At 67.9% G+C, this 57,671-nt stretch carries 47 protein-coding genes and 1 pseudogene (2 of these 48 running past the window's edge); 18 read left to right on the top strand and 30 right to left on the bottom strand.

All coding sequences use genetic code 11. From position 1 onward, the window contains the following. Both F0U60_RS22745 and F0U60_RS22740 read left to right on the top strand, forming a co-directional pair. Positions 1 to 243: the 3' portion of a cytochrome P450 gene (locus tag F0U60_RS22745; protein ID WP_395823229.1), read on the top strand. 939 nt of this gene lie to the left of the window's left edge; only the last 243 of its 1,182 coding nucleotides appear in the window; its start codon lies off the left edge, out of view; its stop codon occupies positions 241 to 243. Positions 244 to 256: 13 nt separating this feature from the next. Beyond that, a complete protein-coding gene (locus tag F0U60_RS22740; RefSeq protein ID WP_395823227.1) occupies positions 257 to 640 on the top strand; it encodes a hypothetical protein in 384 nt (127 codons plus the stop codon). 15 nt (positions 641 to 655) lie between these two features. Here the strand turns inward: F0U60_RS22740 and F0U60_RS22735 are convergent, their stop codons facing one another. Further along, entirely contained in the window at positions 656 to 1,624 is a 969-nt protein-coding gene (locus F0U60_RS22735) for a multidrug resistance efflux transporter family protein (RefSeq protein WP_395823225.1), read from the bottom strand. Between the two features lie 62 nt (positions 1,625 to 1,686). Here F0U60_RS22735 and F0U60_RS22730 point away from each other — a divergent pair, with 62 nt between their 5' ends. Then, positions 1,687 to 1,914, top strand: coding sequence for a hypothetical protein (locus tag F0U60_RS22730; RefSeq protein ID WP_395823223.1), 228 nt, complete (start codon positions 1,687 to 1,689; stop codon positions 1,912 to 1,914). 9 nt (positions 1,915 to 1,923) lie between these two features. Here the strand turns inward: F0U60_RS22730 and F0U60_RS22725 are convergent, their stop codons facing one another. The 10 genes from F0U60_RS22725 to F0U60_RS22680 form a co-directional block, all read right to left on the bottom strand. After that, entirely contained in the window at positions 1,924 to 2,745 is an 822-nt protein-coding gene (locus tag F0U60_RS22725) for a DUF459 domain-containing protein (RefSeq protein ID WP_395823221.1), read from the bottom strand. A 127-nt stretch (positions 2,746 to 2,872) separates the two neighbouring features. Then, positions 2,873 to 3,682 (bottom strand): GNAT family N-acetyltransferase, encoded by an 810-nt coding sequence (locus F0U60_RS22720; RefSeq protein WP_395823219.1) that lies wholly within the window; start codon positions 3,680 to 3,682, stop codon positions 2,873 to 2,875. A 19-nt stretch (positions 3,683 to 3,701) separates the two neighbouring features. After that, on the bottom strand, positions 3,702 to 4,493 hold the full coding sequence (locus F0U60_RS22715; protein ID WP_395823217.1) for a class I SAM-dependent methyltransferase: 792 nt from the start codon (positions 4,491 to 4,493) through the stop codon (positions 3,702 to 3,704). Between the two features lie 122 nt (positions 4,494 to 4,615). Next, positions 4,616 to 5,863 carry an ATP-binding protein gene (locus F0U60_RS22710; protein ID WP_395823215.1) on the bottom strand — a complete coding sequence of 416 codons (1,248 nt, stop codon included), beginning with the start codon at positions 5,861 to 5,863 and terminating at the stop codon, positions 4,616 to 4,618. A 194-nt stretch (positions 5,864 to 6,057) separates the two neighbouring features. Beyond that, on the bottom strand, positions 6,058 to 7,410 hold the full coding sequence (locus F0U60_RS22705) for a multicopper oxidase family protein (RefSeq protein ID WP_395823213.1): 1,353 nt from the start codon (positions 7,408 to 7,410) through the stop codon (positions 6,058 to 6,060). Continuing rightward, positions 7,407 to 8,777 carry a TolC family protein gene (locus F0U60_RS22700; RefSeq protein ID WP_395823211.1) on the bottom strand — a complete coding sequence of 457 codons (1,371 nt, stop codon included), beginning with the start codon at positions 8,775 to 8,777 and terminating at the stop codon, positions 7,407 to 7,409. Before F0U60_RS22700 ends, F0U60_RS22705 begins: the two co-directional genes overlap by 4 nt. After that, the gene (locus F0U60_RS22695; RefSeq protein ID WP_395823209.1) at positions 8,774 to 9,181 is read right to left on the bottom strand and encodes a heavy metal-binding domain-containing protein; all 408 of its coding nucleotides are present in this window, start codon (positions 9,179 to 9,181) and stop codon (positions 8,774 to 8,776) included. Before F0U60_RS22695 ends, F0U60_RS22700 begins: the two co-directional genes overlap by 4 nt. A 106-nt stretch (positions 9,182 to 9,287) precedes the next feature. Continuing rightward, entirely contained in the window at positions 9,288 to 9,671 is a 384-nt protein-coding gene (locus tag F0U60_RS22690; protein ID WP_395823207.1) for a hypothetical protein, read from the bottom strand. Positions 9,672 to 9,764: 93 nt separating this feature from the next. Beyond that, on the bottom strand, positions 9,765 to 11,831 hold the full coding sequence (locus F0U60_RS22685; RefSeq protein ID WP_395823205.1) for a M14 family metallopeptidase: 2,067 nt from the start codon (positions 11,829 to 11,831) through the stop codon (positions 9,765 to 9,767). Continuing rightward, positions 11,828 to 13,687, bottom strand: coding sequence for an SUMF1/EgtB/PvdO family nonheme iron enzyme (locus F0U60_RS22680; protein WP_395823203.1), 1,860 nt, complete (start codon positions 13,685 to 13,687; stop codon positions 11,828 to 11,830). The genes F0U60_RS22685 and F0U60_RS22680 overlap by 4 nt, the downstream gene beginning before the upstream one ends. A 233-nt stretch (positions 13,688 to 13,920) precedes the next feature. Between F0U60_RS22680 and F0U60_RS22675 the strand changes: the two genes are divergently transcribed. Genes F0U60_RS22675 through F0U60_RS22665 form a run of 3 tightly spaced genes read left to right on the top strand, consistent with a single transcriptional unit; the run spans position 13,921 to position 17,583 of the window. Beyond that, complete coding sequence (locus F0U60_RS22675; RefSeq protein ID WP_395823201.1) at positions 13,921 to 16,014, top strand: hypothetical protein; 2,094 nt, start codon at positions 13,921 to 13,923, stop codon at positions 16,012 to 16,014. Between the two features lie 49 nt (positions 16,015 to 16,063). After that, positions 16,064 to 17,329: a TCR/Tet family MFS transporter gene (locus tag F0U60_RS22670; protein ID WP_395823199.1), complete on the top strand. Its 1,266-nt coding sequence runs from the start codon at positions 16,064 to 16,066 to the stop codon at positions 17,327 to 17,329. Positions 17,330 to 17,349: 20 nt separating this feature from the next. Beyond that, the gene (locus tag F0U60_RS22665; RefSeq protein WP_395823197.1) at positions 17,350 to 17,583 is read left to right on the top strand and encodes a hypothetical protein; all 234 of its coding nucleotides are present in this window, start codon (positions 17,350 to 17,352) and stop codon (positions 17,581 to 17,583) included. 4 nt (positions 17,584 to 17,587) lie between these two features. On the opposite strand, the gene F0U60_RS22660 is transcribed toward F0U60_RS22665, so the two are convergent. From F0U60_RS22660 to F0U60_RS22610, 11 genes are all read right to left on the bottom strand, one after another. Continuing rightward, positions 17,588 to 18,364, bottom strand: coding sequence for an SDR family NAD(P)-dependent oxidoreductase (locus tag F0U60_RS22660; RefSeq protein WP_395823195.1), 777 nt, complete (start codon positions 18,362 to 18,364; stop codon positions 17,588 to 17,590). A gap of 95 nt (positions 18,365 to 18,459) precedes the next feature. Next, entirely contained in the window at positions 18,460 to 19,293 is an 834-nt protein-coding gene (locus F0U60_RS22655; RefSeq protein ID WP_395823193.1) for a 3-keto-5-aminohexanoate cleavage protein, read from the bottom strand. After that, positions 19,290 to 19,676 carry a hotdog domain-containing protein gene (locus tag F0U60_RS22650; RefSeq protein ID WP_395825395.1) on the bottom strand — a complete coding sequence of 129 codons (387 nt, stop codon included), beginning with the start codon at positions 19,674 to 19,676 and terminating at the stop codon, positions 19,290 to 19,292. The genes F0U60_RS22655 and F0U60_RS22650 overlap by 4 nt, the downstream gene beginning before the upstream one ends. A 5-nt stretch (positions 19,677 to 19,681) precedes the next feature. Continuing rightward, positions 19,682 to 20,470, bottom strand: a complete 789-nt coding sequence (locus F0U60_RS22645) for an OAM dimerization domain-containing protein (protein WP_395823191.1) — start codon at positions 20,468 to 20,470, stop codon at positions 19,682 to 19,684. Positions 20,471 to 20,475: 5 nt separating this feature from the next. Further along, the gene (locus tag F0U60_RS22640; RefSeq protein ID WP_395823189.1) at positions 20,476 to 20,964 is read right to left on the bottom strand and encodes a hypothetical protein; all 489 of its coding nucleotides are present in this window, start codon (positions 20,962 to 20,964) and stop codon (positions 20,476 to 20,478) included. Continuing rightward, positions 20,964 to 22,514, bottom strand: coding sequence for a lysine 5,6-aminomutase subunit alpha (locus F0U60_RS22635; protein WP_395823187.1), 1,551 nt, complete (start codon positions 22,512 to 22,514; stop codon positions 20,964 to 20,966). The genes F0U60_RS22640 and F0U60_RS22635 overlap by 1 nt, the downstream gene beginning before the upstream one ends. A gap of 12 nt (positions 22,515 to 22,526) precedes the next feature. After that, complete coding sequence (locus F0U60_RS22630; RefSeq protein ID WP_395823185.1) at positions 22,527 to 23,558, bottom strand: L-erythro-3,5-diaminohexanoate dehydrogenase; 1,032 nt, start codon at positions 23,556 to 23,558, stop codon at positions 22,527 to 22,529. A 292-nt stretch (positions 23,559 to 23,850) separates the two neighbouring features. Beyond that, a complete protein-coding gene (locus tag F0U60_RS22625; protein ID WP_395823183.1) occupies positions 23,851 to 24,858 on the bottom strand; it encodes an alpha/beta hydrolase in 1,008 nt (335 codons plus the stop codon). 30 nt (positions 24,859 to 24,888) lie between these two features. Next, positions 24,889 to 25,860: a uracil-DNA glycosylase family protein gene (locus F0U60_RS22620; protein ID WP_395823181.1), complete on the bottom strand. Its 972-nt coding sequence runs from the start codon at positions 25,858 to 25,860 to the stop codon at positions 24,889 to 24,891. A 133-nt stretch (positions 25,861 to 25,993) separates the two neighbouring features. Next, positions 25,994 to 27,253 (bottom strand): bifunctional phosphopantothenoylcysteine decarboxylase/phosphopantothenate--cysteine ligase CoaBC, encoded by a 1,260-nt coding sequence (gene coaBC, locus F0U60_RS22615; RefSeq protein ID WP_395823179.1) that lies wholly within the window; start codon positions 27,251 to 27,253, stop codon positions 25,994 to 25,996. Positions 27,254 to 27,298: 45 nt separating this feature from the next. After that, positions 27,299 to 28,033 (bottom strand): hypothetical protein, encoded by a 735-nt coding sequence (locus tag F0U60_RS22610; protein ID WP_395823177.1) that lies wholly within the window; start codon positions 28,031 to 28,033, stop codon positions 27,299 to 27,301. A 120-nt stretch (positions 28,034 to 28,153) separates the two neighbouring features. Between F0U60_RS22610 and F0U60_RS22605 the strand changes: the two are divergent. Next, positions 28,154 to 28,309: pseudogene (locus F0U60_RS22605) on the top strand (transglycosylase SLT domain-containing protein); the annotation flags it as partial. 21 nt (positions 28,310 to 28,330) lie between these two features. Here F0U60_RS22605 and F0U60_RS22600 read toward each other — a convergent pair. The 3 genes from F0U60_RS22600 to F0U60_RS22590 are packed head-to-tail and all read right to left on the bottom strand — an operon-like array spanning position 28,331 to position 32,690. Then, positions 28,331 to 30,040, bottom strand: coding sequence for a sodium:solute symporter (locus F0U60_RS22600; protein WP_395823175.1), 1,710 nt, complete (start codon positions 30,038 to 30,040; stop codon positions 28,331 to 28,333). Beyond that, complete coding sequence (locus tag F0U60_RS22595; protein WP_395823173.1) at positions 30,037 to 30,207, bottom strand: hypothetical protein; 171 nt, start codon at positions 30,205 to 30,207, stop codon at positions 30,037 to 30,039. Before F0U60_RS22595 ends, F0U60_RS22600 begins: the two co-directional genes overlap by 4 nt. Then, positions 30,204 to 32,690 (bottom strand): PIG-L family deacetylase, encoded by a 2,487-nt coding sequence (locus tag F0U60_RS22590; protein ID WP_395823171.1) that lies wholly within the window; start codon positions 32,688 to 32,690, stop codon positions 30,204 to 30,206. The genes F0U60_RS22595 and F0U60_RS22590 overlap by 4 nt, the downstream gene beginning before the upstream one ends. 140 nt (positions 32,691 to 32,830) lie before the next feature. On the opposite strand from F0U60_RS22590, the gene bshC reads away from it, so the two are divergent. From bshC to bshA, 3 genes are read left to right on the top strand one after another with little or no spacing between them, the layout of a single operon-like run. Beyond that, complete coding sequence (bshC, locus tag F0U60_RS22585) at positions 32,831 to 34,456, top strand: bacillithiol biosynthesis cysteine-adding enzyme BshC (RefSeq protein WP_395823169.1); 1,626 nt, start codon at positions 32,831 to 32,833, stop codon at positions 34,454 to 34,456. Further along, positions 34,453 to 35,259, top strand: coding sequence for a bacillithiol biosynthesis deacetylase BshB1 (bshB1, locus tag F0U60_RS22580; protein ID WP_395823167.1), 807 nt, complete (start codon positions 34,453 to 34,455; stop codon positions 35,257 to 35,259). Before bshC ends, bshB1 begins: the two co-directional genes overlap by 4 nt. Further along, positions 35,256 to 36,446 carry an N-acetyl-alpha-D-glucosaminyl L-malate synthase BshA gene (bshA, locus tag F0U60_RS22575; RefSeq protein WP_395823165.1) on the top strand — a complete coding sequence of 397 codons (1,191 nt, stop codon included), beginning with the start codon at positions 35,256 to 35,258 and terminating at the stop codon, positions 36,444 to 36,446. Before bshB1 ends, bshA begins: the two co-directional genes overlap by 4 nt. 3 nt (positions 36,447 to 36,449) lie before the next feature. Here bshA and F0U60_RS22570 read toward each other — a convergent pair whose 3' ends face one another. Then, positions 36,450 to 37,319: a DUF2911 domain-containing protein gene (locus F0U60_RS22570; protein WP_395823163.1), complete on the bottom strand. Its 870-nt coding sequence runs from the start codon at positions 37,317 to 37,319 to the stop codon at positions 36,450 to 36,452. 139 nt (positions 37,320 to 37,458) lie between these two features. Between F0U60_RS22570 and F0U60_RS22565 the strand changes: the two genes are divergently transcribed. Next, entirely contained in the window at positions 37,459 to 38,622 is a 1,164-nt protein-coding gene (locus tag F0U60_RS22565) for a DUF6051 family protein (protein WP_395823161.1), read from the top strand. A 2-nt stretch (positions 38,623 to 38,624) separates the two neighbouring features. Here the strand turns inward: F0U60_RS22565 and F0U60_RS22560 are convergent, their stop codons facing one another. From F0U60_RS22560 to F0U60_RS22545, 4 genes are all read right to left on the bottom strand, one after another. Beyond that, positions 38,625 to 41,588, bottom strand: a complete 2,964-nt coding sequence (locus F0U60_RS22560) for a carboxypeptidase regulatory-like domain-containing protein (RefSeq protein ID WP_395823159.1) — start codon at positions 41,586 to 41,588, stop codon at positions 38,625 to 38,627. 105 nt (positions 41,589 to 41,693) lie between these two features. Beyond that, positions 41,694 to 42,956: a Stp1/IreP family PP2C-type Ser/Thr phosphatase gene (locus tag F0U60_RS22555; protein WP_395825392.1), complete on the bottom strand. Its 1,263-nt coding sequence runs from the start codon at positions 42,954 to 42,956 to the stop codon at positions 41,694 to 41,696. Positions 42,957 to 43,035: 79 nt separating this feature from the next. Beyond that, entirely contained in the window at positions 43,036 to 43,551 is a 516-nt protein-coding gene (locus F0U60_RS22550) for an FHA domain-containing protein (protein ID WP_395823158.1), read from the bottom strand. Between the two features lie 47 nt (positions 43,552 to 43,598). Next, positions 43,599 to 44,216 (bottom strand): hypothetical protein, encoded by a 618-nt coding sequence (locus F0U60_RS22545; RefSeq protein WP_395823156.1) that lies wholly within the window; start codon positions 44,214 to 44,216, stop codon positions 43,599 to 43,601. A 119-nt stretch (positions 44,217 to 44,335) separates the two neighbouring features. Here F0U60_RS22545 and F0U60_RS22540 point away from each other — a divergent pair, with 119 nt between their 5' ends. From F0U60_RS22540 to F0U60_RS22510, 7 genes are all read left to right on the top strand, one after another. Further along, the gene (locus tag F0U60_RS22540; protein ID WP_395823154.1) at positions 44,336 to 44,548 is read left to right on the top strand and encodes a hypothetical protein; all 213 of its coding nucleotides are present in this window, start codon (positions 44,336 to 44,338) and stop codon (positions 44,546 to 44,548) included. A gap of 344 nt (positions 44,549 to 44,892) precedes the next feature. Next, entirely contained in the window at positions 44,893 to 45,492 is a 600-nt protein-coding gene (gene cysC / locus F0U60_RS22535) for an adenylyl-sulfate kinase (RefSeq protein ID WP_395823152.1), read from the top strand. A 145-nt stretch (positions 45,493 to 45,637) separates the two neighbouring features. Then, positions 45,638 to 46,189 carry a hypothetical protein gene (locus tag F0U60_RS22530; protein ID WP_395823150.1) on the top strand — a complete coding sequence of 184 codons (552 nt, stop codon included), beginning with the start codon at positions 45,638 to 45,640 and terminating at the stop codon, positions 46,187 to 46,189. Continuing rightward, positions 46,186 to 47,223: a M28 family peptidase gene (locus F0U60_RS22525; protein WP_395823148.1), complete on the top strand. Its 1,038-nt coding sequence runs from the start codon at positions 46,186 to 46,188 to the stop codon at positions 47,221 to 47,223. The genes F0U60_RS22530 and F0U60_RS22525 overlap by 4 nt, the downstream gene beginning before the upstream one ends. Next, on the top strand, positions 47,220 to 47,777 hold the full coding sequence (locus tag F0U60_RS22520; protein WP_395823146.1) for a hypothetical protein: 558 nt from the start codon (positions 47,220 to 47,222) through the stop codon (positions 47,775 to 47,777). Before F0U60_RS22525 ends, F0U60_RS22520 begins: the two co-directional genes overlap by 4 nt. 97 nt (positions 47,778 to 47,874) lie before the next feature. After that, on the top strand, positions 47,875 to 53,295 hold the full coding sequence (locus tag F0U60_RS22515) for an amino acid adenylation domain-containing protein (protein ID WP_395823144.1): 5,421 nt from the start codon (positions 47,875 to 47,877) through the stop codon (positions 53,293 to 53,295). 50 nt (positions 53,296 to 53,345) lie between these two features. Next, positions 53,346 to 57,671, top strand: the 5' portion of a protein-coding gene (locus F0U60_RS22510; protein ID WP_395823142.1) for an SDR family oxidoreductase. The gene runs 333 nt beyond the window's last position; the window shows 4,326 of its 4,659 coding nt (coding positions 1-4,326); the start codon lies at positions 53,346 to 53,348; its stop codon lies beyond the right edge, outside the window.

The following is a 57,671-nucleotide window of genomic DNA, read 5'->3' as shown; positions in this document are numbered from 1 at the left end:
TTCCCCCAAGCAGACCGATTCATCCTCGACCGCGAGAACCAGGGGCATCTCGCCTTCGGCCACGGGCCCCACTTCTGCCTGGGAGCGATGCTCGCGCGGATGGAGGCGCGCCTCGGCCTGGAGGCCCTCTTCTCGCGCATCCGCGGCTTCTCTCTCTCTCGGCGGGACGTGACCTGGTCACAGTCCATCATTGCGCGAGGTCCTCTCGCCCTACCGCTCCGCCTGGAGAGTTCGGTGCGGTAGGCTCCGCCGCCATATGACCTCGGACCCCGTCACGCTCGTCGCCGCGCTCCGCAACACCCTCGAGGACACGGAGCGCGACTTCTCATCCATGCCGTTCTTCGTCAGGCCCATGGTGCGCCGTGGCTTCGCGAGCCGCACCGGACTGGGCCTCGACGAGTGGCAGCGGCTCGCCTCGGCACTTGTCTCCGAGGTGAAGTCGGACACTGCACCGACCCAGGTCCGCGAGCGCCACCCGCGGCTGCGCGAGAACCTGGCGCAACTCGCCGAGAACTACCGCACGGCACCCGAGCGGGCCTCGAAGGGCATGGGCGCACTCGCGGGCACGCTCCAGCGCGTCCAGGAGACCTCCCGGCGTCGAGAGGAGGCCGTCCGTGCCCTCATCGCCTGGCTCGGATAAAGGCGCGGCCTCGCCTCACATCCGTACCGCGGAAGGCTCCAGCTCGGCGCTCACGCTGATGCGGCTGTAGAGCACCATGCCCACCACAATGAGCATGGCGCCCGCGAAGCTGAACGTGGAGGGCAAGGGCTCGCCCAGGAAGAGCACGCCGAGCAGCAGCGCGAAGAGCAGCTCGGTGGACTGAGTGGCCTCCACGGCGGCCAGTGCGACCGGGTTGTTCGCTGTCATCTGGCTGGCGCGGAAGAACAGGATGGTGGCGATCACTCCAGAGGAGACCGCCACACCCGTGGACTGCAGCACCTGCGCCGACGAGGGCCACCCCACCTGCGCATGGCCATACACCGCCACCACCAGCCACAGCGGCAGGCTCCCCAGCGTCATCCCGAGGACTCGCTGGCTGGCATCCAGGGAGACGCCCTCACGCTCCAGGTGCAACATCAACCTGCGATTGCCCAGCGGGTACGCAACGGCGGAGCACACCACGAAGAGCAACGCCCACCAGGCGCTGGCAGGCATGGCCATGTGGAAGTGGCCCAACTGCATGAGCAGAACGCCCATGACGATCAACGAGCCCATGCTCACGGCCTTGAGCGGTACCCGCCGGCGCTCATCCGTGTAGATGAACGGTGACAGCAGCGGGCCCGCGAGCGCAGTGATCTGAAAGGAACCGGCGATGAGCCACGAGGGCCCGTAGTCCGCCGACAACGTCAGGAGCGAATAGAAGACGCCGAAGCCCACGCTGCCCCAGAGCAACCACTCGCGAGGGTTCCGCAGCAGCTCGGACCACAACGCGGGCCAACCCCCGCGCACGGCCACGAGCACGAACAGCAGGGGCACCATGATGAAGTAGCGCAGCGACGCGCTCCAAGCCCAGAACCCACCCGCCGCCGCCATGTTGCGGTTGAGCACATAGGTCATGGTGAAAAATAGCGCCGAGGCCAGACCGAGCAGGATCGCGGGCAGGGCGGACGATGACTTTCTCATGGGCGGACGTGCACGGGACAAACCCCTGGTTATCATGGTTCGACCCGTCCCAAGGAACCCCTGTGAACGCCCTCCTCATCCGCCTGGTCTGTGGTTTTCTCTTCGCCGCAATGGCCCTTGGCGCAGTGGTCCATCCACCGAGCAACCTCACTCAGGGGCTGAGCATGCTCCTCCCGGGGGCCATGCTGCTGAACTACGCCATCAAGGGTCCGCGCCGCTCCCTGATTCCCAAGAAGCCGGCGCCCGCTCCCGCGCCCGCTCCGACCGACTCGGGACCTGGCCAGGCCTGAGACCCACCCTCACGGAGGGCAAAGGGCCACGGATGTCGTCGAGGCCTCGGACGCGCCATTGGGTTCACGGCAGGGCGCCGCGTTTGGGGCCGGCGCCGGGCTGGCGGTCCGCGAGTCCCCACTGGATTCGAGCAGTCCGATCACCGCGGGATAGACCTGGCTGGCGAAGTACCGGCCGCCGGCCACCGTGAAGTGGACGCCATCCGCCATCCGCAGGGGCATCGGCTTACGGAAGCCCTCGACCCGAGCCTCGCGCAGGACTCCACCCCGCGCGTCGGTGAAGAACGGCTTCGTGTCGAGATGCGTCGCGGCCTCATGGGCCGACACGGCCTCGCGCAGGATGCGACGGATCACCCGCAGCTTGCGCTCGAAGTTCGGCAGCTTGGTGATGGGCAATTCGACCCAGAGGATCTTCCGGCCAGGCGCCTCGAGGACGTGCAGGAAGTCCTCGACGCGCTGGCGGTACGCGGCCTCCCACCCGGACGCGCCCCACTGGACCTTCGCCTTGCCATTCTCGTCCGTGAGCCCCTGCCCGTCGTTCCCCCCCATGATGACGACGACCACGTCGGGGGCATGACGCTCGACCTCCTCCTGTCCGACCTTCATCCAGTCGAAGAAGTCGGGCCGGGCGAGCCCGGTGGAGGACTTCGCCCGCCGCACGGCGCGGACACCCGGGTGCTCATTCAGCGCTCTCTCGAGGGACTCGCCAAAGCCGGTGACGATCAAGCTGTCACCGAGCAGGAGCACGGTCCGGGTCCGTTGGGCCTCCGCCACCGCGGGCGCAGGCGACGGCTCTCCGGCCGCCGCACGCACCACTCCAGTGAACAGCACGGCCAGACACACAATTAGACGAGCGAGGTGATTCTCCATCTCGCGCGCACGCTACCGCGCCCATGGGCGGCTGAGAACAAATCGGCCTGTCGCCTGCCCGCCTGGAGTATGACCGGGCGCACGGCCCTCAGCCGGAGACGGGAGCCGAGGCGCCCTCGGGGTGTGCGGCATCGACGTAGAAGAGCATCCGCGTCACGAATCGGAAACCCACCCGCTCGTAGATGCGACCGGCCTCCTCGGTGATGGTGCTCAGGAACAGCACCTCCACGCCCTGCTCGAAGGCCTCCTGGGCCACCCGGGACGTGAGCGCGGTGCCGAGTCCCCGCTTGCGGAAGCGATCGATCGTCGCCACTCCACCGAGCTCGGCGATGCCCTCGGAGGGTGCGGTGTACGTGCCGACCACGGCCGGCTGTCCGTCCACGCGTCCCAGCACCGCCCTGCCCCCCTTCAGATCTTCCAACGTCTTGGAGATCTCCTCCTCGGTGGCCTCGTAGGGCTCATCCGGGACGAAGCCCCTCCGCGAGGTGGTGCAGTACGCGCGCACCTCTTCGCGAGAAGAGTCGGACGTGAGGACCGACAGCGAGAGCCCCTCCGGCACCGCCACGGGAGTGAAGCTCTCGCGGGTGCAGACCATCAACCGTGCCTCGGCCTCCCGCCGGAAGCCGGCGGCGAGGAGCTTGCCCTCCAGGTCCGGCGCCAGCTCGGAGACGTACTCGAAGCGGGGAACCCTCCGCCGCGCCTCGAACGCCGCCCGCAGCCGCCGCAGGGGCTCGCTCACGTCTCCCGTGATGGGGCCATCCGGGATGGCGTAGTTGAAGTAGATGAGCGGGTCGATGCTCAGGAAAAACGCCGTGAAGGGCGGAATCGAGACGGACTCGTACCGTCCCGCAGCACTCCGGCGCATATAGGACTGCAAACGTTCGATCAGGTCCGTCATGGACAGGGGTCCTCGGGTGTTACCGCTTCACGGGCTTCACGGCCCGGGTGGCGCAGAATCCGGACAGGTACTCGGAGAGTCGATCTCCCTCGACATGCTTGTCCTCGTAGAAGCCCGCGAGCAGGAACCCGGCCTCGAGCTGCCCGCCAATCTGGTCCTCCAGCGAGTGCGCGACACACAGGGGCTCGCCCTTGTCGGTGTAGCGGCGGCGCTCCTCGTCGGAGAGGCTCGTGAGGTCCGAGTACGGCATGCGGTACTTGAGCTGCATCACGCCCTGTTGCTCCAGCTCCGGGTCGAACAAATAGATGACCGGCTGGGCGAACCCCGAGAGCAACGCCCCTCCGGGCCGTAGCACCCGGAAGGCCTCGCGCCACACGGGCCGCACGTCATCCACGAAGCCGTTGGAGCAGGGGTGGAAGATCAGATCGAAGCTCTCGTCCGCGAAGGCCGAGAGGTCGCGCATGTCCCCCTCCACCAGACGGATCGACAGGCCCTCGCGCTCGGCCACGTAGCGGTCCTGCCCAAGCTGAGCGGGCGAGTAGTCGAACATCGTGACACGCGCCCCGGCGGCGGCGAGCACCGGTCCCTGCTGCCCTCCAGCGCTCGCCAGGCCCAGCACGTCCTTGCCAACCAGGTCTCCGAACCACGCACGCGGTACCGGCTTGCGCGGAGTGAGCACCACGCTCCACTCGCCCCGACGCGCCGCGGCAATCACCTCGGGCCCCACCGGCAACGTCCACCGGTCTCCCTGCGCCACCTGCCGGTTCCACGCCTCGCGGTTGTAGTCCCGCAGCTCGACTCCAGGCTTCATGTCGTCTCCTCGTCTTCCGGGCGGTGCATTTTCGCACCCACACACGGAGTAGAGGGCCCTTCCTGACGAGGTCCACACGAAAAGGGGGGCCCTCCGTCATGTGGCGCGGAGGAAGCACCGCGTCAGACGTGTCGTGGAAGGCAGACGTCGAAGGTCGTTCCCGCCTCGACGGTGGAGTGAACCTCCACGGTACCGCAGTGGGCACGGACGATCTGGTCCACGATGAAGAGCCCCAGGCCGATGCTGCGTTGCGCACCGCCGCTCTGTGTTCCCCGAGTCAGTGGCTCGAACAGCGTGGGCAGCAGGTGTGCCGGGATGGGGGCGCCTCCGTTGCTCACACGGAGGAGCACCGCCTCCTCCTCGCCGCGAGTCTCTATCCGGATGTCCGCGTCGGCGGGGCTGTACTTCAACGCATTGGTGAGCAGGTTGGTGAGCACCTGCGCGATGCGATCGCCATCCCAATCCCCCCGTCCATCCCCTTCGCAGTGCAAGACAAGGGGTCGCTCCGGAGCGGCGAGCTGCATCTCATCCACCACCTGCTGAGCGAGCATGTGCAAGTCCATGGGCTTGCGCTGCATCGGGAGTGCCTTGCCCATGCGCACCTGGGTGAAGTCCAGCAGGTCGAGGATGAGCCGGTTGGCGCGGTCCGCTGAATCCAGGATGCGGGTGAGACCCCGGCGCGCCCGATCGTCCAGGTCCGTGCGGCGCATGAGCGTCGCGGCTGACAAGGAGATGGCATTGAGGGGGCTGCGCAGGTCGTGGCTCACGATACCAATGAGCTGCTCGCGCAGCTGGGCGGCCTCCCGGGCCCCCAGCAACTGTGCATCACGCTGTCCCAGCTCCTCCTCATGCTCGAGCTGGTAGCCCACGAGGTCCGCCAGGTGGCGGAAGATCTCCAGCAGGTCCTCGCTGAGCTCGGCCGGCTTCGCATCAACCGCGCAGAGCACGCCGAAGAACGACCCATTGCGTCGGTACACTGGCACGGCGATGTAGCTCTCCACACCATAGAGCCTGGGCGCCGGATGATTCGTGAACCGGGGATCCGCGCTGGCATGGGTGATAAGCAGCGGCGCGGCCGAGCTGCGGACGTTGTTGCAGAAGGTGGTCGCGATCTCCAGCGTGTCGCCGGGCTCGAGCCCGAAGTTCATTTCGTCCAGCACCGCGCAGCATGTCCAGGATTCGGCCGTGACGTGCGACACCACCGCCAGGCGCAGACCCGTCGTCCGTAGTAGCACCCGCAGCACTGTCTTGATGGCTTCGATGCGGCCTACGGCCGCAACCTCCTCATCCAAGGGCTCGCTGGTGTGACCACGACGGATATCGGGAGCGGGGGACTCGAGCGAGATGGCCAAGGTGGGAGTCACGCTCATAACAACGCGCTCCCCGGCTCCGAAGAACCCGCATGTCGCGAGGCAGGCACGTCCGCGAGGACACAGGGCAGCGCGTGCCGCATCGCCTCCCGGGCAGGTATTCATGGTGGATGAGTGATCGCCAGACCTTCCAGGAATAGCTTCCGGACACGCGCAACCCCCCGCCCTCCCACGGAAGGCGAGGGGTTGGAGGGTCAGGCGTTTCCGTCGGTAGCGCCCGGGTTGCCGTGGACGTCGATGCCGTCGCGCATCAGGTCCGCCTCGGCCGCCGTCAGCGCCTGGGTGCCCGCCGGGTTTTCGTACCAGCCCGGGTCCGCGTAGCTGTCGAGCCGGTCACGCACCTTGAGCACCGTGAACATGCCTCCCATGGTGATGCCGCCGTACCTCCCGTGGCCTCCCACCATGGGAATGCTGTTGGCTGGAACGGGCATGCCCATCTCCTCCATGTCCCCCATGCCCGCCTGGCCCATCGTCATGTAGTTCGGCAGCAGCTGGCGCACCTTCTCGTCGAAGTTGCCTGGCTTCACCCCGATGAGGTTCGCCATGCCGTGCCCCATCTGGTTCATCACGTGGTGCGTCATGTGGCAGTGCATCGCCCAGTCGCCTGGCTCGTCCGCGACGAACTCGACTGTCCGCGTGCTGCCCACAGGCACCAACACCGTGGTCTCCGGCTGCCGCGCGGACTCGGGGATGACCCCACCGTCCGTCTCCGTGATGCGGAACTGGTAGCCGTGCAGGTGGATGGGGTGATGATCCATCGGGCTCAAATTCCCCAGCCGGATGCGCACGCGCTGCCCCGTCTTCACTACCAACGGCGCCGTCCCCGGGAAGGCCTTGCCGTTGAGCGTGAGCAGGTTGAAGTCGTTCATCGCGTTCGGGTCCGGCCGCCGAGCCCCGGGCTCCAGCTTCCACTCGTGCAGCATCAGGGCGAAGTCGCGGTCCACCCGAGGCCCCCGCGGCTGGCGCGGGTGGACGATGAAGAGCCCCGTCATGCCCAGGGCAATCTGCGTCATCTCATCGTGGTGCGAGTGGTACATCAGCGTCCCGGACTGGCGCAGGGTGAACTCGTACTTGAACGTCTCGCCCGGGTTGATGGCCCGCTGGTTGAGTCCCCCCACTCCGTCCATGCCGCTCGGCAGCAGCAGCCCGTGCCAGTGCACCGTGGTGGGCGCCGGCAAACGGTTGGTGACGTAGAAGCGCACCCGGTCCCCCTCCACCGCCTCGATGAGGGGACCATGCACGCGGCCGTTGTAGCCCCAGCACAGCGCCTTCAAGCCCGGCGCGAACTCGTGCTCCACCTCCTCGGCCACCAGGTGGAACACCTTCACTCCGTCCACCACCTTCCACGGCAGCTTGGAGCCGTTGGGTACCACCACCGGCTGGTAGTCCCGACCGGGCCGCGCGGGAGGCTGGTGCCTCTGGCTTACGTGTGAGCGCTCTTCCGCCCGCGCTTCTCTGGACGCCAACAGCGCCCCACCCGCCACACCGATTCCGCTGGCGACGAGCATCTGCCGCCGGCTCAGTCCCTTCGTGTCTCGCGTGCTCATCGCGCGTCTCCCTTCTCGTCCGTCAGCCTGCCGCCTACCGCGTTCTCCAATGCGTTCCGGGCGTTCCAGTAATCCCTCAGCGTCTCCACGTACTGCCGGTACGTCTGCACTTCGTCGCGCCGCGCATCGAGGAGTTGGAACGGGCTCAACACCATGGCGTTGTATTGAAGCTGTGCCTGCTCGACGACGCGCCTGCGCAGGGGCAGCAACACCTTCGTGTAGTGCTCCGCCTGCCGCCGCGCCGTCTGCAGCCGCGCCCGCTCCATCCGCACCTCCGAGCGTGCGTCCACGGACAGCTTCGTCAGCCGCCGCTCCGCCTGCCGTCGCTGCGCCTCCAGCCGCCCGATGAGCGCCTGGCGCTGATCGAAGATGGGCAGCTCCAGCACGAGGCTGGGCCCGGTGAACCGCAGTCCATCCGACTCGCGCTCCGTGCTCACCCCCACCTCCACGGTCCCGATGAACCGGGAGCTGCGTGCCAGCGAGACCGACTGATCCATCAGCGCCACCTCTTTGCGCGCGGCATCGATATCCAGCCGGCGCCGCAAGGCGAGCCGCTCAAGGTGTTCCAGTCCCGGCTCCTCGGACGGGAGCTCCGGGAGAGCTTCGCTCACGGTCCATTCCGTGTTCTCGCCCCAGAGCCCCAGCAGCCGGTTCAATCGCTCACGGCGTTCGACGAGCTCCAGCTCCTCACTCGCCAGGGCAAGCCGGGCCTCCTCCCAGGCGGTCTGCGTGATGCCCAGGTCCAGCTCGGAGATGTTGCCAGCGTCGTACTGCATCCTGGCCAGCGTGGCCGCGGCCTCGGCAGCGGCGACGATCTGCGCCTGGTACCGCAGGAGCCTCTCGGCCGCCTGCGCCGCCGTGTAGGCATCCCGTGTCTCCGCCACCACGTTGAGCGCCTCATGGGCGGCACGCAACACGTCTGCCTCGAACTGCTGCCGGGCGATGCGCTTGCGCGCCGGGAGCATGAAGAGATCGAGCAGCTCCTGCACAATGGAGAACTCGATGCTGAGGCCCAGGCCCGGCTCGTTGGGGGCTCGGACCTGCGCGCCAATCGTGGGGTTGCGCAGCAGTCCCGCCTCCACCAGCTCTGCCTGGGAGACACCCAGCTCCTCGTACTCGACCTGCAGAGACGGGTTGTTCACCAACGCGATGCGCACTGCCTCCTCGCGCGTGAGCCCGTCGCGGAGCAGCTCCAGGACGTGAGCGCGAACCGCCTCGGGGGGAGGCGAACCCTTCTCCCAACCCGTCGGAACCGACACGCGCTCCTGGACCAGGGCACCGAGCTCCGCATGCCCGCGCTCGGGCGACAGCGTCGCGCACCCGGCGGCGAACAGGGACAAGGCCACCGTGGGCAGTAAGCGGCTCATCGGTGGCCCTCGTGCCCATGGGAGTGTTCATGCCCACCCGAGGGCTTGGCCTCGGAGGGCTTCTGGGGAACGAGCTTCATCCCGCACTTCGGGCAGCGCCCCGGCTCGGGCGAGGTGACCTCTGGGTGCATGGGACACACGTAGCCGGTGGCGGCAGGAGTGCCCGCGTCCGCGCCACCGGGGTGTGAGTGTTCCGAGTGTTTCGCCGCTCCCGCTGGAGCCGGATGGGATGGGAAGGAGGAGGCGTTGTCGGCCAGCACGGCGGCCATGCCGCGCACCGGGGACTCGGGTGCCTCCGGGTTGGAGGGATCGGACAGAGAAGGAACACGCTCCGCGGCACCGAAGGCGCAAGCGGACAGGCCAAGAGCCAGGGCTCCGGCCACGAGCTTCGTCGAGACAGACATTGAATGAACCTGAGGAAAGGGTTTTCGAGCGACGGCCAAAGGACACACGCCACCCGTTCTGGAGCAGCACGAGGCCACATCCAGTCACGGCGGCGGGAAAGCCGGCTCAAATGAGGAGCTGTCGCAACGAGAGGAACAGCCGCGCCCGAGGGGGCGGATCATGCCCGGAGCGGACCCGGAGCACCGGCTCCGAGGGAGGCTCCGGCGGCTGCCAGAGGGCCACCGTCGGCAGCTCGACCGCGTGGAAACGTGGCGTCCAGTCGAGCGCGGTGGCCGCGCCGTCCACGTCCACCCGATGACCCTGCTGGATTTCGCAGCAGCCCTGGGGAAGGACCCGCTTCTCCTCGACGGGCTTCTTCCCGGGACAGGAGGCGCACGGGGCAACCCGCTGTCCGGTGTAACGGCACACCAGCATCGTCCCGCCCGGGAGGGCGGCGACCTGCATCGACAGCAGCAGGGCGAAGACGATAGCGACGAGCCGGATTATCACGGCCTGAGAACTACCTTTCCGTTGGGCGCTCCGCAAGCACCTACGAAGACGCAGCAGACCCAGGACTCTTACAGCTCTGCCTGGCGCTGGACTTCAAGGACCGCGCTCTGCCCCGTCATCGAGCGCGACCACCTCGTGGCCCGCGCCCACCTCAACGGTGCGCGACACCGTCCTCCCAGAAGGGCTCGTGGCACGCACCGTGTAGTGCCCGGCGGCCGGGAGATAGGTGTGGAACACGCCGGACTCTGGATGCGCGGAGAAGCGCTCCCCATTCGGCCAGGCGATCTCATCGATGGCCACTGTCACAGGCCCTTCCGCCCGGAACGCCTCGGGCACCCGGACCGTGAGCGACGGACCCTCGAGGAATCGATCGACCAGCACCTGCCAGAGGGTACGCGCCCCCTCGAGCATTGGGGCGAGAGGCCGGCGAGCGCTCGGAGCCGAGAACGGCAGCTCCACCAGGTACGCGAGCGTCCCGAAGCTCCAGTAGAACCAATCCTGATCCGTTCCCCCCACGGGATAGAGGCGGCTCACGGCCTCGTAGCGCTTCCCCTCAGGGAGCCGGCGAACCGCGTCGATCATCGCAGGAGCCACCGACCATGCGGCCGAGGGCTCGGGCTCGCGGGCCCCCTCGACGGTGTACGGCACGAGCACTCGGCTGGCGGCTGCGTGGTACGACACCATCGCGACGAAGCGCCACGCCTCGCCCAGCCGCATCATCGCCTGCACCTCGGGCTCCGAGCCCGCGGAAGGCCCTCGGAAGAACCGCGAGCGTGGATCATCGCTGTTGAAGCGATCCTCGATGTTCTTCCAACCGAAGGGATAGTTGCGGTTGAGGTCGACGCCGTACTCGAGCAGTCCCAGCTCGACGGCTTGTGCGTCCCGTCGCCGGTTGGTCCGCCCGCGCTCGGTGGACTCGTGCCAGTACCCCTGGCTGCCGTCTGGGTTGACGAGCGGGACGATGACGAAGTGGAACGTGCGCAACCAGCGCGCGACACGTGGCTCTCTCGGGTTCTCCAACAGCCAGCGCGCGGCGTCGAGCGGCGGCTCGGGAGTGACCACCTCGTTCGCATGGGTCCCGCCGCACAGCAGCACCGCCGGGCGTGAGTGATCATCGAGCGACTCGCCGATGAGCAGCGCGAGAATGGGCCGGTCCTCATGCGTGCGACCGATCTCGATGATGCGCGTGCGCTCCGGGTCGCGAGCAGCGAGCGCCCTCATCGCGCGTTCAATGAGCTCAGGGTCCTTGATACCCTCGACGAATGCGTCGCGCGGAGGCGCCTTGCGTGCACGGGCGAGGCGTTCCTCGAAAGAGGCGTCCTGGAAGCGGTACGGGACACCGGGCCGCACGTCGCGCGTCCGGATGGCACGTGTGCGCAAGAGGTGCACGCCGAGCTCGCTGGCCACGTACACATCGGCATCTGGTTCGCGTGCGGCGCGGCGCAGGTGGCGGCGCAGCTCCGGAGCGAACTGGAGGCCCCGCTCGACACGCACGAGCCACCCAGACGGGAGGCCATCACGTGCCGAGGCCTCCTGGGGTGGCGGGTCCGGCACGAACAGGGACACCTTCACCTCGGGCGGCTGGCTCTTGTTCGCGTACACCCCGAGCGAGCCCTCGGAAAACGCCGAGTCGGACCAGACGAGGCTCGCGAGCTCCGCCTTGGTGCGGGCGTCGTACACGTGGGCGGCGAAGGCAGGCCCCGCGAGGAAGAGCACGAGCTCAAGCTCCCCCACCTTCGCGAGCCCGCGCACCTTGGAGCGCACGCCGCTGTCATCGGAGCGCGTCCCGTCGTAGCGCACGAACCCGAGCGTCTCGTTGCGCGCATCCAGGTAGAAGCCATAACCCGTGAGCGCGAACAGAGGCTCGGTCGCGCGCACCTTCGCACGGAACAGGATCGCCAGATCGGCGCGAGCGGAGTTCTGAATCCGAGCGCGCACGAACGGCACCGGGGAGGCGGCCACCTGCTCCTGGATGAAGAAGTTGCGAGGCGCGCTCGGCTTGGCGAGGGAGAGCGCAGCCTCCTCGATCCGCCACTCTCCGATGGACCCTGCTGCCTTCCACGCGACCGGGTGCTCTCCCCGAGGAATGGGATAGCCTTCACCCCGCGCGCTGCCCGCGACGAGCAGGAGGGCGAGGATGAGAGCCCCCGAAAACCTCACAGCGTGGGCTCCGTACGCCCCGAGGGCATGCCGATGTAGCTCAGGAAGTCGAGGTAGCGCTCCCGCTTGGGAGCCCCTTGCGTGCCCGAGGCCACCACGGTGGAGAGGTAGGCCCCCACCTGCTGACGGTCCTCCATGAAGCTCCAGACGTTCTCGTACCCCGGGAGCGCGAGGTGCTCCTGGGCATGCAGTCCCCCGTGGACGATGTAGTGCCAACGGGAGTCCGACTTGTGGAACCGGTGGGTGATCAAGGTCCGGAGGATCACGCTGCGCTCGTCGAACGGCAGTTGTCGCACGTTCTCCCGGTACTGGGGAGGCAGCTGCTTCCACTGCTCCTCGGCGTTCGACGGGTAGTAGACACGGATGGGCACCCCCAGAGAACGAGCCGCGCGAGCGATCGACGGCAGCGCCTTGTCCGTGAGCATGTTGCCCTTGAGGGCGACGATACGCCCCTGCTCGAAGAGCAGCCGCACGTAGCGGTAGTTCTCATCCGTCTGGAGCCAACCGAACCCCTCCGTCCAGCGAGCGGGCCGCAGCTGGCGCGCATAGTTGGCCCACAACGAGCGCCGCGCGCGCTCGAACACGCCCTTGATGGCGGCGCGCTCTTCCGTCGGCAGCGTTGACCACTCCTCCTCGATGGCGGCACGCGTCGCCGCCGCGCGCTTGTCGGTGAAGGCCGCGACGAAGTCCTCGCGAGTCGCCGCGCGCTTCACCACGGCCCTCAGCACGTGATGGAGCCGGATCACCGTCGGGTCGTAGTCGAAGATCCACGCCCACTGGCTCCGGGCGTGCGCGATGAACGAGTAGCCCTGATCGGCACCGAGCCCGACGTAGCCGCCCCCCACGTTCTTGATGGCATCACCGAAGAGGTATTGGAGCGCTTCGTTTGACTTGATGTAGCTCATCGGGTCGCGGCAATCGACGCGCGCCCTCCCCGTGCGCCCGCACAGGGGAATCTGGAAGATGTCGGTGTCCTCGACGACCGCGAGGGCCTTCGCGCGCTCCTCCTCGCTCGGCGGTGCGGGGTCCGCGGGCCGAGCCGGGGGCTCGGTCATGAACCGGGGTGGCCAGGCCGACAGCTGGGTCGTCGACGACGCGCAGCGGAAGCTCAGTCGGTGGAGCCCGCTCTCGGGGAGCTGGCCGCGCCGCCAGGAGCCGCGCAGCATGTCCTCGGGCCAGTACCACGAGCCCCCCTTGAGCACCCGCTGCGTGTGGCCCTTGCACGGGCGAGCCCCATCACAGGGCCCGCGCGGGTTGGCGCCAAGACAGGCCTCGCCACACGCCTTGTCACAGCCCTGGTAGCAGGGGGACCACCAGTCCTTCACCCACTCGTAGCCGTTCCCCGCGAGGTCATAGACGCCATAGGGTCCGGGCGGGAAGCTGCCGGGTGGCAACGTCGTGTTTCCCGGGCAGCCCTTGTAGTTGGCCTTCTCGCACGTCGGCGGTGCCTCTCCCCACGGGAACGTCCGTCCCTCGGGCCCCCGCGCGGCTTTCTCCCACTCGACCTCGGTGGGCAGCCGCTTGCCGGCGAACACGCAGTACTGGTGCGCCATGTCCCAGGTGATTGGGACGGCCGGAAGCTCGGGGCGCTGGAAGCGCGCGTAGTACGACGGGCGGGGCAACCGGGGGCACGCACCCGCGCGCTCGCAGCGGCTGTACTCGCCGACCGTGACCTCCTTCGCATCCAAGTAGAACGTCTCGACGAACACCTTGTGCCGAGGTCGCTCGGCGGGGGTGCGGTCATCGGCGCCCACGATGGCGTCTCCGCCCTCGATGCACACCATCCCGGGGGGCGGTGTGCTCTCACACGGCACCGCCGTCGCGATCCACAGCAGCAGCAACTTTGCAAATCCCATCGCGGCGGATGCTACCCCGGCCCTCTTCCAGAGAGAGGAAATCGCTTGGGGTCCTCGCTGGCAGGGAAGCGCTCAACCCCTGCCCTGCTTTTCAGACAGTTGCTTTAGGCGGATGATTTCGTCTCAAAGCAATGTCGACTATCCAACAAATCCCCTTCTCTCGTTTTTTCAGCCTCGGCTTCGTGGCGGGGCTGTCGTTGGTGTTCACGGGTTGCCTCGCAGCCCCAGGAGACATGGAGTCGCCTGAGTTCCCATCCGAGGAGGTGCCGGATGGCTTCCGCGAAGACGCCGGAGAGCTCGCCGCGCCCATTCGTCTGCCCATTGAGGTCCTCGGCCGTGAGGGTTTGACGCAAACAGTGACCTTTGACCTGACCTCGCAGGACGCCCAACAGCCACTGCGGCTCTGGATGCAGGTCCACAACCTGACCTACGCGGACAAAGGCAGCGTCCGCTTCAACACCGGCACCTGGGTGAACCTGAACAACACCACGGTGACGGTAGAGGGGCTCGGAAAGACTTACGGAGGCATTGGCGGAGGCTTCGCGACGCTGAAGCTGAACGTGAACGTGCCCACCGGAGCGCTCGTCACGGGCACGAACCAGCTCACCTTCCGGTTCAACACCACGGACGGGCGGTCCATTGGCTACCGGGTGCTGAAGCTCAACCTGCTGCGGGCCGACGGAAGCCGCGTCCTGCCGGACTCCAGCTTCCAGGTGGACAATCCGACCAACTGGAAGGCGCCGTACACCGATGCGGCCTCCATCGCCGAGGGCGAGAAGCTCTGGCGCACGCGGCAGTTGGTGCGCTCTTACAAAGACTCCACGGTCCTGCGCGCCCGGTGCATGGACTGCCATACCCAGGACGGGCGGGACCTGAAGTATTTCAATTATTCAAACTACTCCATCGTTGAGCGCTCGAAGTTCCACGGCTTGACCGAGACGGAAGGCAACAAGATCGCCTCGTACATCCGAAGCCTGCCGGGCGTGCCGACGCCGGGGCGGCCGTGGAATCCGCCGTACCAGCCCGGACCGGGGCTGGACTCCAAGCCTGTCGCGGAATGGTCGGCGGGAGCCGGAATCGACGCGGTCCTGGAGAAGGATCGCGACATTCTCAAGTACATCTTCCCTTCAGGCATCACGAAGGCGGCCGTCGCCACGACGGCGAACCTCAGCGCCCGGGAGATGCCCATCGCCCTCCAGTTGCCCGACTGGAACCACTGGCTGCCGGGCATCCATCCCAAGGACGCCTGGGGTGATGCCTTCATCAACCACAAGGTCAACAAGGCCTATGCCGGTGAGGGCACCGCGACGGGCACCAGCGCCCCCATGCGAGAGTTGGCCGCGAAGGTCAAGGCGGCGGGCTATACCACTTACAGGAACGAGCTCAACATCCCCCACTCGTCCTGGAATCAGTACCTCTACGAGTTCATCTCCCCGAGGTACCCGAACGCCACCACGGGCCTGGATATCAACTACTCGCGGAAGGTGTACGCCACCGGGCTCTGGCACCTGGTGAAGACGTGGGAAATCATGCAGGAGTTCGGTTTCGAAGGTTATCAACGCCAGTTGTTCCCCACCTCGCGAGATGCACGCGGCTGGATGAAGAACAACAGCTTCGACACCTCGCCGCACATGCTCAAGCTGCCCAAGAACAACACGGGCATCAATGACAACAACGCGTTGATGTTCAACTACTTCTCGACGGTGTGGTACCAGCTCACCCTCATCCTCTTCAATGGCAACCATTCGGATGGCTCGGAGCGCAATGCCCAGCGGCCGATCGACTGGGGCTACTCGTATGGCTTCATCAAGAACATCCAGGCGGGGACCCCCGGCAAGCCCCCCGCCAGTGGGCTGCTCACACTCTGGGTGACGAAGGGGATGCAGATCGCGAACAACACGCTCAAGCCCAATGCGCCGAACTCGGCCGGATGGTGTCCGCTGTACGCGGCCGACCTGAGCCGCCTGGTGGCGCCCGATTACATGACGGGCTGGGTCGACATCACCCCCCAGGAGCGCAAGGCCATCATGGAGGCCCTGCTGACCACCTGGTGGGAAAAGACGCGCCAGTACGCCAAGGAGGACTGGTGGAATGGTGGCGGCGCGAGCACGACAGAAACCATCAACGGCTTCTACGATGGCACCCTCGGCAACCGCCTCTGGTTCATGCTCCCGCAGTTCAAGTACCACGGCGTGAACCCCACCCTGGTCGACGAAATCGCTACTTGGGCCCAGACCATCTGGACCCAGGCCGATTGGAACATCGTGAAGAAAGCCACCTGCGCGCCTGCCGGGACCTTCGTCCGTTGTTCGTCCGAGAAGTTCTGACCCAGGGCCTCCACGTCAGGCCCTGGAAGGTGCTAGGACGTCGGCGCCCATGCCCGCTGAACCGAATGCCCCCGTAGCCCCGCGCCGTACCGCGCTGGTCTTCATCTTCGTGACCGTCCTGCTCGACATCCTGGCCATGGGGATGATCATCCCCGTGTTGCCCAAGATCGTCGTCGGATTCCTGAACGGTGACACCGCGCGGGCGGCCGAGGTCTTCGGGTTGTTCTCCACGGTCTGGGCGCTGATGCAGTTCGTCTTCTCCCCGGTGCTCGGCGCGCTCTCCGATCGGTTCGGCCGCCGGCCGGTCATCCTCCTGTCGAACTTCGGGCTGGGGCTCGACTACATCCTCATGGCCCTGGCACCGACGCTGAACTGGCTGTTCCTGGGCCGCGTCATCTCGGGCATCACCTCGGCGAGCATCAGCACGGCCAGCGCCTACATCGCGGACGTGACGCCGCCGGAGAAGCGCGCCGCCAGCTTCGGGTTGATCGGCGCTGCCTTCGGCGTGGGCTTCGTGCTGGGGCCCGCGCTCGGCGGCGTGCTGGGTGATGTGGATCCGCGCATGCCTTTCTGGGTGTCGGCCGTCCTGAGCCTGGCGAACGCGATGTATGGCCTGTTCGTCCTGCCCGAGTCCCTGCCCCCCGAGCAGCGCAAGGGCTTTAGTTGGAAGCGCGCCAACCCCGTGGGTGCGCTGCGTCTGTTGCGCTCCAATCCCGAGGTGCTCGGGCTCGCGAGCGTCCACTTCCTCTACAACCTCGCCCATGTCGCGCTGCCCAGCGTGTTCGTCCTGTATGGCAGCTACCGCTTCGGCTGGAACGAGCGCACCGTCGGGCTCACCATGGCGAGCGTGGGCGTCTTCTCGCTGATCGTCCAGGGCGGTCTGGTGCGGCCACTCGTCAAGCGCCTGGGCGAGCGGCGCACGCTGCTGATAGGGCTCTCGTTCGGCATGGCAGGCTTTGTCATCTACGGCCTGGCGCCGACCGGTGTGCTGTTCTGGCTCGGCGTGCCGGTGATGTCGCTGTGGGGGCTCTTCGGGCCTTCGTCGCAGGGCCTGATGTCGAGCCGCATCAGCTCGTCCGAGCAGGGCCAGCTCCAAGGCGCGCTCTCGAGCCTCATGGGCATCGCGGGGATGATCGGCCCCGGGCTCTTCACGCAGACGCTCGCGTACTTCATCGGCCCGCGCATTGACTGGAACCTGCCCGGCGCCCCCTTCTTGCTCGCCGCGGGGCTGCTCGTGCTCGCCATGGGGCTGGCCGGGCGAGTCACCCGCTCACGCTCGGAAGCCGCTCCGCTCGCCACCACTCCCACCGCCTGACCGCCACACGAGCCGAGCATATGAGTGACGTGGACGTGAATGATCCGACCGTGAAGGAGGCGGTGCAGCAGGCCTGTGTGGAAGTGGGCCTGCCCCTCGCCTATCGGTCGGCGGTGAGCCAGATGCTCCAGACGCCTTCCTCGGAGTGGCCCGCCTGCTGCGGCGAGGGCTGCTTCCCGTGCCAGCAATCCCTGGGAGATGCAGCCCTGCGTGCGCTGGAGTTGCTCGGCCGGCGCCCCGGCTCCGAGGGCTGACGCCTCAGACCTCGTTCAGGACGCGGCCTTCCATGCCGCCGGCCACGGTGATGACCTCGCCCGTCACGTGGCCAGAGATGCGGTCCGACGCCAGCGTCACCACCACCCGCGCCACGTCCTCCGGACGTCCCACCTTGCGCAACGGCATCGTCCGCGTCACCCGGTTGATGAACGCTGGGTTGTCCAGCTTGTCCTTGTGGCGATCCACCGCCGTCCACCCCGGGCACACCGTGTTCACCCGGCCCAGGGGGGCGATCCGCGTGATCTCGTTCTTCAGGCTCTTGAGGAACCCGCTCGCCAGCGCGCCCTTCGCCGCCGCGTAGTCCGAGTGCCCCGCCTCTCCGAACAGCCCCGCCGTGGACGCGATGATGATGATGTTGCCCGTTCCCGTCGTCGCTACGTGGCGCAGGAAGGCACGGCAGCTCAGGAAGACGCTGTCCAGGTTCTCCGCCAGCGTCCGACGCCACCGCTCCAGCGACATCTGCCACACGCCCTCGTCCGGCGGCGGCCATACGCCCGCATTCGCCACCAGCACGTCCAGCCTCCCCAGCGCCTTCACCGCCGCGGGGACCAGTGCGTCTACGTCGGACTCGGATGTCAGGTCCGCTTTCAGCGCCGCTCCGCCTAGCTCCTTCGCCAGCGCTTCTGCGTTCTCGGCGCTCCGGTTGTAGTGCACCGCTACCTTCGCGCCCTCTTCCGCGAAGGCTCGGACGATCGCACTCCCGATTCCGCCCGCTCCTCCCGTGACGAGGACGCCTTTTCCTCGCAGCTCCGTGTCCATGGTGTTCTGGGTTCCTTGTTTGCACAGGGGGGTCCACGGACCCTGCGGGGGTCCGTTTACCCTCACCCCGACCCTCTCCCAGAGGGAGAGGGAGTTTAGACAGCGTCCAGGCGCAGGAGCTTGCGGGCTTCTTGCGGCGTCGCGAGCGTCCGGCCCTTCGCCTTCGCCCTCTTCGCCGCCTCCGCTACCAGCTCCCAGTTGCCCTTCGCCAGCACGCCCTTGGACACGTAGATGTTGTCCTCGAGCCCTACTCGCGCGTTACCGCCTCGCTCCGCCGCTAGCTCCACGAACGGCAGCTGGTGCCGCCCTACCCCCGCCACCGTCCACGTGCTCCCCTCCGGCAGCGACTTGATCATGAAGTCCAGTGCGTCCTCGCGCGCCGTCAGCGCCCCAGGCACTCCCAGCACGAAGTCGAAGTGTCCCGGGAGGTCCGCGACTCCTTCCTTCGCCAGCGCACGCGCCTCGTCCACCATCCCCACGTCGAAGCACTCGAACTCCGGACGGAGGCCCAGTGCCTTGATCCGCCGAGCGATGTCCCGCACCAGCGGGCGCGGGTTCCAGAACACCTCGTCGCCGAAGTTCACCGTGCCCGTCGTCAGCGTGGCCATGTCCGGGCGATCCTCTCCCGTCAGCCGCAGCCCGCCACAGCGCTCGTCCACACCCATTCCCACCGCACCGCCCGTGGACACCTGGATGAGGATGTCCGTCCGCTTGCGGATGGCACGGATCGCCGCTCGGAACAGCTCCGTGTCCTGTGAGGGCTTGCCGTCCGGCGTGCGCACGTGCAGGTGCACCATCGCCGCGCCAGCCTCCCTGCACTTCACCGCGTCCTCGGCGATCTCCTCCGCCGTGATGGGCAGGTAGGGCGTCTGCTCGCGCGTCGTCTCCGCCCCCACCATCGCCGCGGTAATGACCATGGGGTTGCTCATCGCTGACCTCGCTGTTTGTCCTTCGGCACCACGCAGGTCCCGCTCGCCCGGCACACCACCACCGGCTCCGCCAACACGTCCGCCGCCGAGTCGTTCACGTCCGGTCGCGGGCGGATCACCTTGCGCGCCTCGAAGCGCATCTTCCTCGAGGTGTTGCCCACCTGGATGACTTCCCCTTCCGCCTCGATGAAGTCCCCGGCGTACACCGGCGCGAGGAACTCCACCGAGTCGTAGGCGCGGAACAGGCCCTCGTCCCCATCCAGGCGGATGCACAGCTCGGTGGCCACGTCGCCGAACAGCCCGAGCATCCGCGCCCCGTCCACCAGGTTGCCGCCGTAGTGTGCGTCGTGGCTGCTCATGCGCAGCCGGATGATCGCCTTCACGTTGCTCACTTGGGCTCCCCCTCCCAGTGCACGTTCTTCTCCTCCTTGCCTTCCTTCTGGAGGACCTGGTGCACGATGTAGTTGGCCACGTCCGAGGGCTTGGTCCCCGGGCCGAAGCCCGCATCGAAGCCCAGCTCCAGCGCCAGCTTGTGGTCCACGCGCGGCCCGCCCAGCAGCAGCAGCGTCTTGCCGTAGACCCCAGCGGCCTTGGCCGCGTCGATGAACTGGCGCGAGTTGTCCTTGTGCACGTCGCGCTGAGTCACCACCTGCGACACCAGGATGGCGTCCGCGTTGCGCGCCATGGCCTTCTTGATGAGCTCCTCGTTGGGCACCTGGCTGCCCAGGTTGAAGGCCTCGAACCACGGGTAGCGCTCCAGCCCGTAGTCGCCCGCGTACCCCTTCATGTTGAGGATGGCGTCGATGCCCACCGTGTGCGTGTCCGTGCCCGTGCAGGCGCCGAACACCACGATGCGCCGCCCCACCTTGTCCTTGATGAGCGCGTTGAGATCGTCGAAGCCCATCTTCTTCACCACGACTTCGGGCACGTCGATCTCAGCGTAGTCGAGCGCGTGCGGCGTGCGCGCGTACACGATGAAGAAGGTGTACGTGTCGGCGGCGCGCTCGGCGGCGGCCACCTTCACGTCGGTGAACCCCATCTTGCGTGCCATGACCGCCGCGGCCTCTTTGGCCTTCTCCGACAACGGCACCGGCAGCGTGAACGACAGCTGCACCACGCCGTCATCACGACGGTCGCCATAGGGGCGGATGATCTGCTTCGTCGGCTTCGTCGCCATGGCGGCTACTTCCCCTTCCTCGCCGGGGACTTCGCGTACGCGACGCTGCCGGCCACCTTGTCCGCGAGCGTCTCGAAGCGGTCCCGCTTCTTCGCATTCATGTGGAAGACGAGCGACCAGGTGGTCTTCCCGTCACACCCCACGTACGTCACTGTCTCCACCGACTCGGCGCCATCCGGCGTGGTGTCCGAGTCCACGCGTCGCGCCGCCGGAGCCTTGCCCACCTTGAGCTGCTTCCAGCCCTGCGCGCTCCCCATGGCGGCGAGCACCTTGTCCAGGCACACCTGGGGCTTCATGCCTGCCGTCTGCACCGCGCCCACGTCCAACAGCAGGTACGCGTCGCCGGAGGGCGCATCGAAGCGCTGGGTGCCGTCCGCCTCGGACTGCTTCCAGTCGGAGGGCACCTGCAGCGCGATCGTCTTCACCTGGTACTTCGTCAGCTCCGCCGTCGGCTCCCCGGCCGCGAGCACCATCACCAGCAACGAGCCGAGCATCACGGCGCCTCCAGCATGTCCTGGAACGGGTTGAAGTAGTCCGGAGCCTTCTCCAGCACGCCGTCCAACCCCTTGCCGCCCGTCTCCGTGCGCTTCACGTCGCCGAAGTGGCCCCGGCCAATGGCCGCCACCATGCCGTCCTTCTGGCACTCCTCCAGCAACTCCATGGCCCTGCCGAACACCTCGCGCGCGCGGTTGGCGATCTTCCCGTCCTCGCGCACGGTGAACTCCTCGTCGATGCCGGCCGCCGCTCGGTAGATGTAGCTGGCCGCCTTCAACGCCACGTACCGGTCCGCCAGCAGCGGCGTGTGCATGGCCTCGGTCATCATCCCCAAGAGCTGGATGCCCTGCCGCGTCCAGATGGCCACCAGGTCCGCCATCACGTCGTACGCGTGGCTGAAGAAGATGTCCGTCTCCTTGTGCTTGGTGGGCGGCATGTACTTCAGCGGCGCGTTGGGGAAGCACCGGCGGATGAGCATCGCCTGTGACAGCTCCAAGAGCAGCGTCTCTGGCCGGTAGGGGTCGATCTCATACGAGTGCCCCAGGCCCAGCTGCCAGTCCTTCAAGCCCGCGCGCTTGGCGAAGCTCTCGTTGATGAACTGGCTGGCGATGACCGTGTGCGCCGCCTCGTAGGCGTCCGCGGTGGTGATGTAGTTGTCCTCGCCGGTGTTGATGATGATGCCGGCCAGGGCGCAGATGCGGCGGCTGAAGTACTGGTCGATGAACGTGCGCCGCATGTTGATGTCACGGAACAGGATTCCGTACATCGCGTCGTTGAGCAGCATGTCCAGCCGCTCGTAGGCCGCGGCGAAGGCGATCTCCGCCATGCACAGGCCCGACGAGTAGTTGGTGAGCTGAATGTAGCGCTTGAGCTTGCGGCTCTCGTCATCCAGGGCCTCGCGCATGATGCGGAAGTTCTCCTGGGTGGCGTACGTGCCGCCGTAGCCCTCGGTGGTAGCGCCGTGGGGCACGTAGTCCAGCAGCGACTGCGCCGTGGAGCGGATGACCGCGATGATGTCCGCGCCTGCCTGCGCCGCCGCTCGGGCCTGGTCCACGTCGTCGTAGATGTTGCCCGTGGCCACGATGACGTACTTGTGCGGCGCTGGAGAGTTCCCCAGCTCCTTGCGCAGCGCGTCGCGCTGGGCAATGCGGGACTTGAGATCATCCATGGCCGCCCGAGCCTCGTCCTGGACGGCCTCGCGGATGTTCTGCTCCATCTCCGGCGAGAGGGGCCCCAGCTTCTCCGCTGGCAGCGCGGTCAGGCGCTCCACGGCCTCCAACGGGCTGCGGGCGCCCAGCTGCAGGGCTCGGCCGTACCAGTACGCCGCTCCCTTGTTCAGCACTCCGGCTGCCTTCAGCCGGTCAACCATCAGATTGGCGAGTGGCACGCCTCCAGGCCCGGCATCGGAAATGCCGAAGAAGCGCAGCACAGTGCGCTCGATGGAGACGGTGGTGTGGCGGCGGATGAGCTCGAAGATGGGCTCAGTGATGTCCTCCGCCAGCTTGCGCGCATGAGCAATCCGCGCGTCTTCGATGAACGGACCTGGCATGTCGGCACCTTACTATACGTAACGCGTTTCGAAGAGGCGGCGCAGCGCGGGTTCGGCGCGCAGCAACTCCAGGGTGAGCTCGGCGTGGCCTGGCACGTATCCGTTGCCCACGAGCATGGTGACGTCCTTGCCCACGCCCTCGGCCCCCAGGGCCGCCGCGGTGAAGCTCGTGGCCATGGAGAAGAAGATGACCGCTCCGCCATCCTTCACGCTCAGGATGGAGGCCATCTCCGTGTTCCCCACCGAGGCGCAATTGATCACCAGATCACACAACGCGCCATCCGTGGCCCGTGACACGGCCTCCATCACGTCCACGGCCTGCGTGGCGTCCACCTTCAACGTGATGTCGCACAGCCCCAGCCCCTTCAAGGTGGCGAGCGCCTGCTCGGAGATATCCAGGGCGAGCAACCTCCCCTGCCCCTTCAAGTCCCGGCGCGCCTGAGCGAGGCACAGCGCACCACTCTTGCCCGCCCCCAGCACGGCCACCGTCATGCCAGGACGCACCCACCGGGCCACCAGGGCCGGCGCGCCGCACACGTCCAGGGCCGCCAGGGCCAGCGTGTCCGGCATGTCCGTGGGCAGCTTCGCGTAGAGCCCCGTGACGAAGAGAATGGCGTGGCCGCGGATGTCCACCCGGTCGATGGACGGATGCACGGCCTTCACCTCCTCGATGACGAGCGGCGTGAGACTGAGGCTCACCAGCGTGGCGATGCGATCTCCCGGCTGGAGCTCTCCGTGCGCCGGGTGCTTCGGGCCAATCTCCTTCACCCGGCCAATGAGCATGCCGCCCGAGCCCGTCACCGGGTTCTGCATCTTGCCTCGCTCACGGACGATCTCCTGCACGCGGGCGGCAATGCGCGCCGGCTCCGCGCCCACCTCGTCCTTGATCTGCTTGAAGGAGGCGGCGTCGATGTTGAGGCTCTCCACGTCGATGAGGAGCTCTGCCTCCCGGCAGGGCAGCGCGGGGTCCAACTTGCGCGCCCGCTGGGGCAGCACGCCCTTCTCCCCGATAACGCGGGACAGTCCGTAGCGGTCGTTACTCATGGCGACTCTCCAGGCCGCGTGGGCGCGCATAGCCCCCACCAGCGCGAATGCACGGGTAGCCTCTACCCGGGCCTACGTTGGAGCGCCAGAGGCATCGATACCTGGATGCCCAACCATGTGCCCGGACGCGAGGACAACGCCCCGCGTCATCGCGGCGCCAGAATCACCGAGGGTACGCCTCAACGCCCCTCATTCGAGAGAACAGCCAGGCCCGCCGAGGCCACGACAGGAGCGCCGAGCCAACGGGAGGGCCGTCCTGTTGCATCGGCGCGGTCATCGCAGCGACCCGCGCCTACTCGAGCGCGAGCCTCGGGCCGAGCACCGACAGGGAGCGCTCGAAGCGGTAGTTGACGCCCGTGTGGCCGTCCTCGAACTCCTCGTGAATCACCTCGACACCACCGGCCCTGAGGTCCTCGGCGACCATGCGCGCACCCCAGCGCAGGTTGAACTCGTCACGGCTGCCGCAGTCGATGAAGACCGTCTTCAGCTTGCGGAACGCGTCCACGAACTTGGGCACGAAGCGCACGGGATCGTGCACCAGCCAACGGTTCCACACCTCCAGCCGCATCCGGCCCGTCTGCGCGTCGAAGGGCATTTCCAGGTTGAGTGGCTCGCCCTTCTTCGGCGAGTAAGCCGCCGCCATGGCCAGCATGTTGATGACCGAGAAGTCATCACCGCGCGCCTTGGTCTCGCGCGCACGCCGGGTGAAGTCCTGGTACCACGCCTCCACCCCGCCCGCCTTGAGCAGCGCCGAGGCCGCCTTGGGGAGATCCGGCAGGTAGCAGTACTCGAAGTACGCATCCGGCGACTGCGCGCTCAGGTGCGAGAAGATCTCCGGGTGGTAGCGGCCCATCACCAGCGCGCCGTACCCGCCCGAGCTGTGCCCCAGCACCGCACGCGACGCCGGCTTGGGCAGCGTGCGGTACGTGCGGTCCACGAAGCCCACCACGTCCTTGGCCAGGAAGTCCCGGTAGCGGCCAATGGCATCGCTGTTCACCCACTGGCTCCCGCCTATCGACGTCCAGCCGTCCGGGAACACGCCGATGACCGGCGGAATCGTGCCCGCCGCCACCAGCGCGTCCAGCCGCTCGGGCACGCTCACTGAGAACGCAGAGAAGTTCGTCCACGACTTGCCGCTCGCGCTGAACGCGTTCAGGAAATACGCCGTTGGGTAGCGGCGAGTGCCCTGCGCGTAACCAGGGGGCAGGTACACCAACAGCTGCCGCCGCGCCGGGTCTCCCAACGGGTTCGACTCCAGTGCCGGCGAGTGCATCTCCTGCGTCTCGAGGACTCCCTTCATCGCGTCTCCCCCTCCAGAGGGAACTCCCGGTCAGCCTCGCTGCCCGGGTTGCTTGCCGAAGAACTTCATCACCTGCTGCAGGTCCTCCCACGCCTTCTTCTTCTCCGCCGGTTGGCGCAGCAGATAGGCCGGGTGGAAGGTGGGCATCAGCTTGATGCCCTCGTACTCGCGCCAGTTGCCCCGCATCCGCGTGATGGGCGTGCTGTCACGCAGCAGCGTCTGCGCCGCGAACTTGCCCAGCGCCACGATCGCCTTGGGCTGCACCGCCTTGAGCTGCGCACGCAGGAACGGCTCGCACGCCGTCACCTCGTCCGGCTCGGGGTTGCGGTTGTTCGGCGGCCGGCACTTCACCACGTTGCAGATATAGACGTCGTCGCGACGGTAGCCCATCGCCTCGATCATCTTCGTCAGCAGTTGGCCCGCCGCCCCGACGAAGGGCACGCCCTGGAGGTCCTCGTCCGCCCCCGGGCCCTCGCCCACGAAGACCAGCTCGGCGCGCGGGTTTCCCGAACCGAAGACGATGTTCTTGCGACCGCTGCACAGCTTGCAACGGCGGCAGTCGCCCAGCTCGCGGCGGATCTCATCCAGCGTCGGCCGCTCTCCGTCCGCTGATCCCGGCAGTGGGCCCGTGTACGGGCGAACCTGGGAGGGCACGTCGAGCAGCATCTCCGGCTCGCGCGCGGCCAGGGGCCGCATGGGCTCCTGCGGCGTGGCTCGTGGCACTGGCGCCGGACGCGCCGCGGGCGGCGTCTGCGCCACGGCGGCGGGAGGCGGAGGCTTCGCGGCCGGTGCGGGGGCGGGGGCTGGTGCCTGTGCCGGCTTGGCGGCGGCCTGGGCACGCAACATCGCCTGGGGACGCAGGCCCGCGCCACGCAACTCAGCGGCCAGACGTGCGTCCACCTGGAGTACCCGGCCACCGTCCTCCTCCTGCCAGAGGAGGTGGCGGCGCAGGTCCTCCAACACTTCGCTCAACTCTTGCGAGGTTTCGAGGGCTTCGCTCACGGTAACCAGGGTTTATGGGTCTAGGTGGCTCGGTTCAACCGCCTGCCGGGTAGGGCGCCTGTACGCTTACCCTAGGGTCGAGTACGGCGCCACGGTGTAGATCCACAGAGGGTGATTCGGGGCTCCTCTACCCTCACCCCGACCCTCTCCCAGAGGGAGAGGGAGTGGAGGGCGCTCGTGGGGGAAGGTAGTCCTTGATGAAGTCCAGGATGGAATGGGCGACCTCGCGCTTCGTCCCGGCCAGGTCTCGCTGCTTGCCGTCCCTCGTCAGCACCGTCACCCGGTTCGTGTCCACCCCAAAGCCCGCCCCCGGCGCCGTCACGTCGTTCGCGACGATCGCGTCCAACCCCTTGCGCTCCAACTTCTCGCGCGCGTACTCCACCACCCGCTCTGTCTCCGCCGCGAACCCCACCAGCGCCGGCCTCCCCGTCCGTCCAGACACCCGGCGCGACGCCTCGGCCAGCACGTCTGGTGTTCGCACCAGGGTGAGCCGCTCCGGGCCTTCCGACTTCTTCACCTTCTGCGCCGCACGCGTCTCCGGCTTCCAGTCGCTCACCGCCGCCGAGGCGATGAAGCAGTCCACCTCCTCCACCCGCGCCAGCACCTCGCGCGCCATGTCCTCGGCGCTCACCACGTTCACCACTTCGTAATCGCCGCGCTCCACCTCCCCCACTGGACCCAGCACCACCGTCACCCGCGCGCCCATCGCCTTCGCGGCCTCCGCCAGCGCCAGCCCCATCTTCCCCGTCGACGGGTTGGAGATGAATCGCACCGGATCCAGGTACTCACGCGTGGGGCCCGCGGTGATGAGCACCCGCCGGCCCGCCAGCGGACCCTCGGCGAAGAGGCGCGCCGCCGCCTCCACAATGGCCCCCACCTCCGCGAGCCGTCCCGCTCCCACGTCTCCGCAGGCGAGCAGCCCCGCCCCCGGGCCCACCAGGTGGTAGCGAGGCTCCGAGCGCAGCGCCGCCACGTTCTCCTGCGTCCGCTCGTTCTCCCACATGGCCACGTTCATCGCGGGCGCGAGCAACACCGGCCCCCGGAACGCCAGCAGCGACGTCGTCACCGCGTCGTTCCCCATCCCCGCCCGGATGCGCGCCAGCAGGTCCGCCGTCGCCGGTGCCACCACGTACAGCTCCGCCCAGCGCGCCAGGTCCAGGTGCCCGAAGTTTCCTTCCTGCGACGGATCAAAGTAGTCCGTCAGCACCGGGTGCCCGCTGAGCGCCTGGAAGGTGAGCGGCGTGACGAACTCCTTCGCCGCCGCCGTCATCGCCACCCGCACCTGCGCGCCGGCACGCCCTAACTCGCGCACCAGCTCGCACGCCTTGTACGCCGCGATGCCGCCACCCACTCCGACGATCACCCGGCGTCCCTGCAGAGCCGAAGCCTCCATGCAGGCTTCCTTACGCGCGAGGGGGCGCGCTCGCAACCTCCTCGGTTACTTCCGCGAGTCCGAGGACGGCTGGAACGGAGTGCTCACAGTGGCCGTGCCCTCACACTTGTCGGGCGTGGGTTCCACGGTGACCGGTATCTTCGGCGCGCGCCCGCGCATCGGCTCCGGAGCGGGTACGCCCATGCGTGGCGCGGGACTCGAGCCGGGCGCAGCTCCGTTCGGCAGCGCCACGCTCGTGTCGCTGTCGCTGAGTGTCGTGGCGGTCCCGTCGCTCGTGGAGATGGATGTGGCTACCGCCGCGCCCGGTGGCTTCTTCGCCGCCTCCCCCAGCGCATCGGTGAGCCGATCGTGGCTGGAGTGCAGGTGCTCCCGGTCCTTCTCCTCGCTGGCGCGTAACACGTCGCGATCCGCGCTCACCTCATTCAGGCGCTTCTTGAGCGTCTCGTTCTCCGTCACCACTGAGTGAGCGGCTTCGTTCATGCAGAACTGGAGCACTTTCGCTTCCGACTCGGGCTCCGGCAGGGGCTGTCCCTGGTTCCACGCCGCCAGAGCCCGGTTCTTCCACCGGTAGTCGGCCTGCACCATGCACTCCTGCGCCAGGCGCGTGAGCCGATCCTCCGACCAGGTGGGCTTCTCCCGCTCGCAGGGGCCGATCTCCTCCTTCAGCTGCTTCGGCCACCGCGACGTCTGCCGCACCCAGCACCCGTCGCGCTGCTCCAGCCGTACGGATGTGCACCCGCCGGCCATCACGGCCAGCAACACCACGCCCGCGATCTTCATGGGCTTCCCCCTCCCCTCGGCCCCCTCGACACACCTGGGCCCCCGGTCAATCTATGAACGGCCCGGCCTGGCTGCAGCAACCCGCCTGTCCCCTCCTCCAGAACGGAGGAGTGTTCACGAAACGACCGTGCCAAGGACGGGCACCCGTCCATCGGCCTGATGCAGACCATCCAGCCGACGTTCGACGCCTACAAGCACCCCGGCCACGACAACATCCGCAACCCCGTGGACAACATCAAGGGACTCAACAGCGGCGGCGGCTACGTCGGCTACTGACAACTCGAGGACGATCCTCACCTAAACGGACGGACTGGTTCGCGCGGACTGGAACGTGACGGCCTGGATGGCCAGGCCCACCACAACCACCAGCACACAGCCAATCACGTTGAACCAGAGATAGCTGATCCCCGTGAAGGCGAAGAGCGCGAGCACCGTCCCCTGGGAGATGAGCGCCGCGAGGAAGACGGCGTTACCCCGAACGGCCTTGAAGAAGAAGGCGACCAGGAAGATGCCCAGCACGGTCCCATAGAAGAGGGACCCCAGGATGTTGACCGCCTGGATGAGGTTATCGAGCAACGAAGCGAAGCTCGCAAAAGCGACCGCGACAAGACCCCAGAAGACCGTGAACAGCTTGGAGGCGATGAGCACCTGTCTGTCCGAGGCGTCACGGCGCACCACCCGCCGATAGAAGTCGACCGTGGTCGTCGCTCCCAGGGCCGTAAGCTCGCTCGCGATCGAGCTCATGGCCGCCGCCAGGATGACGGTGATGAGCAGCCCCACGAGACCGCTGGGCATCCAGTCCTTCACGAACGAGATGAAGATGTAGTCCGAGTCCTTGGTCTCCACTCCCGGCAGGGCGCGGGCCACCACGGCCTTGGCCTCGGTCCGGAGCTTGTCCGCCACGCCCGAGACCGCCACGAGGCGCTCTCTCGCGCTCGTCTCAGCGGCGCTGTCACCGGACTCGTGAGCCGCCAGGTAACGGTCCGCCTCGGCACGCTTGTCCGCCTGTACCTTCACCCACTGCTCCTCGATGCGGGCGAACTCGTCCGCTTGCGCGGTCGCCTGAACCCGGGCACGCAGGGGCTGGTTGAAGAGCAGGGGCGGCGCGGTGAACTGGTAGAACACGAAGACCAGGAGCCCGACGAAGAGGATGAGGAACTGCATCGGGATCTTCAGGACACCGTTGAACAGCAGCCCGAGACGACTCTCGGAGATGGAACGGCCCGTCAGGTAGCGACCCACCTGGGACTGATCGGTTCCAAAGTATGACAGCGACAGGAACAGTCCCCCGGTGATGCCGGACCAGAAGTTGTAACGATCCTGGAAGTCGAAATCGAAGCTGACCGCGTTCATGCGGCCCAGGGCCCCCGCGAGATCCACGGCTCGCCCGAACGACACGTGCTCGGGCAACCGCCACACAATGACGATGGCGGCCACAGCCATGCCCCCGAGCATCACCACCATCTGCTGCTTCTGGGTCTGACTGACCGCCTTGGAGCCACCCGTCACCGTGTAGAGGATGACGAGCGCCCCCATCCCCACGATGGTGGGCTCGAGAGGCCAGCCCAGAATGGCGGAGAGGATGATGGAGGGGGCGTAGATGGTGATACCAGCGGCCAGACCGCGCTGGACCAGGAAGAGCGACGCGCCAAGAAGGCGTGTCTTCAGGTCGAAGCGCGACTCCAGGTACTCATAGGCGGTGTAGACGTTGAGCCGGTAGTAGATGGGAACGAAGACAGCGCTGACGATCACCATCGCCAGGGGCAGCCCGAAGTAGAACTGCACGAAGCGCAGCCCGTCCTCGTAGGCCTGACCAGGAACGGACAGGAAGGTGATGGCGCTCGCCTGTGTGGCCATGACCGACAGGCCAATGGTGGGCCAGCGCAGCTCATGGCCACCGCGCAGGTAGCCCTCGGCGGTGCTGCTCTCGTTACGGGACTTCCAGAGCCCCCATCCCACGATGAATGCCGTCGTCCCGAGAACGACCAACCAGTCGAGCAATGTCACGAGTAGGCCCGGGTAAGCGCCCAGAACAGGGCGATGAGCAGGGCGGACGCGCCCAGCACGAAGAGGTAGATGTTGCGCCAGGAGCCGAGGAGCGGTGGCGCGTCGTCGAGTTCGGGCCGAGGCGAAGAGGCCCCAACCGAGTCAGGAGGCTTCGAAGCGGTGTTCATTGGACGAGGAGATTCGCGAGCAGTCGGTAGGCGCCAGGCACTCCCGCGGGAAGCTGACGGAAGAAGGCGAGACCCGTGTAGATGAACGTCCCCTTCCCATGTCGGGCGATGAGGAGTCCGCCACGAAGCGGCTCCTCGCCGGGATCATTCATGGCGAACACGGGCTGGTAGCGATCGTCCCACTTCGAGGCGAAGTAGAGGCCCCGCTCCTGGACCCAGCCTTCGAAGTCGGCGGCTACGAGCGGGTTGGGGTTCTTCAAGACAGGGTGATTGGCCTTCACGGGCGTCATCGCCGCGGTCTCGTCCGTCACGCGCTGCCGGCCAATCTCCAGCGGATAAGGACCAATGGACGCGGTGAGCGGCCCCACGAAGCTGTTGGTGTTGTACTGGACGAGCAACCGCCCCCCCTGCTCCACGTACTTCATGAGCCGCTCGTGGTGGTGGGCGAGACGCGGGTTGGCATTGAAGGCGCGCACTCCGACCACGATGGCCTCGAAGCGAGAGAGCTGCTCGGAAGCCAGCCGCTCCTCGGGAAGCAGCGTCACCTCGTAGCCGACAGCGGCGAGGCTCTCCGCCACTCGGTCACCCGGCCCGGGGATGTAACCAATCCGTCGCACCTTCGTGGCGAGGGTGAAGGGCACCAGGGTGGCCTCGGACGGCTGGCGCACGGTCAGCGGTGGGACATGGTCATGCGTCACGGTACGGACGCGCCACGACTCGGAGCGGCCACCACTGTCGACGACGACTCGCAGGCGGCCCCGCTCCCCTGCTCCCTTGGCAGGGGTGACCTGGAAACGGAGGGTGCGCTCCTCTCCACGCGCGGCGAGCTGGAACGACGCTTCAGCAGGTTCGACGCGCCAACCCTGCGGGACCTCGAGCCGGACCTTGCCGGAGGCATCTGCCCGGCCCGCGGCCAGCACCACGGAGACGCCCTGCGTCGCGCCATTGGGGAACATGATGACATCCCGATCGAGCGTCGCCGTGACGGCCGGCGCGATCTCGAAGGCTCGATAGAGCTCGCCACGCACCGGATCCGTCCACACGTAGACCACCGGCCGAGTCACCGTGAAGCGCTTGCCTCCGAGCTCGTAGACGAAGCCCACCGACAGGGCGGGCTCACCCTCGGGCCGCCCCGTGAGCGCGCGATCCGACTCCTCCAGCGCATAGAGGCCGCCCGCGATGGGCTTGCGGAGCCAATAGGGCGTCGAAATCCGTGCGTTCTCGGGGATCGACACTGGCCTGGAAAGCTTGAACGGTTTGTCATCGGCCAGCTCGGTGCCAGTCCCAACGCTCTCCCCTCCCGGGAGCGTCACGCTCACCAGCCGGAGCGCGGCGGGCGAGCGGTTCAGCGCCACCAGGTTCAGCGTCACCTGGCCACCCGGCACGGCCGCTGGCTCCGCCGCGCGTGCCTCCAAGAACAAGCCCGCACATGCCGCCATGAGCGCTTCGGTCTCGCGCAGCTTGATGGCCTTCCACGGGTTGTCCGCCGGCAGGCCCGAGATCGCCTCATGGACGCGCACGAGCGCCGGAATGCTGAGGTGGGGCGCACGTGGATCGAACCCACGAGAGGCCTCGTCGATGGCCTGGAGGACCTTCTCCGTACCACTCCACCGACGCCAGGTGAACTCGAGCCCCTCGAACAAATCAGACTTCGGGCGCGTCCCAGCGAGGGGTGTGAAGTACTCCATCTGAGTCCCGCGCTCGGCCGCCACGCCGAAGCCCTGGCTCTTGTGCTGGCTGCGGCTCTCCGCGGCGATCTCGCCCCACGAGCGCCCGAGGAGCGGGTCGTAGCCACCGACGTCGACCTTCAGGTAGGCGGACATGTCGGTGTCTGGCTTGAGGTTCCAAGAGGCGACGTTGTTCAGCAGCCGGTCGGCCTTCCACGGCTTCAGCTCCCCGAGCTGCTCGGGAAAGCGCTTCGGGTCCGCCGCGGCCTCGAAGGCCTCTGCGGCCAGGAGGGCCGAAGCGGTGTGGTGGCCGTGGTTCGGCGGCTGGGTGGTGAAGCGCGTCACGATCACCTCCGGCCGGAAGCGACGGATGGCGAGCACGACATCGGCCAGGACCTCGTCATGTCCCCAGATGCGCAATGTCTCATCTGCGCTCTTCGAGTAACCAAAGTCCCTGGCCCGGGTGAACATCTGCTCGGCGCCGTCGACGCGCCGCGCCGCGAGCAGCTCGTGGGTGCGAATGAGCCCGAGCAGCTCATCCTGCTCGGTCCCGATGAGGTTCTGTCCGCCATCCCCGCGCGTCATCGAGAGGTAACCCGCGCGCAGACCCCGCTCACCGGCCAGCCAGGCCAGGAAGCGTGTGTTCTCGTCGTCGGGGTGGGCCGCCACGTAAAGCACACTGCCCGTCACACCGAGGCGTCGGAGACCCGCGGCGATCTCACCCGCGTGGGGTTGGCGGGGAGGTTGTGCGAGTGCTGTCGACCAGAATCCCAGGCTCATGGCCAGTGCCGTTCCGAGAATGAAGAGATTCCGCATCCAGGTGGATCCTATACGAGGGGAACGAGGAACGAGGCAGCGGTGTTGCCAACGAATTCTTATGTGGGCCAGGACTCCACGGGTCTGCCGAGCACCTTCGCCGTCGCGCCCACGCGGTGGACTTGTTATCACGCCGAGCCGTGGCTTCCTCGTTCTCCGAATCCTGGCTTCGCGCCGATCCGCGCGCTCTCGAGTTCCTCCCCGATCGCTTCCGGCACCCGGCCGCACGCGCCGAAGCCGTGGCTGCTGCGGCAGCTCGGTCACTCTCCCCTGCCCTCCACGAAGCGCTCGTGGCCCGCAACGCGCGCCTCGCGCCGAGCCCCGCGCGTGAGCGAAACCTCGAGCTGCTCGCCCGTCCCGGCACCGCCGCCGTCGTGACGGGTCAGCAGGTGGGGCTCTTCCTCGGGCCGCTCTTCACGGTCTACAAGGCCGCCTCCGCCATCGCCGTAGCCCGCCAGCTCACGCAGGAGACGGGCACCCCCTGCGTTCCCGTCTTCTGGCTGCAGACCGAAGATCACGATCTGCCTGAGATCGATCACTGCTTCATTCCGCGGACGGCCGGAGAGCCGCTGCGCGTGAGCCTCGAGTTCCAGGACGCAGCCACCTCGCGTGTTCCCGTCGCCCACCGGCGCCTGGGCGAGAGCGTCACCCGTGCGCTCGACGCGGTGCGCAACGAGCTGAAGGGTCATCCCCAGGCAAGCGAGCACCTGGAGCTGCTCGAGCGTGCCTATCGTCCCGATGCGACGATGGCGGAGGCCTTCGCCGAGGTCCTCTCGGCGCTCTTCGCGGACGAGGGACTCGTGTTCCTCGACCCGCGCGACCCGCGCCTCGCTCCCCTGGCCGCCCCCATCCACCGCCGCGCCATCGAAGAGGCCGCAGCCATCGCCGGGCGACTCTCCGAGCGGGGCACCGCCCTCGCCAACGCGGGGTTCTCCGAGCAGGTCCACATTCGTCCCGGAGCACCGCTCGGGTTCTTCTCGCCCGAGGGAATCGAGGGCGCACGTTACCGCCTCGATCCCTCCGCCCCGGGAACCTGGAGCCTCGTGGGACACCCGGAGGGGGCCTCCGTGACGACGACCGAGCTCCTGACCTGGCTCGACCGGGAGCCGCTTCGCTTCACGACCTCGGCCCTGCTGCGCCCGATCCTCCAGGACACCTGGCTCCCCACGGCGGCCTATATCGGCGGGCCCGGAGAGATCGCCTACTTCGCGCAGCTCGCGCCGCTGTACGAGCACGTAGGCATCCCGATGCCGCTCACCGTGCCGCGCGCCCGGTTCCGCGTGCTCGATGACCGCACGCGCGCCCTGCTCGACAAGCTCGGCCTCGCACCGGATGACACGCTGATGCCACGGGACGAGCTGTTGACCCGGCTGGCCGCGCGCAACACCGAGGACGGTTTCGAGCCGCCCGAGGCCATCGAAGCCCGCCTCCTGGGTGCCTTCAGCGCCGAGCTCACCCGCCTCGGCGAGCGCATGGCCGCCCTGGATCCGGGCTTCGCCCAGGCCATCTCCCGCACCGACGAGACCGTTCGTGGCGGCGTCTCCCGCCTCGTGGCCAAGTACGGTCGAGCCCTCGCCCAGCGCGATCAGGTCACCCTCGAACGCGTGGACCGTCTCCGGGCCTACCTGGTCCCGAATGGAGCGCCGCAGGAGCGCATCTACGGGCTGCCGTACTACGCGTGCCGCTTCGGCTCTAGGGCCTTCACGCGACTCGTGCTCGACACCTGTGTGCCCTTCTCGGGGAAGCTGGAGGACCTGCGGCCATGAGCACGACCGATACGGGTTACGGACTCGAGGTTCTCGCCTTCGGCCCTCACCCCGATGACGTCGAGCTCTTCTGCGGCGGGCTCCTGGCGCACATGGCGAGCCAGGGCCACCGCACCGGAATCGTCGACCTGACGCGAGGAGAGAAGAGCTCGCGAGGGACTCCCGAGACGCGCGCCGCTGAAACCGAGGCGGCCTCGCGTGCGCTGGGGCTCACGCTTCGTGAGAACCTCGAGCTGCCCGATGGGTGGATCGCCCCCTGGGCCGGTTTCGAGGCGCCCGAAGCCGACCGTGCGCGGATTGCTCCCGTTGCGCGTGTGGTCGAGGTCCTCCGCCGCCTGCGTCCCGAGCTCGTCCTCGTCCCATGGCAGCACGAGCGCCATCCAGACCATGAGGCCACCAGCGCGCTGGTGACGCGTGCGCTGTTCTTCGCGTCAGTCCGCAAGTTCGAGACCGAGCCGCCCAGCGCAGCCTTCACGCCGAGGCAGGTCCTCTACTACCCGATGCGCCACCTGGCCGAGCCGAGCTTCGTTGTCGACGTGACGGCGGCCTTCGACCGCAAGATGGCGGCCATCCGCTGTTATGCGAGCCAGGTGGAGCCCCGAGCGGACGGCCCGCAGACGCTGGTGGGCTCTCCGCTGTCGCTCACCTCGCTCGAGGCCCGTGACCGCTTCTACGGCGCCCGGATCGGCGTGGCGCATGGCGAGCCCTACATCCTCCGAGAGACCCTGGGCCTGGCCGACCTCTTGGAGCATTTCCGCAGGAATACGTTTGCTCGGCCGCTGTTCTTCGTTGAACCCCGATGACCGACCGCCTGAATCTGGCCATCACCTGCTTCCCCACCATTGGAGGTAGCGGAATGGTCGCGGCCGAGATCGGCCTGGCGATGGCGGAGCGCGGTCACCGCGTCCACTTCATCGCGCGTGATCTGCCGGTGCGCCTTCAGGGCCAGACGCGGGACATCCTCTTCCACCCGGTGACAGAGAGCGATTACCCCGCACTCGCGCAATCGGGGACCTACCCCCTGGCGCTCGCGTCCAAGATGATCGAGGTCGCGAACCAGGAGCGTCTGGACATCCTGCACGTCCATTACGCAGTGCCCCATGCCACGGCCGCCTGGATGGCAGGAGAGGTGCTGGGCGCTAAGGCGCCGCGCATTGTGACGACGCTCCATGGGACCGACAGTACGCTCGTCGGTATCGATCCCAGCTACCTGCCCATTACGCGCTTCTCCATTTTGCGCAGCGATGCGGTGACCACGCCCTCGGCTTTCCTCCGGCGCGCCACCTGGGACGGTTTCGGCATCCCCCCGGAGAGCTGTCCCATCGAGGTCATCTTCAACTTCGTTGACACGGAGCGTTATGCGCCGGTCCGCGACAGACAATGCCTCCGCACACTCTTCCCTGACCTCCCAGAGAACGAGCCTGTGCTCATTCACGTCTCGAACTTCCGGCCGGTCAAACGCATCAGCGACGTGGTGAGCGTCTTCGCCGCAGTACACCGCACGCGCCCGTGCCGGCTGGTGATGATTGGTGACGGCCCCGAGCGGCCCGCTGCCGAGCGGAGAATCCGAGAGCTCGGCCTCGAGGCGCGCGTGGCCTTCCTGGGTGGGCAGGAGAGCTTCACCCAGCTCCTCGCGGCATCCGATGTGTTCCTGCTCCCGAGCGAACAGGAGAGCTTCGGTCTCGCGGCGCTCGAGGCCCTGAGCTGTGGCGTGCCAGTGGTCGCGAGCAACGCCGGGGGCATTCCGGAGCAGGTCCTCCACGGAAAGGTGGGCTATCTCGCCCCCGTGGGGGATGTGGAGTCCATGGCAAGCCATGTCCTCACGCTCGTGAACGAGCCGGAGCGCTGGCAGCTCTTCTCACGCCGCGCGCGTCAACATGTCCTTGAGCACTTCCAGTTGAGGCCGGCCATCGAGCGCTACGAGGCCCTCTACCGCCGGCTCACGCAGGGAACCTCCCGCCACCGAAAGACGGGAGGCTCCTTCACCTGACGCCTACTTCTTGTTCTTCCAGTCCGCGACCGCCTTGGCGATCGTGTCCTTGTAGAAGGAGAAGAAGGGAGGGTTCGGGTTCTTCTGACCCTGGTCCAGGGCCGTCTGCGCGAACTTGCGGGCGTCCGCGTACTTGCCACTGCGCGCCAGGACATCGGCCTTGATCCAGTTGGTGTACCAGTTGGACTGGATGGCGATCGCGTTGTCCGCGTACTTCAGCGCCGTGCCGTAGTCCTTCGTGTTCTCGGCCGTGTAGCGCGCCGCGTTCGCCAGGGAGTTCCAGGCGTTGTTCACCGCGGCCTGGATGTTGGCCTGCGCATACGCCGCCGTGTCGATCTGGATCGGCACCGAGACACGCAGCTTCTCCCACTCCATGTCGAGCGACGTCTGGTCATCGGTCGTGTTGGAGAAGATGAACGTCAGCCGCTCGCGATTCGGAATCTCCGTGGTCGTCGCGGGGACGCGGACAACATCGTCCTTGGCGTCGTAGGTCTTGCCCCCTCCGAAGAGGCCCAGCTCCTTGTTCAGCACGACCGTCCAGCCGCTCTGAGCGGGGAAGGTAACGATCGCATAGGTGCCCGCCGGAACCGGCTTCCCACCGAAGGTCACATCACGGCTGAAGGTGATCTTCGTGGACGCGTTGGCACCGGTCCGCCACGGCTTCTCCCAGGGGACCAGCTCTCCCCAGATCTTGCGCCCCTTCACCGCGGGGCTGGAGTAGTCGACCGAGATCTCCGTCAACCCCACCTTCTGCATCACCTTCGCCGCCGGACTCGCGGGAGGCAGCTCCAGCTGCGCTGAAGCAGGAACCGCACAGAGCACCACGAGGGCCGCGAACACGCTCCCGACAAACTTCTTCATCATCTCCTTCATCCTTCCGCATCCTGAGAGAGGGTGAAATCAGCTGGCTCTCTATAGATCAGTTTCTCGTCGTATCGTCGTGACACGGCCATGGCTGATTTGGCGACACGCTGCGTCAGCGAGATGGCACCATTCCTTCGGGAGCGCGTTCATGAACTACGTCGACACGTATCGCAGGCTCGCCGAGGCATTTCAGGATGGGAGGGCAACGGGATGCATGGACACCGGGCTCGTCCTGCACCAGCGCCGGTTCCACTCCGAGCCCATGGAGGAGCCGGCGCCCCCGTCCTCGGAGGACGCACTCGAACCAGAGTCCCTGAAGGGGCTGCTCGATCGTGACGACAGTGTCGAGGAGAACCTCGACTTCCCGTACCGCATCCTCGCGCCGCCCGGCTGCGAGCGAAGCGCCCGGGGCGTGCTCCTCCTTCACGGCCTCAACGAGCGCCGCTGGGAGAAGTACCTGCCGTGGGCCAAGGCGCTCGTGGAGGGACTCGGTGTCCCTGTCATCCTCTTCCCCGTTGCCTTCCACATGGACAGGTCTCCGGCGCTCTGGGCCGACCCGAGGCCCATGCGGCAACTCAGCCGCGAGCGCATGCGCCGCATCCCAGAGCTCGAGGCTTCCAGCTTCGCAAACGCCGCCCTGAGCACCCGCCTGCACTCCCGGCCAGATCGCTTCCTCTGGTCTGGCCTGAGGACTCTCCGCGACCTCTCGCGCTTCTCCGACAACGTCCGCCGAGGCGACGAACCTCTTCTCTCTCCAGGGGCCCGGCTCGATTTCTTCGCGTACTCCATTGGCGCGTTCCTCGCGGAGATCCTCCTCATGGCGGATGACGACGTGCGGTTCGCCGAGTCCCGGCTCGTGACCTTCTGCGGTGGATGCCTGCTCTCCGAAACGGCCCCCCTGGCTCGGGAGATCCTCGACAGCGCGGCGGCTCGCTCACTGCATCGGCTCTTCGCGGAGCTCGAGTCGGAGAAGCAGCGACGGCCTGAGCTGGGAAGGCTGCTCTCGGAGAACGCGGAGGGTCGAGCATTCGAGTCCATGGTGATCGCCGACCGCCATCGCTCCGAGCGCGAGGCGGCCCTCCGGCGGATCGGCTCGCGCGTGAGCGCAATCTCCCTGCGCGGCGATCGGGTCATGCCGGCGCTGGCTGTGGCCGAGACCCTCGCGGGCTCTGGTGCGCGGGTGGAGATCCTCGATCCGCCCTACGCCTACGATCATGCGAATCCGTTCCCGATCCAGAGCCCCGCGGAGACGGAGGTCGAGCACGGGTTCGAGACCGTGTTCGAGCACGCGGTGAGCTGGTTGGGAGCGTGATTCTACGGAGCGAGCACCACGTCTCCCGAGGTCGGCAGGTCCACCGTGCGCACCACCGGCCCGTCCTCCGTGTCCGTGTGGAAGTTGGACCACACCAGCGTGTAGCGCCCAGGCGGGAAGCCCTGCAGCGTGATCCGATCACCGCGGGGCTGGTAGAGCAACTGCCCGTAGCTCGCCCGAATCAGCTCCTTCGGCGGGTTGCCCACGGCGCGCATGTCTCCAGCAATCACCCACAGCGCCTTGCCCCGCTCGGACTTGAGCTGCACCGTCAGCGAGGCCGTCCCGGGTGCCGGCCCGAAATCCAACCGCTTCTCCCCACCCTCCACCTGCACCAGCAGCGCCGGCTCTCCGGAGAACTCGCGCGCTGCGCCCAGCGCGAAGCGGTAGTGGCCCGGTGACACGTCCGTGCTGTAGCGCCCGTCTGGCCCCGTGACGATGCTGATGGGCTCACCCCGGTCCGCGTGGACTCCCTCCAACTGGAAGCCCGGCGCCGGAGTGCCATCGGGCCGGTACACCGTCCCGGACAGCCGCGTGGCCGGCTTCAGCACCAGCTCCACCGTCCTCGGCCCCTCACGCGAAGCCGACGCCGACGCGCTCAACCGCCCCTTGCGTGCCGTCACGGAGAACTTCGCCACGAAGGGCGGGCTCGGCAGCGTGAAGCGCCCATCCGGCCCCGTCATCACCGAGTCCTCGCACGCATCACACCCCACCACCGCGTCCGCCACGGGCCCACCGCCCTCGTCCCTCACCAGCCCCGTCACCGACGGCGCCCGCTCCAACACCAGGTCTCCCAGGTCGTTGGGCTGCGCTGGCTTGTCCACCATCAGGGGCTCAAAGCCCGCGGCCTCCACCGACACGATGACGCGATCACCTGCCGTGGGCAGCGCCACCTCGAAGCGCCCATCCGGGCTCGTCACATCGTGCTCATCCAGCCGGAAGCGCTTGATCGGCTCGCCGTCCTCGGCCACCACCCGGCCACGAAACTTCCCACGCACCTCCATCACCACCCGCACCGGGTCGCCACCGGGCGTGCCCTGCACGCGCTCGCGCTGGTCGTACCCCGAGTGCCGCGCCTCCACCAGGTAGGGACGCCCGGGCTTCAGCGCGCGCACCTCGAAGTGACCCTGCGCGTCCGTCGTCACCGGCTCGGCCATGCGCGGCAGCACCGACACGGAGGCCCCCTCCACCGGCGCGCCCCGCGTGTCCACCACCTCGCCTTGAATCCCCGCCCCTGGCTCTAGCGTCACCGTCACCCGCTGCGTCTGCCCATCCGCCACCACGACCTTCTGCCGCTCCGAGGGCAGGTAGTCCGGATGCGTGGCGACCATGGAGTACGTCCCTGGAGGCAGCCCGCGCATGGGCACCATGCCGTCCGGACCCGAGGAGCTGTCGCTGCGGAAGATGCCCTCGTTGTCCACCCACAGCAGCACGTCCGCGCCCTCCAGGCGGCGTCCCTCCCCCATCACCGTCACCTCCAGCGAGGCCCGAGGCTCCAGCTCCAACCGCACCCCTTCCGCCGGAGCCGTCACCTTCACCTGCCCGCCACCCCACTCGGAGTGGTGTGCATGCAGCTCGTACAGGCCTGGCGTGGGCACGGCCGCTGAGAAATGGCCCTCCGCGTCCGCCAGCACCGCATCACCCGTGGGCTGTACCAGCACCGACACGTTCGGCGCGGGCCGACCGTACTGATCCAACACCTGCCCGGTGATGAGCGTGGCGCGCGCCAACTCCAGCTCCAGCGACGTCTCGCCCGGCATCACCCGCGCCGGCAGCTGCGCATCCCGGAAGCCCTTCGCACGCCCCTCCAACACGTAGTCCCCGACCGCGAGCGGGCCGAACTGCACCAGCTCGCCCGTGGAAGGCTTCTGCGTCTGGATGGGCTTGCCCCGAGCGGTGCGCACCACCAGCTCCGGCGAGGGCACCGGCTGACCCGCCTCGTCCACCACCGTGACGAGCAGCGTGCCCGCCTCCTCCAGCTCAAGCGTCACCTGCGTGAGACGCTCGCTCAGCGTGAGGGTGCGCGGCGCGGCCCCCAGCTTTCCGGCCTCGGCCGATACCACCAGCTCGTCCGGGTACAGGTCCTCAAAGCGCGCCACACCTCTCTCGGCGCGCACCTCCCGCGCGAGGTGGTCCGCCTTCAGCCGCACCGTGGCCGTCACAGGCGATCCCTGATGGGTGACGCGCACCTCGAGCGTCCGCGAGGGCTCCAGCCTCAGCCGCACCGGCTGCGGGCCCGCCTCCACCAGCGGCTCCACCGCGGGGAGGAAGCCGCTCGCGGTGGCCAGGACGTAGAAGGGACCCTCCCCCAACCCGGACAGGGTGAAAGAGCCATCCGGCCCCGCCACCGCCTCGGACGGCAGGGGCACCTTGCGAGACACCGCGTACACGTGCGCGCCCGGCAGCCCCCGGCCCGCCTCGTCCACCACCTGCCCGCCGATGCTCCGCAGCGGGGGCAAGTACAACTCCACCGGCTCTCCAGGGGCCGCACGCTCGCGCATGGCCGCGCCGAAGCCCGAGGCCCGAGCCCACACGGAGAAGGACACCCCGGCCAGGTGCTCAAACCGGAAGCGCCCCTGCGCGTCCGTGCGCACGGTGGCCTTGGGTTGGAGGAAACCGCGCGCCTGCTCGAAGAAGGCCAGCGCGTGCAAGCCGCTCTCCCGGGCCGGACAGGCCAGCAACGCCTCCCCGCACTCGTCACAGCGGACCGAGGTGAGCGTCTTCTGCGCGCTCGCGGACAGGAAGACCTCTGCCCCGGCCACGGGCGCGCCCCGAGCGTCCAGCACCCGCCCGGTGAGCGTAAGGCCCTCCGAGGCGCCGGAGGAGAACACCTCCACCGACTCGAACTCGGGAAGCACACGCGCCACGGGCGCGACCGGGGTGGGGGGTGGCTCGTCCCGAGGCCACAACACCGCCACCGCCACGACGACCAGGGCGGTTGCCGCCCCTATGACGAACCATTTGCGCATCGGACGGCGCGGGACGTTACCCCCGCGACCGGCCTGCCAACCGATATTCTCGACCGTTCATTCCGGCCGAGTCGTCCGCCCGACGTCTCGCCTACCGCCTGGTGCTCACTCCTCGGCGAATGGCTGGATGGCCTGCGCCACGGCCAGCTCCTGCCGGGCCTCGCTCAGCTCCGAGTTGGTGGCCCGCAGCCGGTCCGACAGCACCTGGACGAAGCTCCAGAGCATCTTCACCGCCAGGATGGACTCGCGCTTCATCAGGCCCATGAGATCCGAGCGGGAGATGACCATGGTGCGAGTGGGCTCGACCGCTCGCACGGTGGCCGAGCGGGGAGCATTGTCGATGAGCCCCATTTCGCCGAAGTGCCCGCCGGGCCGCAGCTCGGCGATCTCCACCCCACTCTTCTCAATGACCACCCGGCCGCGGATGACCACGAAGAGCTCCTCGCCCGGCTGGCCCTCCACGACAATCTCCCGGCCCGCGGGGAAGGTGCGCGTGGTGGCGATGGACAGCACCGCCGTCTGCTCCTTGTAGGTGAGGTGACGGAAGAGCGGAATCTTGCGCAGCGCCTCCATGCGGCTCTGCGCCTCGGAGGTCTCCGCCTCCAGCGTGCCCTCGCCGGACACCTTCACCACCACCGCGGTGATGTTGTCCTTGCCGCCGCGCTCGTTGGCCAGGTCCACGAACCGCTTGGGCAGCTCCGCAGGCTGCGAGCCCTGCACCAGCGGCAGCACCTCGTCGTCGTCCAGGTAGCCGTGGAGGCCGTCCGAGCACAGCAGGAACAGGTCGCCCGGGAACAGGTCGACGATCAGGGTGTCGACCTGCACAGACTCCTGGATACCCACCGCACGCGTAATCACGTTGCGATACTGCGAGGTGGCGGCCTGCTCCTTGGTGATGGTGCCAGCCTTGAGCTGGGCGGCCACCAGGGTGTGATCCTCGGTCAGTCGGTGACACTGGCCGTGGCGCACCAGGTAGATGCGCGAGTCACCCACGTGGCCAATAACGCCCTTGTTGCCGCTCACGGCCAGACACACAAAGGTGGTGCCCATGCCGCGCTTGCTGGGATCGGCCAGGGCCATGCGGAAGATGTCCGCACAGGCGCGCTGGATGGCGACTTCCATCAGGGCCTGGGCCGCGTTGCGCGCGTCCTGGCTCGTGTTGGTGCTCAGGTCCTTGAGCAGGTGCCGGTTGGACACCATGTGCTGGCGCACGACCTCCGTGGCGCGACTGCTCGCCACTTCGCCGGCCGCATGGCCTCCCATGCCATCGGCCACGATGAACAGGCCGAGCGAGGCGTCCACGAGCATCGAATCTTCATTGTGCTGCCGCTTCCGGCCCACGTCGGTCAGGCCGAACGCCTCTGTCATCAATGGCACCGCGAACGCTCCCTGTTACCAGTAGAGGGGTGAATCACACGTTGAGAAGCCCGTGGAAGGGCTGACAAGCTCACGGCCCGAACCGCCTGGAGAGCACCTTCGTGAAGCCGCTCGCCAGATAGAAGGTCACCTCCACCTGACCGAAGCGCAGGCGAGTGCCGTCCGTGATCGGCGACGGGCGCCGGGGCGTCAACCGCACCCCACCCACAAACGAACCGTTCTTCGAGCCCGCATCCGTGAGGATGAAGCGACCGCCGGTCTCGCGCTGAAACCAGGCGTGGAAGCGAGACACGGTGCCATCGTCCAGCACCACATCGTTGTTCCCCGTGCGCCCCACGGTGATGCCACGGCCGAACGCGTTTTCCTGATTCTTGATGATGGGAAAAACGATGGGCTCCCCCACTCCCAGCATCGGCGTGGACACGCTGGTGAGCGTGCGGAAATGGTGATGCTCCTCGTCCTCATCGAGCGGCGGCATCGCCGCGGACGCGGGCGAGAACACGAGCACCGCTGGCGGCAGCGTGCGCTCGTACTCCGCCCTCTCTCGCTGAAAGCGGCCGATGTGGAGGCTGAGAAGCTCGACCATTTCGTTACGCACTTCACCCCACCTGGGGGGTCAGGGTCCAGAGGCCCCTAGCGCCAGTCCGCATACAGGCCGAGTTGCAGGCCGCCCACATAGGAACGGGACAAGCTCGTCCGCCTGTAGTTGTAGGGATCACCATACCCCACAAACACCCCAAGGGCCATGGGGCCCACGCGGTAGCCGACCCGTGCGCGCCCATCCAGCAGGCCGATGAAGTAGGACTCCTCGTCCTTGGTGCCGCCCCGGAAGCGCGCCGCGTACCAGGCCGGGCCGGTGCCGATCTGAAAACCCCACTCGAAGCCGGACGGGCGCCGGCTGGTGTACCCCAAGCCCAACACCAGCGAGTAGAGCTGGAGCGAGGTCAGGGGGACGGTGTCGTCCTCGACGACAGAGTCCGGCTTCACCGCGGCGAAGGACGCGGTGGGCTCGATGAGCAGCCCGAGCGTGTCCGTGCGGCCCTGGAAGAACACGAACTGCCACTGCAGCCGCACTTCGGGTGCAACGGCGCCATTGCGGATGAAGGTGCCCAGGAGGGCCCCTCGGGGCAGCCAGGCCGGTGTCGACGAATCCGACAGCAGGCGTGGCCGGGCGGAAGGGGTGGGCTGAGCCCACACGGCCGAGGACAGACACAGAGTGAACACGACCCAGGGCAGAAAGCGACGGTTCATGACGCTTCCTTACCTCGCTTCCAGCCGGCTCCTGTCAAGCGCTTGTCAACGAAGTCTTCCGTTGGCTATGACACGCAACTCCCTCACCGGATGTGAGGGCGCAAGGAGTCATCTCCCACATGCCCAGTGCGTCAGCACGTACAGGCAACACCAAGAAGCGTCCCGCAGGGACCGACACCCTGGTCCGGAAGGCGGAAGCAGCCGCCACGGGCCTGTTGGACCAGAGCGAACGCGTGCTGGTCGTCTACGACGAGGGAGGGGCGACCCTCTACTACGAGTCGGACGACGCGGAGGATGGTATAGGCCGCCGTATCCTGCCCCGCGCTTCCTGAAGTCGGAGCCCTGGACCCCAGGTCTCCTAGAAGAGTCCTCACCCGCCGATGAGCGCCGCCCTCGGGAACGGCGCCCGGCACTTGCATCCTCGTAGCCGTGGAGTGGGCCGCGCCCCACCCGCCGAGGACGCCCCCGCGAGCCCCAAGCTCCCTCCCGCCAGCCTCCACTCAGGCGCGGCGCAGGCCACAGCCCTGTCTCCGGGTCAATCGAATTACGCCAAAGTAACATCACGCTTACAACATTTCTCGGCTTTTTCGTACAAGCGTGGACATTCGAGACCTGCCCGAGACATGCTACGGCCGGAGTGAAATCCTGAAGTACCGGAGGTCACAGGGGGCCGTCCGTGAGCCAGCAGCACTCAGACGCTAAGTTTTCTCCCGGGGCGGACCCGGCACATCGAGGCGGCTTCATCCTCTGGTTCACCGGAATGTCCGGTGCGGGTAAGAGCACGCTCTCCACGGCGGTCCGCCGCCAGTTGGAGTTCCGCCAAGAGGTGGAGGTGCTGGACGGGGATGAGATCCGCACCTTCCTCTCCAAGGGCCTGGGCTTCACCCGGCCTGATCGCGAGGAGAACATCCGGCGCATTGGCTACGTGGCGCGATTGCTCGCCAAGCACCACGTGGCGGTCATCTCCGCGGCCATCTCGCCGTACCGCGAGTCACGCAACGAAGTGCGGCGACTGGCCACGGAAGCGGGCCTCCCGTTCATCGAGGTGTACGCGAAGGCCAGCCTGGACGCGCTCGTCCACCGTGACGTGAAAGGTCTCTACAAGAAGGCCCTCGCGGGGGAGATCCCCCACTTCACGGGCATCTCGGATCCGTACGAACCGCCCGAGTCACCTGAGGTGACCGTCTACACGGATTCAGAGACGGTGGACCAGAGCGTGGAGCGAATCCTCGCGGCCCTGTGCAAACACGGACTGCTGGGAGCGTCCTCCAAGTAGCGACGCGCTCCGAAGACAACCCATTTGTTCACTACCAACCATGTCGTTGTGTGAGGCCAGCCGTTTGATTCAGGCTTCCAGCCTCGCGGCAAAGAGACAGTTTCCCCCCTCTTCTATGCACGTACACCCCTCAAGATGGCTCATTGTGGGCACGTTGCTCTTCGCCTCGGCGGCCATGGCCGAGCCTGATCAGCGAGTGGCTCAGGGTATTTCGGTCGGAGTCTCGAACTTCCGCTACTTCGGGCTGCTGCGCCCCTTCGAGCAGGCCACGACGATGGAGGCTGCGTACCAGCGAGCGCTGGGCACCCAGGGCCTCGGACAGAACCTGTTCCTGGGGGGCGGACTGCGGTTCGCCATGCCCACGGCGAAGATCAACTTCCCGCTCGAGGTCTTCGCCCGAGGCGAGCTTCGGACGCGGCTGGGCTTCTGGGAGCCCGCTGCGGGCCTCGAGCTGGGGTTCAGCCAGGTCGCGCTGCCCTGGCGGCGCCTGCGGATCCCCTTCGCCAATGAAATCCTGGAGGCAGAGGACGGGCGCAACGGGCCCTTGTACTTCGCCATCCATGCCGCGCCCCTGAGGTTCCACTTCGGCCGCTTCGTGGTGGGGACCCTGGAGGTGCAGTGGGGCCCCTCGGGCCCTCCCTTCGGAACGGTGCAACGACTCCATCTGGGTCTGGCCCGTGTGGAGATGCAGCTATGAGCCTCTCGATTCGTTCGTCCCTTGTCCTGCTCGCCGCGGGCTTCGGCCTGGCTGTCGGCACCGCGTGCGCCCCGACCCAGATCCTGGAAGGCGCGGACTTGCCCACCCTGAAGGCGCTGACCGACGAGGTTGAGCCCCAGTTCGTCTGGGAGAACCTCGTGTCGCTGACGCATGCGCACTCCACGGACCAGTCGGTCGACTGCGTCTCCCTCTTCCCGGAGGGGGTCCGCAAGTACTACCCCGAGCTGTGCAACCTCTCGAACACCCGCTCCGGGCTGTGGGTGCGCGACCAGTTCCGGTCGATCCCCCTGGAGGTCCAGGACGACGTGTCGCTCGGCGACAACGGCATCCGCACCACCAACATCGTCGCGGAGATCAAGGGCGTCTCGAAGCCCGACGAGGTCATCCTGGTGGGCGCCCACTTCGATGCCTTCTGGCAGGGCGCCGACGACAACAGCAGCGGCGTCGCGGCCATGATGGAGATGGCCCGCGTGCTGTCGAAGCACAAGTTCGAGCGCACCATCCGCTTCGTCGGCTTCGACTTCGAGGAGTACGGCATCACCGGCAGCCACCGGTACCTCAAGGAGGGCAAGGGCGAGAAGGTCGTCACCGCGCTCATCATGGACTGCATCGGCTACTACTCCGAGGAGGAGGGCTCGCAGCAGTCGCTACCCGGCCTGCCCTCGCCCACCACAGGCGACTTCCTGGCCATCATCGCCAACGACGAGTCCAGCCATGAGGCCGCGGAGGTCTACAAGCTCAACAACGAGCTGCAGCTGATGAGCACGGTCCCGCTCATCTCGGCCGGCAACGGCACCTTCACCCTGGGACAGGCCCTGACGCTCAGCGATCACCTGGCGTTCTGGTTCAACCACCAGAAGGCCGTGTTCCTCACCGACACCGCCAACTTCCGCAACCCGCACTACCACAAGGACACCGACACCCCGGACAAGCTGGATCCGGTGCGTCTGGGCCAAGCCACCCGCGTGGCCACTGCCGCGGTCGCCTACTGGGCGGAGGGACCCAAGCCGTGAAGACCGCACACCCCATGTTCATCAAGGGCGGCGCGCTCGCGCTGGGACTCGGGCTGGTGGCGAGCGCCGGTGACGCGAGGGCTCAGGAGTCCTCGTCCACCCGGCATCGGCTCTCCGTCTACGCCACGGCGGGCGCACAGGCGTACCTGTCCAATAACCGGACGATCGGCGGCATTGGAGGAGGCCTCGGCGTTCGCGACACCCTGAACGACCGGTTCATCCTCCAGGCGGACCTCAGCTACCTGTCCATCCTGGGGAACACGGCCTCGCTCCGCGTAGGAGCTGGCGTGCAGCGCAGCGGGACCTATGCGCCCGCGGCCCTGCTCACCGTGTCGACCCTGTTCGGCGAGCGCCTGAGCTTCCTGACGGACGAGCACCCCACCCGCATCAGCGGACCCGGGGTGACCGTCGGTATCACGGCCGCGCCCGTGCGCTTTGATCTGCAGTCGGTCCAGGTGTCCGTGCTCCAGCTCGGCGTGGGCGTCGGTTCGGATCTCCCCGGTCTGGGCCTCAGCTACTCGGTCAGCCTGCTGGAAGTCGGATCCACCTTCTAGCATCGCCGCTGCACAGGCCTGCCGAACCCTTCCCACGCGCCGCCAGTAAAGCCAGCGGCCGCGATGGCCCCCCCTATTGCGGAAGACGAGGAGTCCCATGACTACCGGTACGAATTCCGGTCCCTCCGCTGTCCCGGACGTGCGCTGTGACACGCTCGTCGAGCTGCTCCGGGCACGCGCCCTGAGCGAGCCCGAGACCCGTGGCTACACGTTTCTGATCGACGGAGAGAGCGAAGAGGCCCACCTCACGTACGCGGAGTTGGATCTCAAGGCACGTGCCATCGCCGCCACACTGCAGCGCATGGGTGCCCAGGGCCAGCGCGCCCTGCTGCTCTACCCACCGGGGCTGGACTACATCGCGGGCTTCTTCGGCTGCCTCTACGCCGGTGTCACCGCCGTCCCCATCTACCCGCCGGACCCGATGCGCCTGGGCCGCACCCTGCCCCGCCTGCTCGCCATCAGCAACGACGCGCAGGCCACGGTGGCGCTCACCACCGACTTCATCTTCGGCATGGCCGAGATGCTCTTCGAGCAGGCCCCGGAGCTGAAGTCGCTGCAATGGATGGCCACGGACACGCTGGACGCCGCTGCGGCCGAGGGCTGGAAGGACCCGGGCGCGACCTCCGACACGCTGTCTTTCCTGCAGTACACGTCGGGCTCTACCAGCACGCCCAAGGGCGTGATGCTCACGCACGCCAACCTGCTGCACAACCTGTCCCTCATCCACGCGTGCTTCGGACACTCGCGTCAGAGCCAGGGCGTCATCTGGCTGCCGCCCTACCACGACATGGGCCTCATCGGCGGCATCCTCCAGCCGCTCTACGGTGGGTTCCCCGTGGTGCTCCTGTCGCCCGTGGACTTCCTGAAGAAGCCCATCCGCTGGCTGCAGGCCATCTCCAAGTACAAGGCCACCACCAGCGGCGGCCCCAACTTCGCCTATGACTTGTGCGCGCGAAAGGTCACTCCCGAAGAGCTCGCGGAGCTGGACCTCAGCCATTGGGACCTGGCCTTCAATGGCGCCGAGCCGATCCGCCCCGAGACCCTGAAGCGCTTCACGGAGACCTTCGGGCCCCGCGGCTTCCAGGAGAAGGCCTTCTATCCCTGCTACGGACTCGCCGAGGCCACGCTCATCGTCACCGGTGGCCACAAGGCCGAGCTGCCCATCCAGCGCACGTTCGACACCGTGGCGCTCCAGAAGAGCAAGGCGGAGCTCGTCCCGACCTCGCACGCGACCGCGCAGACCCAGGTGGGCTCCGGCCGCTGCCTGATGGATCAGAAGCTCCTCATCGTCCATCCCGAGACGGGCGTCCCGTGCGCCGCTGGAGAGGTGGGAGAGATCTGGGTGTCCGGTCCCAGCGTGGCTCAGGGCTACTGGGGCCAGCCAGAGGCCACGGCCCGCGCATTCCACGGTGTGCCCCAAGGCACGAAGGAGGGCCTGCGCTTCCTGCGCACCGGTGACCTGGGCTTCCTCCTCGACGGAGAGCTCTTCGTCACCGCGCGCCTCAAGGACCTCATCATCATCCGTGGCCGCAACCACTACCCGCAGGATCTCGAGCTGACGGTGGAGAAGACCCACCCGGCGCTGCGGCCCGGCTGCGGCGCCGCGTTCGCCATCGAGGTGCAGGGCGAAGAGCGCCTGGTGGTGACCCATGAGATCGACCGCCGGGCCGTTGAGTCCGGCAGCGTCGAGCTGGAGGCGCTCTCGCAGGCTATCCGTCAAGCCATCGCGGACCAGCACGAGGTGCAGGCCCACGCCGTGGTGCTGCTGCAGGCTGGCAGCATCCCCAAGACGTCGAGCGGGAAGATTCAGCGCCACGCCACCAAGAAGGACTTCCTCTCCGACGGCCTGGAGATCGTCCACAAGAGTGTCCTGGACATGCCTGCCACGCCGAAGGAGCAGGCCGCTCCGAAGCGCGAGCCGAGCTTCATCCAGAAGGCGCTCGCCGCTGTGCAGGACCCCCAGGCGCGCCACTCCCTGGTGCTGCTGCACCTGCAGGAGCAGGCCTCCCGCGTGCTGCGCGTCCCCTCCAGCCAGCTCGATCCGAACAAGACGCTCTATGCCTTCGGCATGGACTCGCTGATGGCGGTGGACCTCAAGAGCACCGTCGAGTCGAGCCTCGGCATCGAGGTGCCGCTCACCGACGTCATGCAGGGGCCCTCCCTTACAAAGCTCGCCGGGCTCGTCCTCGGGTACATGGCCACGCCCGCCCAGCAGGGGCCGAAGTCCCACGCCGAAGGTGACGCGCCCCTGTCCGGCGGACAGCAGGCCCTGTGGTTCCTGCACCAGCTCGCCCCCAGCAGCTCCGCGTACCACGTGCCCGTCGCCGTGCGCATCCGCTCCGCGCTGGACGTACCCGCGCTGCGCCGCTGCTTCGAGACGCTCGTCGCTCGCCACCCCGCGCTGCGCACCACGTTCGCCATGACCCCCTCGGGTCCCGTCCAGCACGTTCACCCGCAGATGGCGCTCGACTTCGAGGCCGTGGAGGCCGCGGCCCTGGCCGAGGCGGAGCTCGACACGCGCCTGAACGACGAGGCGAAGAAGCCCTTTGACCTGGAGCACGGCCCGCTGCTGCGCGTGCGCGTCTTCACCCGCTCGCCTCAAGAGCACGTACTGCTCATGACGATGCACCACATCGTCACCGACTTCTGGTCGATCGCCGTGCTCGCCGAGGAGCTCGACACGCTCTACCCCGCCGAGTGCACAGGCCGGAAGGTGGAGCTGCCGCAGTTGGAGGCGACCTCCGCCGACGCCGCTCGCGAGCAGGCCGCCATGCTGGCCGGTCCCCGAGGCCAGGCGCTTGAGGCGTACTGGAGAGAACAGCTCGCCGGTGAGCTGCCCGTGCTCCACCTGCCCACGGATCACCCGCGCCCGCCCGTCCAGACGTTCGTCGGCCGCATTCACACCACCCGGCTCGACGCGAAGCTGGTGGAGCAGCTCAAGGCGCTCGCCCAGGCCCAGGGCACCACGCTGGCCATGGTGCTCCAGGCCGCCTTCCAGGTGCTGCTGCACCGCTACACCGGACAGCAGGACTTCACCCTCGGCGTGGTGAGCGCCGGCCGCGGCAAGGCGGACCTCGCCCGTGTCGCGGGGTACTTCGTCAACCCGCTCGTCCTGCGCACCCGGCCCGCTCCGGATCAGACCTTCGAGGCGTTCCTCGCCAAGACCCGCCAGACGACGCTCGAGGCCTTCGAGCACCAGGACTACCCCTTCAACACCCTCGTCGAGCGGCTCCAGCCGGTGCGCGACCCCAGCCGCTCGCCGCTCTTCCAGGTGATGTTCGCCTACCAGCGCGCCTACAAGCTCGACGAGCGTGGGCTCACGCCCTTCGCCCTCGACATCCCGGGCGCGAAGGCCGAGCTGGCTGGCCTGAAGCTCGAGTCCCTCTCGCTGGAGCACCACGTCGCCCAGTTCGACCTGACGCTCACCCTGGGCGAGGCCGACGGCGGCATGGTCGCCTCGTACGAGTACAACACCGACCTCTTCGAGGCCGACTCCATCGTCCGCATGGCCGGGCACCTGCGCACGCTGCTCACCGGCATCGTCGCAGACCCGCGCACGCAGCTCTCCCGGCTTCCCCTCCTCACCGAGACCGAGCGCCAGCAGCTCCTCGTGGAGTGGCACGGTGCGCACGTCCCCCTCACGGAGGACATGAACGTGCCGGCGCTGTTCTCGACCCAGGCCGAGCGCACGCCCGACGCCACCGCCGTGCTCTTCAAGGACGAGCGGCTCACCTACCGCGAGCTGAAGCAGCGCGCGGGACGGCTCGCCTCATGGCTGCGCTCGGAGGGCGTGGGCCCCGGCTCCATCGTCGGCCTCTGCCTGGAGCGCTCGCTGGAGACGATCGTCTCCGTGCTCGCCGTCCTCCAGACGGGCGCCGCCTACGTGCCGCTCGACCCGGCCTACCCCGCAGAGCGGCTGGCCTACATCCTGGCCGACGCGCAGGTCCCCGTCCTCCTCACCCAGTCCTGGCTGCGCCCCCAGCTGGGACAGCTCTCCGCCAAGGACGGCGCGGTGCGGCTCCTCTGCCTTGATACCGACATGGACTGGAGCCAGGGCAGCGAGGAGGCCCCGGCCCGCATCCAGCCGAACGATCTGGCCTGCGTCATCTACACCTCTGGCTCCACCGGACAGCCCAAGGGCGTCATGCTGGAGCACGTCGGCATCACCAACCTGGTTCGCTCGTTCATCGACTCGTACCAGCCCGGTGCGAATGATCGGATCCTCCCGCTCACCTCGCTCTCCTCCGCCAGCTTCGTGGGGGAGATCCTCCCGCTGCTGTGCGCCGGCGGTACGCTCGTGCTGCCCACCGAGGATGAGATCCTCGACCTGGAGAAGCTGTTCGGGCTGATCGCCCGGCATGCCATCTCCATCGTCAGCACCGTGCCCGCCGTGCTCGCCGGGCTCAACGCGCGCAAGGATGAGCTTCCCCCGCTGCGGCTCGTCCTCAGCGGCGGCGAGGCGCTCGTGGCGAGCGACATGGAGCGCCTGCTCGACACCACCCGCGTGGTGAACGGCTACGGCCTCACCGAGACCACCGTCTGCTCGACGTACCACCCCATCCACGCCGAGGACCTGCGGGCCCACACGTGGGTCCCCATCGGCCGGCCCGTCATCAACACCTCCGTGTACGTGCTCGATGCCCAGCGCAACCTGCTGCCCGTGGGCTGCCGGGGCGAGCTGTACATCGGAGGCGTCGGTCTGGCGCGGGGCTACTGGCGCCGTCCGGAGCTGTCCTCGGAGCGCTTCGTCCCCAACCCGTTCCGGCCCGGCGAGCGGCTGTACCGCACCGGCGACATGGCTCGCTGGCTGCCCGATGGCGTGCTCGAGTACCTGCACCGCGTCGATGATCAGGTGAAGATCCGCGGCTTCCGCATCGAGCTGGGCGAGGTCGAGGCCGCCCTCAAGCAGCACCCCCACGTGCGCGATGCGTTCGTCATGGCGCGCGAGGACTCGCCGGGTGACAGGCGTCTGGTGGCATACGTGGTGCTCACCGACTCCGCGCAGACGAGCAGCGAGCTCCATGCGTGGCTGTCCGAGCGGCTGCCGCCCTACATGCTGCCGTCCGTGTTCATGCCGCTGCCGGCGCTGCCGCTGTCGCCCAATGGCAAGGTGGACACCCGGACCCTGCCCGTCCCCGAGGGCGAGCGCCCCGCCCTGGCCGCCGCCTATGTCGCGCCCCAGAGCTCGCTCGAGCGCGACATCGCCACCGTCTGGCAGGAGATCCTCAAGGTCGACCGCGTGGGCCTCCACGACAACTTCTTCGAGCTCGGCGGCAACTCCATGCTCATCGCCCGGGTGCATCGCCGCCTGCGCGAGGAGCTGAAGACCGAGCTCGCCCTCGTGGACATGTTCAAGTACTCGACCGTCAGCTCACTGGCGCAGTTCCTGAGCCGCAAGACGGACGACTCCTCCGCCAACGTGCAGAAGCTCAAGGACGAGGCCGACAAGCGCAAGGCCGCCATGGGCAAACGCCAGCAGCTCGCCCAGGCCCGTCTGCGCAAGCCCGGCGGCAAGTAGCCCCTGGCCTCCCCTTCTTCCCCCCCTTTGACGAACACGGAACACGCCCTATGAGCACTGAGACCACTCCCGAGTTGGAAGGGATCGCGATCGTCGGCCTCGCCGCCCACCTCCCTGGCTCGCGGACAATCGCCGAGTTCTGGAAGAACTTGCGCGATGGCGTTGAGTCCATCTCGTTCTTCACCGACGAAGAGCTGATCGAGAGCGGGATTGATCCGACGCTTGTGCGTGCGCCCAACTACATCAAGGCGTGCGGCATCCTCGGGGACACTGATCAGTTCGACGCGGCGTTCTTCGGCCTCAACCCGCGCGAGGCCGCGCTGATGGATCCGCAGCACCGCGTGTTCCTGCAGTGCGCCTGGGAGGCGATGGAGACCGCGGGCTACAGCCCGGAGCGGCAGCCGGGCCGGACGGGCGTGTTCGGCGGCATGAGCATGAACACGTACCTGCTCACCAACGTGTACCCGCACCTGTCGCACGTGGCGTCCGTGGAGAGCCTCCAGGCCTCCATCGGCAACGACAAGGACGCGCTCACCACGGAGGTCGCCTACCGGCTCAACCTCAAGGGGCCGGCGGTCACCATCCAGTCGTCCTCGTCCACGTCGCTCACCGCCATCCACTACGCCTGTCAGAGCCTCCTCAACTACGAGTGCGACATGGCCCTGGCCGGCGGTGTCTCCATCCACTTCCCGGAGAAGCAGGGCTACCTGTACTACGAGGGCGGAACCACCTCGCCCGACGGCCACTGCCGCCCCTTCGACGCCAAGGCCCAGGGCTTCGTCTCCGGACACGGCGCCGGTGTGGTGGCGCTGCGGCGCCTCGCCGATGCCGTCGCCGCCGGTGACACCATCTACGCCGTCGTGAAGGCCACGGCGGTGAACAACGACGGCTCGCAGAAGGTGAGCTACATGGCCCCCAGCGTCGAGGGCCAGGCCGAGGTCGTTTCCCTGGCGCAGGCCCTCGCGGGCGTCGAGCCGGACTCCATCGGCTACGTGGAGTGCCACGGCACCGCTACTCTCATGGGCGACCCCATCGAGCTCTCCGCGCTCACGCAGGCGTTCCGCGCCGGCACGGACAAGAAGGGGTTCTGCGCGATCGGCTCGGTGAAGAGCAACATCGGCCACCTGGACTCGGCCGCGGGCGCGGTGGGCGTCATCAAGGCCGCGCTGGCGCTCCACCACAAGCAGCTTCCCCCCACCCTCCACTTCGAATCGCCCAACCCCGCGATCGACTTCGCCAACAGCCCCTTCTACGTGAACACGAAGCTGTCCGAGTGGCCCGAGGGAGAGACTCCGCGCCGCGCGGGCGTCACGTCGCTGGGCATGGGTGGCACCAACGCGCACGCCATCCTTGAGGAGGCCCCCGTCCTCCCCGCCACCGACAAGCCTCGCCGTCCGGCTCACGTGGTGATGCTCTCCGCGCGCTCGGAGGCCTCGCTCGAGGCCGCCACAGATCGACTCGTCTCCCATCTACGTGCGAACCCGGAACTGGACCTGGCCGACGTGGCCTACACGCTCCAACTGGGCCGCAAGCGCTTCGCCCGCCGCCGCATCGTGGTGGGCCACATGCTGGCGGATGTCACCGAGGCGCTCGCCTCAAGGGACCCGGCTCGCGTCTTCAGCAGCGGCCAGGAGACCGAGGGCCGCCCGGTCATGTTCATGTTCTCCGGCCAGGGCGCTCAGTACGTCGACATGGGCCGGCACCTCTACGATTCCGAGCCCCTGTTCCGCTCCGAGATCGACGCCTGCGCGAAGAAGCTGGAGAAGCACCTCGGCTTTGATCTGCGCACCGTCCTGTACCCGCCCGAGGCTCAGCGAGAGGCCGCTACCGAGCGCCTCAAGCAGACCTCCCTCACCCAGCCCGCGCTCTTCGTCGTCGAGTACGCGCTCGCGAAGCTGTGGACGTCCTGGGGCGTGAAGCCGCAGGCGATGATGGGCCACAGCATCGGCGAGTACGTGGCCGCCTGCCTCGCGGGCGTGTTCTCGCTCGATGACGCGCTGGCGCTCGTGGCCGCTCGCGGCCGGCTGATGCAGCAGATGCCCGCGGGCTCCATGCTCGCCGTGCCCATGACCGAGGCCCAGGTGCTGCCGCTGCTCGGCGAGCAGCTCTCGCTCGCGGCCGTCAACAGCCCCGAAACCTGTGTCGTCGCCGGCCCCACCGCCGCCATCGACGCGCTCGTGGAGAAGCTCACCGCCCAGGGCGTCACCACGACCCGCCTGCACACCTCGCACGCGTTCCACTCGTCCATGATGGACCCCATCCTGGATACGTTCCGCGAGCAGGTCCGGCGCGTCGCGCGGCAGGTACCGCAGCTGCCCTACCTGTCCAACGTGACGGGCAAGTGGATCACCGCCGAGGAGGCCACCAGCCCCGACTACTGGGCGAAGCACCTGCGCCAGGCGGTAAGGTTCGCCGACGGACTTGGCGAGCTGCTCAAGGAGGCCGACGCCATCCTGCTCGAGGTGGGCCCCGGCCAGACGCTCGTGACGCTTGCCCGGCAACACCCGGCCAAGGGCGCCCAGCACGTGTTCATCAACTCCCTGCGCCACCCGCGCGAGCAGAAGGCCGATCTGGACTTCCTGCTCGGCGCGCTCGGACGCCTGTGGCTCGCCGGTGTCGAGCCGGACTGGGATGCCTTCTACGGTGACGAGAAGCGCCGCCGCGTCGCCCTGCCCACGGCTCCCTTCGAGCGCCAGCGTCACTGGGTGGATCCGCCCGCGAACACTGGCCACGAGAAGAAGGCCCAGGGCGCGTCCGCGGACAAGAAGCAGGACGTGTCGCAGTGGTTCTATCTGCCCTCGTGGCAGCGTGCCCTTCCGCCCTCCGCCGCGTGGAACGAGCAGAAGGCTTGCTGGTGGTTGTTCGTCCCCGAGTCGCATGGGAGCGAGCTGGGTGCTCACCTGACGCGTCGCCTCCTGGAAGCCGGCCATCAGGTCGTCACCGTCACCCCGGGAACGCACCTCGCGCAGCTCGGCGAGCACCACTGGGCCATCAACCCCCAAGTGTCCGTGGACTTCGAGTCCCTGCTCCAGCAGCTCACGGCCCAGGGGCTCGGTCCTGACCGCATCCTCCACCTCTGGAGCGCCGTCCCCGACACCACCTTCGGCGCGCGTGGGGCCTCGTTCGAGCCGACGCAGCACCACGGCTTCCACAACCTGCTGGTCCTCGCCCAGGTGCTCGGCCGCCAGGAGGCGAGGCCCGTGTCGCTCACCGTGGTCACCCACCGGATGCAGGCGCTCGGCGATGAGAGCCCCAGCCCCGAGAAGGCCACCGTGCTCGGCCCGGTCCGCGTCATCCCCCAGGAGTATCCGCACCTCTCCTGCCGGTCCGTGGACGTGAGCCTGCCGGCCCCTGGAAGCTGGCAGGAGGCCCAGCTCGTCGAGCAGCTCCTCGCCGAGTGCGCCGATGGCACACGGGAGCAGAACGTCATCGCGTACCGCGGCCAGCAGCGCCACGTGCAGGTGTTCGAGTCCGTCGCGGTGCGCGCCCCGAGTCAGGTTCCCCTGCGTGACAAGGGCGTCTACGTCATCCTCGGTGGCTTCGGCACCATCGGCTACAGCCACGCCGAGGCGCTCGCGAAGCGCGTGCAGGCCCGGCTCGTGCTCGTTGGCCGCTCCGCCCTGCCCGAGCGCTCCGCGTGGGATGCGTGGCTCGCGACGCATGACACGCAGGACCCCATCGCTCAGAGGATCCGAAAGGTGCGGGAGCTCGAGGCCCTGGGCGCCGAGGTGCTCGTGGCCAGCGCGGACGTGGCCGACCGGGCCCAGCTCCAGGCCGTCATCAACCAGACCCTCGCGCGCTTCGGCGCGCTCCACGGCGTGGTGTTCTCCGCCGGCACGGTGGACGCGTCGCTCTTCCGCGCCCTCGCGGATGTGACTCCCGCGACGACACGCTTCCTCTTCCAGAGCCGGGTGCTCGGGCTGTATGCACTCGAGGAGGTGCTGCGTGGCCGGCAGCTCGACTTCTGCATGCTGGCCTCGTCGCTCGCGGCGGTGCTCGGGGGCGTGGGACGCGCCTCGTACTCTGCCGCCATGAGCTTCATGGATGCGTTCGCCCTGCGTCAGACACAGGAGTCCCCGACCCCGTGGCTGAGCGTGGGCTGGGACGCCTGGGCCTTCGACCTGAGCAACAACCCGTTCGGCTCGCTGTCCATCTCCGCCAAGGAAGGAGCCGAGGCTTTCGTCCACCTGCTCTCGCTGGGGCGGGTGGCCCAGGTCGCCGTCTCCACCAGCAACCTGCTCGCCCGCATCGAGCGCGCGGCCCGGCCCGAGCCCCAGCAGAAGGTCGAGCAGGCCAAGGCCGAGCACGTGGTGCCCGACGCGCAGGCCCAGCAGGCGGCCCCGCGCCCCACCCTGCAGAACGCCTACGTGGCCCCG

It is taken from the genome of Archangium minus (assembly GCF_044360475.1).
Taxonomy (GTDB): Bacteria; Myxococcota; Myxococcia; order Myxococcales; family Myxococcaceae; genus Archangium; species Archangium minus.
Note: the sequence above shows the minus strand (reverse complement) of the source record. Positions and strands in the feature narration are given on the sequence as shown.

Excerpts from the sequence above, each read along its gene's own strand:
- F0U60_RS22740 (WP_395823227.1), top strand. The coding sequence starts at position 257 with ATGACCTCGGACCCCGTCACGCTCGTCGCCGCGCTCCGCAACACCCTC.
- F0U60_RS22735 (WP_395823225.1), bottom strand. The coding sequence starts at position 1,624 with ATGAGAAAGTCATCGTCCGCCCTGCCCGCGATCCTGCTCGGTCTGGCC.
- F0U60_RS22720 (WP_395823219.1), bottom strand. The coding sequence starts at position 3,682 with ATGACGGACCTGATCGAACGTTTGCAGTCCTATATGCGCCGGAGTGCT.
- F0U60_RS22715 (WP_395823217.1), bottom strand. The coding sequence starts at position 4,493 with ATGAAGCCTGGAGTCGAGCTGCGGGACTACAACCGCGAGGCGTGGAAC.
- F0U60_RS22710 (WP_395823215.1), bottom strand. The coding sequence starts at position 5,863 with ATGAGCGTGACTCCCACCTTGGCCATCTCGCTCGAGTCCCCCGCTCCC.
- F0U60_RS22705 (WP_395823213.1), bottom strand. The coding sequence starts at position 7,410 with ATGAGCACGCGAGACACGAAGGGACTGAGCCGGCGGCAGATGCTCGTC.
- F0U60_RS22700 (WP_395823211.1), bottom strand. The coding sequence starts at position 8,777 with ATGAGCCGCTTACTGCCCACGGTGGCCTTGTCCCTGTTCGCCGCCGGG.
- F0U60_RS22695 (WP_395823209.1), bottom strand. The coding sequence starts at position 9,181 with ATGTCTGTCTCGACGAAGCTCGTGGCCGGAGCCCTGGCTCTTGGCCTG.
- F0U60_RS22680 (WP_395823203.1), bottom strand. The coding sequence starts at position 13,687 with ATGGGATTTGCAAAGTTGCTGCTGCTGTGGATCGCGACGGCGGTGCCG.
- F0U60_RS22675 (WP_395823201.1), top strand. The coding sequence starts at position 13,921 with ATGGAGTCGCCTGAGTTCCCATCCGAGGAGGTGCCGGATGGCTTCCGC.
- F0U60_RS22670 (WP_395823199.1), top strand. The coding sequence starts at position 16,064 with ATGCCCGCTGAACCGAATGCCCCCGTAGCCCCGCGCCGTACCGCGCTG.
- F0U60_RS22665 (WP_395823197.1), top strand. The coding sequence starts at position 17,350 with ATGAGTGACGTGGACGTGAATGATCCGACCGTGAAGGAGGCGGTGCAG.
- F0U60_RS22660 (WP_395823195.1), bottom strand. The coding sequence starts at position 18,364 with ATGGACACGGAGCTGCGAGGAAAAGGCGTCCTCGTCACGGGAGGAGCG.
- F0U60_RS22655 (WP_395823193.1), bottom strand. The coding sequence starts at position 19,293 with ATGAGCAACCCCATGGTCATTACCGCGGCGATGGTGGGGGCGGAGACG.
- F0U60_RS22645 (WP_395823191.1), bottom strand. The coding sequence starts at position 20,470 with ATGGCGACGAAGCCGACGAAGCAGATCATCCGCCCCTATGGCGACCGT.
- F0U60_RS22640 (WP_395823189.1), bottom strand. The coding sequence starts at position 20,964 with ATGCTCGGCTCGTTGCTGGTGATGGTGCTCGCGGCCGGGGAGCCGACG.
- F0U60_RS22635 (WP_395823187.1), bottom strand. The coding sequence starts at position 22,514 with ATGCCAGGTCCGTTCATCGAAGACGCGCGGATTGCTCATGCGCGCAAG.
- F0U60_RS22630 (WP_395823185.1), bottom strand. The coding sequence starts at position 23,558 with ATGAGTAACGACCGCTACGGACTGTCCCGCGTTATCGGGGAGAAGGGC.
- F0U60_RS22625 (WP_395823183.1), bottom strand. The coding sequence starts at position 24,858 with ATGAAGGGAGTCCTCGAGACGCAGGAGATGCACTCGCCGGCACTGGAG.
- coaBC (WP_395823179.1), bottom strand. The coding sequence starts at position 27,253 with ATGGAGGCTTCGGCTCTGCAGGGACGCCGGGTGATCGTCGGAGTGGGT.
- F0U60_RS22610 (WP_395823177.1), bottom strand. The coding sequence starts at position 28,033 with ATGAAGATCGCGGGCGTGGTGTTGCTGGCCGTGATGGCCGGCGGGTGC.
- F0U60_RS22595 (WP_395823173.1), bottom strand. The coding sequence starts at position 30,207 with ATGAACACCGCTTCGAAGCCTCCTGACTCGGTTGGGGCCTCTTCGCCT.
- F0U60_RS22590 (WP_395823171.1), bottom strand. The coding sequence starts at position 32,690 with ATGCGGAATCTCTTCATTCTCGGAACGGCACTGGCCATGAGCCTGGGA.
- bshB1 (WP_395823167.1), top strand. The coding sequence starts at position 34,453 with ATGAGCACGACCGATACGGGTTACGGACTCGAGGTTCTCGCCTTCGGC.
- bshA (WP_395823165.1), top strand. The coding sequence starts at position 35,256 with ATGACCGACCGCCTGAATCTGGCCATCACCTGCTTCCCCACCATTGGA.
- F0U60_RS22570 (WP_395823163.1), bottom strand. The coding sequence starts at position 37,319 with ATGAAGGAGATGATGAAGAAGTTTGTCGGGAGCGTGTTCGCGGCCCTC.
- F0U60_RS22565 (WP_395823161.1), top strand. The coding sequence starts at position 37,459 with ATGAACTACGTCGACACGTATCGCAGGCTCGCCGAGGCATTTCAGGAT.
- F0U60_RS22560 (WP_395823159.1), bottom strand. The coding sequence starts at position 41,588 with ATGCGCAAATGGTTCGTCATAGGGGCGGCAACCGCCCTGGTCGTCGTG.
- F0U60_RS22555 (WP_395825392.1), bottom strand. The coding sequence starts at position 42,956 with ATGACAGAGGCGTTCGGCCTGACCGACGTGGGCCGGAAGCGGCAGCAC.
- F0U60_RS22550 (WP_395823158.1), bottom strand. The coding sequence starts at position 43,551 with ATGGTCGAGCTTCTCAGCCTCCACATCGGCCGCTTTCAGCGAGAGAGG.
- F0U60_RS22545 (WP_395823156.1), bottom strand. The coding sequence starts at position 44,216 with ATGAACCGTCGCTTTCTGCCCTGGGTCGTGTTCACTCTGTGTCTGTCC.
- F0U60_RS22540 (WP_395823154.1), top strand. The coding sequence starts at position 44,336 with ATGCCCAGTGCGTCAGCACGTACAGGCAACACCAAGAAGCGTCCCGCA.
- F0U60_RS22525 (WP_395823148.1), top strand. The coding sequence starts at position 46,186 with ATGAGCCTCTCGATTCGTTCGTCCCTTGTCCTGCTCGCCGCGGGCTTC.
- F0U60_RS22515 (WP_395823144.1), top strand. The coding sequence starts at position 47,875 with ATGACTACCGGTACGAATTCCGGTCCCTCCGCTGTCCCGGACGTGCGC.